This window comes from Pseudomonas sp. 06C 126 (assembly GCF_001855215.1).
GTDB lineage: Bacteria > Pseudomonadota > Gammaproteobacteria > Pseudomonadales > Pseudomonadaceae > Aquipseudomonas > Aquipseudomonas proteolytica.
Window position 1 is genome coordinate 1 of record NZ_MIFU01000091.1, and the last position, 57,671, is coordinate 57,671.

General features: G+C 62.9%; 44 protein-coding genes (1 of these 44 running past the window's edge). 18 read left to right on the forward strand and 26 right to left on the reverse strand.

Annotated features, from left to right (window positions below):
* The first annotated feature begins 270 nt into the window (after positions 1–270).
* The 4 genes from mrdA (at position 271) to BHC62_RS16740 (ending at position 6,287) form a co-directional block, all read left to right on the forward strand.
* The gene (mrdA, locus tag BHC62_RS16725) at positions 271–2,163 is read left to right on the forward strand and encodes a penicillin-binding protein 2 (RefSeq protein ID WP_029293249.1); all 1,893 of its coding nucleotides are present in this window, start codon (positions 271–273) and stop codon (positions 2,161–2,163) included.
* A gap of 115 nt (positions 2,164–2,278) precedes the next feature.
* Positions 2,279–2,791: a sigma-70 family RNA polymerase sigma factor gene (locus BHC62_RS16730; RefSeq protein ID WP_029293247.1), complete on the forward strand. Its 513-nt coding sequence runs from the start codon at positions 2,279–2,281 to the stop codon at positions 2,789–2,791.
* Positions 2,788–3,762, forward strand: a complete 975-nt coding sequence (locus tag BHC62_RS16735; protein WP_070995570.1) for a FecR domain-containing protein — start codon at positions 2,788–2,790, stop codon at positions 3,760–3,762. Before BHC62_RS16730 ends, BHC62_RS16735 begins: the two co-directional genes overlap by 4 nt.
* Before the next feature lie 110 nt (positions 3,763–3,872).
* Positions 3,873–6,287, forward strand: a complete 2,415-nt coding sequence (locus BHC62_RS16740) for a TonB-dependent siderophore receptor (protein WP_256324372.1) — start codon at positions 3,873–3,875, stop codon at positions 6,285–6,287.
* A 1-nt stretch (position 6,288) separates the two neighbouring features.
* Here the strand turns inward: BHC62_RS16740 and BHC62_RS16745 are convergent, their stop codons facing one another.
* The 6 genes from BHC62_RS16745 to BHC62_RS16770 all read right to left on the reverse strand — a co-directional run bounded on the left by BHC62_RS16745 (position 6,289) and on the right by BHC62_RS16770 (position 14,141).
* Positions 6,289–7,260, reverse strand: coding sequence for a cyclase family protein (locus BHC62_RS16745; protein WP_070995572.1), 972 nt, complete (start codon positions 7,258–7,260; stop codon positions 6,289–6,291).
* A gap of 28 nt (positions 7,261–7,288) precedes the next feature.
* Positions 7,289–8,047: an SDR family oxidoreductase gene (locus tag BHC62_RS16750; protein ID WP_070995573.1), complete on the reverse strand. Its 759-nt coding sequence runs from the start codon at positions 8,045–8,047 to the stop codon at positions 7,289–7,291.
* A 32-nt stretch (positions 8,048–8,079) separates the two neighbouring features.
* On the reverse strand, positions 8,080–9,528 hold the full coding sequence (locus tag BHC62_RS16755; protein ID WP_029293236.1) for an aldehyde dehydrogenase family protein: 1,449 nt from the start codon (positions 9,526–9,528) through the stop codon (positions 8,080–8,082).
* A gap of 2 nt (positions 9,529–9,530) precedes the next feature.
* A complete protein-coding gene (locus BHC62_RS16760) occupies positions 9,531–10,637 on the reverse strand; it encodes a tartrate dehydrogenase (RefSeq protein ID WP_029293234.1) in 1,107 nt (368 codons plus the stop codon).
* A 116-nt stretch (positions 10,638–10,753) separates the two neighbouring features.
* A complete protein-coding gene (locus BHC62_RS16765; protein WP_029293231.1) occupies positions 10,754–11,641 on the reverse strand; it encodes a LysR family transcriptional regulator in 888 nt (295 codons plus the stop codon).
* Positions 11,642–11,909: 268 nt separating this feature from the next.
* Positions 11,910–14,141 carry a TonB-dependent siderophore receptor gene (locus tag BHC62_RS16770; RefSeq protein WP_070995574.1) on the reverse strand — a complete coding sequence of 744 codons (2,232 nt, stop codon included), beginning with the start codon at positions 14,139–14,141 and terminating at the stop codon, positions 11,910–11,912.
* A 227-nt stretch (positions 14,142–14,368) separates the two neighbouring features.
* Between BHC62_RS16770 and BHC62_RS16775 the strand changes: the two genes are divergently transcribed.
* From BHC62_RS16775 to BHC62_RS16800, 6 genes are all read left to right on the forward strand, one after another.
* A complete protein-coding gene (locus BHC62_RS16775; RefSeq protein ID WP_070995575.1) occupies positions 14,369–16,726 on the forward strand; it encodes a DNA polymerase II in 2,358 nt (785 codons plus the stop codon).
* Between the two features lie 51 nt (positions 16,727–16,777).
* Positions 16,778–17,410, forward strand: coding sequence for a glutathione S-transferase N-terminal domain-containing protein (locus BHC62_RS16780; protein WP_070995576.1), 633 nt, complete (start codon positions 16,778–16,780; stop codon positions 17,408–17,410).
* Positions 17,411–17,574: 164 nt separating this feature from the next.
* The gene (locus BHC62_RS16785; RefSeq protein WP_029293223.1) at positions 17,575–18,129 is read left to right on the forward strand and encodes a DUF4174 domain-containing protein; all 555 of its coding nucleotides are present in this window, start codon (positions 17,575–17,577) and stop codon (positions 18,127–18,129) included.
* A 155-nt stretch (positions 18,130–18,284) separates the two neighbouring features.
* Positions 18,285–18,800, forward strand: a complete 516-nt coding sequence (locus BHC62_RS16790; RefSeq protein ID WP_029293221.1) for a sigma-70 family RNA polymerase sigma factor — start codon at positions 18,285–18,287, stop codon at positions 18,798–18,800.
* Positions 18,797–19,756, forward strand: coding sequence for a FecR domain-containing protein (locus BHC62_RS16795; protein ID WP_029293219.1), 960 nt, complete (start codon positions 18,797–18,799; stop codon positions 19,754–19,756). The genes BHC62_RS16790 and BHC62_RS16795 overlap by 4 nt, the downstream gene beginning before the upstream one ends.
* Positions 19,757–19,838: 82 nt before the next feature.
* On the forward strand, positions 19,839–22,259 hold the full coding sequence (locus BHC62_RS16800; RefSeq protein ID WP_070995577.1) for a TonB-dependent receptor: 2,421 nt from the start codon (positions 19,839–19,841) through the stop codon (positions 22,257–22,259).
* A 537-nt stretch (positions 22,260–22,796) separates the two neighbouring features.
* Here the strand turns inward: BHC62_RS16800 and BHC62_RS16805 are convergent.
* The 12 genes from BHC62_RS16805 to BHC62_RS16860 form a co-directional block, all read right to left on the reverse strand.
* The gene (locus BHC62_RS16805) at positions 22,797–24,203 is read right to left on the reverse strand and encodes a lipid II flippase MurJ (protein WP_070995578.1); all 1,407 of its coding nucleotides are present in this window, start codon (positions 24,201–24,203) and stop codon (positions 22,797–22,799) included.
* Positions 24,203–25,024: an acyltransferase gene (locus tag BHC62_RS16810; RefSeq protein ID WP_070995579.1), complete on the reverse strand. Its 822-nt coding sequence runs from the start codon at positions 25,022–25,024 to the stop codon at positions 24,203–24,205. The genes BHC62_RS16805 and BHC62_RS16810 overlap by 1 nt, the downstream gene beginning before the upstream one ends.
* Positions 25,021–26,424, reverse strand: coding sequence for an O-antigen ligase (locus BHC62_RS16815; protein WP_070995580.1), 1,404 nt, complete (start codon positions 26,422–26,424; stop codon positions 25,021–25,023). Before BHC62_RS16815 ends, BHC62_RS16810 begins: the two co-directional genes overlap by 4 nt.
* Positions 26,424–27,527, reverse strand: a complete 1,104-nt coding sequence (locus BHC62_RS16820) for a glycosyltransferase family 1 protein (RefSeq protein ID WP_070995581.1) — start codon at positions 27,525–27,527, stop codon at positions 26,424–26,426. The genes BHC62_RS16815 and BHC62_RS16820 overlap by 1 nt, the downstream gene beginning before the upstream one ends.
* Complete coding sequence (locus BHC62_RS16825; RefSeq protein WP_070995582.1) at positions 27,518–28,732, reverse strand: glycosyltransferase family 4 protein; 1,215 nt, start codon at positions 28,730–28,732, stop codon at positions 27,518–27,520. Before BHC62_RS16825 ends, BHC62_RS16820 begins: the two co-directional genes overlap by 10 nt.
* Positions 28,733–28,757: 25 nt before the next feature.
* Positions 28,758–30,098 carry a beta-xylosidase gene (locus BHC62_RS16830; protein ID WP_029293205.1) on the reverse strand — a complete coding sequence of 447 codons (1,341 nt, stop codon included), beginning with the start codon at positions 30,096–30,098 and terminating at the stop codon, positions 28,758–28,760.
* Positions 30,095–31,276: a glycosyltransferase gene (locus BHC62_RS16835; RefSeq protein ID WP_070995583.1), complete on the reverse strand. Its 1,182-nt coding sequence runs from the start codon at positions 31,274–31,276 to the stop codon at positions 30,095–30,097. The genes BHC62_RS16830 and BHC62_RS16835 overlap by 4 nt, the downstream gene beginning before the upstream one ends.
* The gene (locus BHC62_RS16840; RefSeq protein ID WP_029293201.1) at positions 31,276–33,255 is read right to left on the reverse strand and encodes an exopolysaccharide transport family protein; all 1,980 of its coding nucleotides are present in this window, start codon (positions 33,253–33,255) and stop codon (positions 31,276–31,278) included. Before BHC62_RS16840 ends, BHC62_RS16835 begins: the two co-directional genes overlap by 1 nt.
* A gap of 76 nt (positions 33,256–33,331) precedes the next feature.
* Positions 33,332–34,165 (reverse strand): polysaccharide biosynthesis/export family protein, encoded by an 834-nt coding sequence (locus tag BHC62_RS16845; RefSeq protein ID WP_029293199.1) that lies wholly within the window; start codon positions 34,163–34,165, stop codon positions 33,332–33,334.
* A 6-nt stretch (positions 34,166–34,171) separates the two neighbouring features.
* Positions 34,172–35,083, reverse strand: coding sequence for a glycosyltransferase family 2 protein (locus BHC62_RS16850; RefSeq protein WP_070995584.1), 912 nt, complete (start codon positions 35,081–35,083; stop codon positions 34,172–34,174).
* Positions 35,083–36,546, reverse strand: a complete 1,464-nt coding sequence (locus BHC62_RS16855; RefSeq protein WP_029293195.1) for a mannose-1-phosphate guanylyltransferase/mannose-6-phosphate isomerase — start codon at positions 36,544–36,546, stop codon at positions 35,083–35,085. Before BHC62_RS16855 ends, BHC62_RS16850 begins: the two co-directional genes overlap by 1 nt.
* On the reverse strand, positions 36,546–37,985 hold the full coding sequence (locus BHC62_RS16860) for an undecaprenyl-phosphate glucose phosphotransferase (protein WP_029293193.1): 1,440 nt from the start codon (positions 37,983–37,985) through the stop codon (positions 36,546–36,548). Before BHC62_RS16860 ends, BHC62_RS16855 begins: the two co-directional genes overlap by 1 nt.
* Before the next feature lie 495 nt (positions 37,986–38,480).
* On the opposite strand from BHC62_RS16860, the gene BHC62_RS16865 reads away from it, so the two are divergent.
* The gene (locus BHC62_RS16865) at positions 38,481–39,110 is read left to right on the forward strand and encodes a LysE family translocator (RefSeq protein WP_029293185.1); all 630 of its coding nucleotides are present in this window, start codon (positions 38,481–38,483) and stop codon (positions 39,108–39,110) included.
* A 124-nt stretch (positions 39,111–39,234) separates the two neighbouring features.
* On the opposite strand, the gene inhA is transcribed toward BHC62_RS16865, so the two are convergent.
* Positions 39,235–39,915, reverse strand: coding sequence for an isonitrile hydratase (inhA, locus tag BHC62_RS16870; protein WP_070995585.1), 681 nt, complete (start codon positions 39,913–39,915; stop codon positions 39,235–39,237).
* Positions 39,916–40,005: 90 nt separating this feature from the next.
* Between inhA and BHC62_RS16875 the strand changes: the two genes are divergently transcribed.
* The gene (locus BHC62_RS16875; RefSeq protein WP_070995586.1) at positions 40,006–40,974 is read left to right on the forward strand and encodes a GlxA family transcriptional regulator; all 969 of its coding nucleotides are present in this window, start codon (positions 40,006–40,008) and stop codon (positions 40,972–40,974) included.
* On the opposite strand, the gene BHC62_RS16880 is transcribed toward BHC62_RS16875, so the two are convergent.
* From BHC62_RS16880 to BHC62_RS16895, 4 genes are all read right to left on the reverse strand, one after another.
* The gene (locus BHC62_RS16880) at positions 40,944–41,180 is read right to left on the reverse strand and encodes a GNAT family N-acetyltransferase (RefSeq protein ID WP_070995587.1); all 237 of its coding nucleotides are present in this window, start codon (positions 41,178–41,180) and stop codon (positions 40,944–40,946) included. The genes BHC62_RS16875 and BHC62_RS16880 overlap by 31 nt on opposite strands.
* A complete protein-coding gene (locus BHC62_RS16885; protein WP_143007546.1) occupies positions 41,177–41,527 on the reverse strand; it encodes a VOC family protein in 351 nt (116 codons plus the stop codon). Before BHC62_RS16885 ends, BHC62_RS16880 begins: the two co-directional genes overlap by 4 nt.
* 64 nt (positions 41,528–41,591) lie before the next feature.
* On the reverse strand, positions 41,592–43,418 hold the full coding sequence (locus BHC62_RS16890) for a glycoside hydrolase family 15 protein (protein ID WP_070995589.1): 1,827 nt from the start codon (positions 43,416–43,418) through the stop codon (positions 41,592–41,594).
* Positions 43,411–44,211, reverse strand: a complete 801-nt coding sequence (locus tag BHC62_RS16895) for a glucose 1-dehydrogenase (RefSeq protein WP_070995590.1) — start codon at positions 44,209–44,211, stop codon at positions 43,411–43,413. Before BHC62_RS16895 ends, BHC62_RS16890 begins: the two co-directional genes overlap by 8 nt.
* Positions 44,212–44,373: 162 nt before the next feature.
* Between BHC62_RS16895 and BHC62_RS16900 the strand changes: the two genes are divergently transcribed.
* The 4 genes from BHC62_RS16900 (at position 44,374) to BHC62_RS16915 (ending at position 49,374) form a co-directional block, all read left to right on the forward strand.
* Entirely contained in the window at positions 44,374–45,120 is a 747-nt protein-coding gene (locus BHC62_RS16900; RefSeq protein ID WP_070995591.1) for a helix-turn-helix transcriptional regulator, read from the forward strand.
* A gap of 114 nt (positions 45,121–45,234) precedes the next feature.
* Complete coding sequence (locus BHC62_RS16905) at positions 45,235–46,713, forward strand: efflux transporter outer membrane subunit (protein ID WP_070995592.1); 1,479 nt, start codon at positions 45,235–45,237, stop codon at positions 46,711–46,713.
* Positions 46,710–47,861 (forward strand): HlyD family secretion protein, encoded by a 1,152-nt coding sequence (locus BHC62_RS16910; RefSeq protein WP_070995593.1) that lies wholly within the window; start codon positions 46,710–46,712, stop codon positions 47,859–47,861. The genes BHC62_RS16905 and BHC62_RS16910 overlap by 4 nt, the downstream gene beginning before the upstream one ends.
* Positions 47,851–49,374, forward strand: coding sequence for an MDR family MFS transporter (locus BHC62_RS16915; RefSeq protein ID WP_029293169.1), 1,524 nt, complete (start codon positions 47,851–47,853; stop codon positions 49,372–49,374). Before BHC62_RS16910 ends, BHC62_RS16915 begins: the two co-directional genes overlap by 11 nt.
* Before the next feature lie 80 nt (positions 49,375–49,454).
* Here the strand turns inward: BHC62_RS16915 and BHC62_RS16920 are convergent, their stop codons facing one another.
* The gene (locus BHC62_RS16920; protein ID WP_070995594.1) at positions 49,455–50,039 is read right to left on the reverse strand and encodes a TetR/AcrR family transcriptional regulator; all 585 of its coding nucleotides are present in this window, start codon (positions 50,037–50,039) and stop codon (positions 49,455–49,457) included.
* A gap of 142 nt (positions 50,040–50,181) precedes the next feature.
* On the opposite strand from BHC62_RS16920, the gene BHC62_RS16925 reads away from it, so the two are divergent.
* The gene (locus tag BHC62_RS16925; protein WP_070995595.1) at positions 50,182–51,354 is read left to right on the forward strand and encodes an MFS transporter; all 1,173 of its coding nucleotides are present in this window, start codon (positions 50,182–50,184) and stop codon (positions 51,352–51,354) included.
* A 1-nt stretch (position 51,355) separates the two neighbouring features.
* Here BHC62_RS16925 and BHC62_RS16930 read toward each other — a convergent pair whose 3' ends face one another.
* Both BHC62_RS16930 and BHC62_RS16935 read right to left on the reverse strand, forming a co-directional pair.
* A complete protein-coding gene (locus tag BHC62_RS16930) occupies positions 51,356–51,721 on the reverse strand; it encodes a type II toxin-antitoxin system HicB family antitoxin (protein WP_070995596.1) in 366 nt (121 codons plus the stop codon).
* On the reverse strand, positions 51,718–51,969 hold the full coding sequence (locus BHC62_RS16935; RefSeq protein WP_029293161.1) for a type II toxin-antitoxin system HicA family toxin: 252 nt from the start codon (positions 51,967–51,969) through the stop codon (positions 51,718–51,720). Before BHC62_RS16935 ends, BHC62_RS16930 begins: the two co-directional genes overlap by 4 nt.
* Positions 51,970–52,165: 196 nt before the next feature.
* Here BHC62_RS16935 and BHC62_RS16940 point away from each other — a divergent pair, with 196 nt between their 5' ends.
* Positions 52,166–57,671, forward strand: partial view of a non-ribosomal peptide synthetase gene (locus BHC62_RS16940; RefSeq protein WP_070995597.1) — the start only. Its footprint extends 6,791 nt past the window's final position; the window shows 5,506 of its 12,297 coding nt (coding positions 1–5,506); it begins with the start codon at positions 52,166–52,168; its stop codon lies beyond the right edge, outside the window.

The following is a 57,671-nucleotide window of genomic DNA, read 5'->3' on the forward strand; positions in this document are numbered from 1 at the left end:
CGATGGTAGTGTGGGGTTTCCCCATGTGAGAGTAGGTCATCGTCAAGATTAAATTCCGAAACCCCAATTGCGAAAGCAGTTGGGGTTTTGTTTTGGGCGATCGAAAAGCAAAGGGTGCTCTTTACGCTGTTGGTACCCACTTGAACTGCCGTTCGGGTAATTCAATACAAAGTGTTTCGGCATTTTTGGTATGGTGCAGCACCTGTTCCAAGGACTGATCTTTGCACCGCAGGAAGCGGCATTGTCCCTGCTCAACGAGATGCTGTAGAAATGCCCGAAGCCATACCTATCAAAGACCACGAGAAAGAACATCGCCTGGTCAATAAACGCCTGTTGGCCTGCGCAATACTGGTGCTTGGCATCACCTGTGCCTTGGTCGCCCGCATGTATTTCCTGCAAGTGGTCGAGTTCGACTATCACTCCACCATCTCCGAAAACAATCGTGTCCATGTCTTGCCCATTACCCCGGCCCGCGGCCTGATCTACGACCGCAACGGCGTGGTCCTGGCCGATAACCGCCCCAGTTACAACCTGACCATCACCCGCGAGCGGGCTACCGATCTCAAAGGCGAACTGGATTCGATCATCACTCTCCTGCATCTGCCGCCCGAAGACCGCGCAGTCTTTGACAAGGCCTTGAAACAGGCGCGTCACCCGTTCGTGCCCGTAACGTTGTTCTATGAATTGACTGAAGAACAGATCGCCATATTGGCGGTCAACGAATTCCGCCTGCCAGGCGTGGATGTGGAGCCACAGTTCGTGCGTCACTACCCGTTGGGCGCACACTTCGCGCACTCCATTGGCTACGTGGGCCGTATCAACGAAAAAGAGTCAAAAGAACTGGATTCGGTCGAGTACCGTGGCACGCAATCTATCGGTAAAACCGGAATCGAGCGTTTCTATGAGGCGCAATTGCACGGCCATGTGGGTTATGAGGAAGTCGAGACCAATGCCCAGGGCCGAGTGCTGCGGGTGCTCAAACACACCGACCCGATTCCCGGTAAAAACATTGTCCTGAGCCTGGATATCAAGCTCCAGGAAGCCGCCGAAGAAGCCCTGGGCGACCGTCGTGGTTCAGTGGTTGCCCTGGATCCACAAACCGGCGAAGTCCTGGCAATGGTCAGCAAGCCTAGCTTTGACCCCAACTCGTTCGTCACCGGCATCAGTTTCAAGGAATATGCCGCTCTGCATGATTCCATTGACCGCCCCCTATTCAACCGGGTGCTGCGCGGGCTGTATGCGCCAGGCTCGACGATCAAGCCGGAAGTGGCCATCGCCGGTCTCGACAGTGGTGTCGTCACCGCACAGACACGGGTCTTTGACCCCGGTTACTACCAACTGCCCGACTTTGATCACAAATACCGCAACTGGAACCACAGCGGCGATGGCTGGGTAGATATGGACGCTGCCATCATGCGTTCCAACGACACCTACTTCTATGACCTGGCCCACAAACTGGGGATCGATCGCCTACACGACTATATGGCCGAATTCGGCCTCGGCCAGAAAGTCTCCCTGGATATGTTCGAAGAGTCGGCCGGCCTGATGCCGTCCCAGGCCTGGAAGCGTGCGACGCGCCGCCAGCCGTGGTTCCCGGGCGAAACCGTGATCCTTGGCATCGGCCAGGGCTATATGCAGGTCACGCCATTGCAACTGGCCCAGGCCACCGCGCTGATCGCCAACAAGGGCGTGTGGAATCGCCCGCATCTGGCCAAGACCATTGACGGTGTACCGCCCGTGGATGAACACCCCATGCCCAATGTCGTGCTTAAGAACCCCCGCGACTGGGACCAGGTCAACCACGGCATGCAAATGGTGATGCACGATCCGCGCGGGATCGCCCGCGCATCGGCCGCCGGCGCGCAGTACCGGATCGCCGGCAAGAGCGGGACCGCACAGGTGGTGGCGATCAAACAGGGTGAGCGCTACAACCGTCTGAAGACTCGCGAGCGCAACCGCGATAACGCACTGTTTGTCGGCTTCGCTCCGGCGGAGCATCCCAGGATCGTGATTTCAGTGATGATCGAAAACGGCGAGGCGGGCGGCCGCGTGGCCGGCCCTGTGGTCCGCCAGATCATGGATGCCTGGCTGCTTGATCAGCAGGGCCACCTTAAGCCGCAGTACGCGGCGCCCGCCAAGGCTTCGGGTGATCCGCGCGTCTGAAAGAAGGTTTTACTCCAGCCAGAGAGCGGGACCGCCCGGTAGATAAGCGATTGCATTTAGCCACAGCCTGCGCAGATAATGAGATGAATTATCATTAACGTCTGTGGCTGCCCGCGTGTCTACTCCTACCGATCCCAAGGCTCTTCTGGCAACGCTCTATGACGACAACCATCGCTGGCTGCGCGCATGGTTGTATCGTCAGCTCAAGTGCCCGCAGGATGCAGCGGACCTGACCCAAGATACGTTTATCCGCATTCTGGATGCGCGCCAGCTCAACCAGCTCGATGAGCCCCGTGCGTTTCTCAGCACCGTGGCCCGCCGGCTGTTATTCAGTTTCTGGCGCCGCAAGCGCCTGGAGCAGACTTACCTCGACAGCCTGGCGCAACTGCCGGACGCCTATACACCGTCGGAAGAAGATCTGGCCCTGGTACGCGAGGCGCTCGAAAGCATCGACCGCCTGCTCAATGGCCTGCCGCCCCGTGTCCGGCAGATCTTTATGCTCAACCGTCTCGAGGGCTTGTCGCAACCGGCTATCGCCCAGCAACTGGACGTGTCGCTGGCCACAGTGGAGCGCGATCTGCGGCGGGCTTTCCTGCACTGTCTGGCCGAGTCGGCGGACCTGACATGAGCCAGTCCAAGGTTGACGCCACCACCCGCGCTGCCGTGGATTGGTTACTGCGCCTGGAGGCGGCCGCTGATGATCCCTCTGTGCGTCAAACCTTCGAAATGTGGTTGCGGGCCAACCCCCAGCATGCCATTGCCTGGCAGCGGGTCGGCAGTTTGCTGCAGCAGCCGATTGCCGACTTGCAGCGCGTCGAAGCCCGCAGCCCCGGTCAGTTACGTGCCGTGACCCAAGCCCTGGCAGCCCCGGATTCGGAGTCGCGGCGCAAGGTGCTGCGTGGTGGCTTGGCACTGGTGTTGTTCGGCGTCAGTGGCGCGGCGATCTTTGACCGCGACCAGCCACTCACAGGTCTGTGGGCCGACCGCCACACAGCCACCGGCGAGCGGAAGACCTTCGCCTTGGCCGATGGCAGTCGCCTGAGTCTCAACGCCCGTAGTTCGGTGGATATACAGTTCAGCGACAGCCGCCGCCTGGTACGTCTGCGCGAGGGCCAAGTGTTCGTCGATGTCGCCGCCGACCCGCGCCGACCGTTTGTCATCGCTACCGCCCAGGGAGAAGTCCAGGCCCTGGGAACACAATTCATGGTGCGCCAGGAGGCCGCCGGCAGCTTGACCTCGGTGCAACTGCATAGCGTGCGTGTCACCACGCTCGGCGGCAGCCAGCGCCGTGTAGAAGCGGGGGAGGCGGCGTGGTTCAGCGACAGCGATGTGCGTCCAGTACCGCTCTCGGTGCGCAGTCGGGCAGATTGGCGCGATGGCCGCGTCGACATCCGTGATGAACCCCTGGGCCTGCTGATCGACGCCCTGCGCCCGTATCGCCGCGGTGTGCTGCGGGTCAGCGAGCAGGCCGCAAAAGTACGCGTCTATGGCGTGTACCCGCTGGATGATCCGGCGCAAACCCTGGAGTCGCTGGCCCAGACCTTCCCCCTGCGCATCAGTCACTACGGTCCTTGGTTGACCCTGATTGATGTGCGCTGAGTGGCCGATGGGAATTATTTTCAATCAGCGTGAGGGGATCGCTGATCTCGCGAGTCAAGGTTAGGGAACGCCAACCTGACAATGAGCATCCTCACCCTATGGCACCCTTGATGATCCGTCCCTGCCTGTTGACCCTGGCCGTAACCCTGGCTGTGATTGGCCAGCCCGCTGTGGCCCTGGCCGACACCGCCGCCAGCGCCCAGCAATATTTCAATCTGCCCGCTGCAGCCCTCGGCGATAGCCTGAGCCGGCTGTCCCGGGAAAGCGGGCGCACGCTGTCGGTCACCCCGGCCTTGCTGCAAGGTCGTCGCGCACCCGCATTGCAGGGCCAATACAGCCCGGAGCAGGCCGCGCAACACTTGCTGGCCGGCAGCGGCCTGGGCTTGACCGTCACCGAAAACGGCACATGGAGCCTGTATCTGCTGCCTGAGGGTGCGCTCAATCTTGGCGCCACCACGGTCACTGGCCAAGTCGCAGAAAATGCCTGGGGCCCCGTCGATGGCTATGTCGCGACCCGCAGCGCCACGGCCACCAAGACCGATACACCGATCCTGGAAATCCCGCAGACCGTCAACGTGGTCACCGCCGACCAGGTCAAGGTCCAGGGCGCGCGCAACCTGACCCAATCCCTGCGCTATACCCCAGGCATGGACACCAACGGCTACACCGACCGTAATACCATCGCCGATGAGTTGGGCAGCCGTGGCTTTTCTCCCACGTTGCTGTACCTCGATGGTGCCTACCTGCCTTACGCCGGCAGCCTCGGCGGTGCGCCACAAATCGACCCCTACACCCTGGAACGTATTGAGGTACTCAAGGGGCCGGCGTCGGTGCTGTTCGGGCAGAACCAGCCGGGCGGGATGATCAACCTGGTGTCCAAGCGTCCCACCACCGAAGCGCGACACCAGGTCAAGTTCGGCGTGGGCAGCTACGACCGGGTCAACGGCGCCCTGGATTTCAGCGGCCCTATCGATGACGCAAAAACCCTGAGCTACCGCCTGATCGGCCTGGCCCGCGACGGCAACGAGATGGTCGACCACGCCACCGACAGCCGTACCTTGCTGGCCCCCAGCCTGACCTGGGCGCCGACCGAAGACACCGCCCTGACCCTCTACGCGCAGATCCAGCGCGACAAATCCCTGGCCGATTACCAGGCACTACCCGCCATCGGCACGCTCTATCGCAACTCCAAGGGCCAGCGCATCGACCGCGACACCTTCCTCGGCGATTCCGATTGGAACAACTACATCCGCGATCAATATGTGCTGGGCTATGACTTCTCCCACGCATTCAACGACAACCTGGAATATCGCCAGACCGCACGTTTTACCGACGTCAACGATCGCTATAAAGGCTTCTACCTCAACCGCTTCGCCGAACTGCCCGACGGCAGCACCGACGATACCCGCGCCAGCCGCACCAAACTGGACTGGCGCCAACACAACAGCGCCTACACCCTCGATAACAACCTGCAGGCCAAGTTCGCCACTGGTGCCCTGGAACACACCTTGCTGGTGGGCTTCGATCACCGCGAGTTCACCCGTAAATACCAAGGCTACAACCTCTACGGCGCGGAAATCATCGACCTCTACAAACCGTCCAACTACCACACCTTTGGCCAGCCGCAACTGACCACCAAGTGGAACAACACGGTCAAGCAGACCGGCCTGTATGCCCAGGACCAGATCAGGTTTGATCGCTTCATCCTCACCATGGGCCTGCGTGAAGACTGGGCCGAAGTGATCAACCGCGACCTGCTGGACCGCAGCACGGTGTCGCAGAAAGACAAAAAACTCACGCGTCGCGTGGGCCTGACTTACCTCACCGACTTCGGCCTGGCGCCCTACGTCAGCTATGCCGAGTCGTTCCTGCCAAGCGTCGGCCGTCTGGCCCCGGAACGCGGTGGCGGCGCCTACAAACCGGTGGAAGGCGAGCAATATGAAGCAGGGGTCAAGTACCAGCCCAACGACCAGTCATTGCTGACCTTGTCGGTGTTCCAGATCAAACAGAAAAACGTCCTGACCGGCGATCTGGTCTATCGCGAATACCAGTTGCAGGAAGGTGAAGTGCGCTCACGCGGCGTCGAATTCGAAGGCAAGGCACGGTTCGGCCAGGTGGAGTTGATCAGCGCGCTGTCGTACCTGGACGCGATCTATACCAAGAGCAACTACGGCGATGAGGGCAACCGCAGCGAGGCGCAAGCCCCGTGGAGCGGCAGCGTCTGGGCCGACTACCATTTTTCCAGTGATGCCTTGGCCGGCCTGACCGCAGGTGGCGGTGCGCGTTACACCGGGAAGAAATACGGCGACTCGTCCAACACCTTCAAGACCCCGTCGTTCGTGGTCTACGACGCTACGGTCAGCTACGACCTGAGCCGCCTGGGCCCCGCATTCAAGGGCGCCGAAGCCAGCCTCAACGTGCAGAACCTGTTTGATCGCGAGTATGTCTCGTCCTGCAACTACGCCTTTGGTTGCTATTACGGCCAGGAGCGCACTGCGTCCCTGGCCGTGTCCTACGACTGGTGAGCTACTTGATCACCACCGGGTTCACCGGCGCGCCGCTGCCACCGACAATCTTCAACGGTGCGGCGGTGTAGAGGAACTTCCACTGGCCGTCGTCGGCACAATCGGCGGCCAGATCCTCCAGCAGCACGATCTCGGTAAAGGCGATGCCGAGGTTGCGCATCAGCGCGCAATGCAATGGAATCTGCACCCCCGACACCGGATCGGTGATCACCTCATTGGCGATGGTGTCGGTCACCAGATTGGGGATTTCCATGGCATGGAACCACTCCACCAACTCCCGGCTGTAGGTCAGGCCAGGCTCCACCAGGTCCTTGAAGAACTCAGTCTTGCCATACTCGTAGAACGCGCCCATGGAGCCGGTACGGATGATCAGGATGTCGCGTTTTTCGATGGTCACGCCCTGGGCCTTGGCGGCCGCCAGCAAGTCCAGGTGATTGAAGGTTTCGCCACGGCCCAGGTATTTCTTGCCGCGATGGCGGGCCATGTCGATCAGTACCGCGCGCCCGACCACGCCACGTTCGGCAATCGCCAGCACACTGGCCTTGGCCACGCCGCCGACGGTGCTCATGGCGTCGTAGCCGTTCCACAGTTGATTGTCGTACCAGGCATGCCCGAGGGCGTCGTACTGGGTCGAGCCTTGCAGCTGCATGAAGATCACATCGTCGCAATACGCTGCGCCGCCGGTCATTTCGGGTTGCTTGCCGAAGTGATAGTGGCTGTGATCCAGGGTATTGAAGCGCATCGACGGGTTGCGTGCCGGCCACATCGGGTCGCCGCCCGGATGGCCGATCTGCACTTGCAACGTGAAGGTCTTGCCTTGGCGCACCGAGGCCACGCCGCGCAGTACTTCGGCTTCGGTCAGGTAATTGAGGGCGCCAACCTCATCGTCCGGTCCCCATTTACCCCAGTTCTTTGGCAGGCCATCGAGTAATTGCTTGGTGCTCGGTTCGTTCTTGTTATGTAAGTCACACATATCGACTCCGATCCCTATGGTCGTTGAGTTACACGCAGCGCCCACCATCGACTTCAAGGCAAGTGCCGGTGATAAAAGCCGCTTCGTCCGAGGCCAGGTACAGGCAGGCATTGGCCACGTCTTGCGGGGTGGAAAAACGTCCCAGGGGGATAGTCGCCATGAACTTCTGGCGGTTTTCCGGGGTGTCCGGCACACCCATGAACTCACTGAGCAGCGCCGTGGCGCCGACCACCGGGTTCACGCAGTTGACGCGGATATTGTCCGGGCCCAGTTCCGCTGCCATGGTCTTGCTCATGACCACCACCGCACCCTTGCTGCCGTTATACCAGACCAGCCCCGGGCGCGGGCGGATCGCCGCAGTCGAGGCAATGTTGACGAACACGCCGCCGCCCTGGCCGCGAAAGTGCGGCACAAAATGCTTGGCGCTGAGGAAGATACTTTTGACGTTGACCGCGAACACCCGGTCGAACTCGGCCTCGTCCACTTCCAGCATCGGTCGGTTGCGGTGGGTGGTGCCGGCGTTGTTGATGACGATATCCAGCCCGCCGAATTGCTCCAGGGTCGCCCGCAACAGGGCACCCATGCTTTCGTCGTTGGCCACGTTGACCTCGATGAAATGCGCATGGCCGCCGCTGGCCTCGATCTCATTGACCACCCGCTGGCCGCCGGTGGCGTTCATGTCGGCGACGATAACCCGCGCACCCTGTTGGGCGAAGGTCTTGGCGATGCCTTCACCAAAGCCGGAACCGGCGCCAGTGACGATGGCTACTTTGTTTGCGAGACGCATGGAGTGTTCTCCTTTCTTGTTGTTGTAATGGCTTAGCCGTGTTTGATCGCAATGGTCTTCAAGGTGGTAAAGCCCAGCAGGGCCTCGAAGCCTTTTTCCCGGCCATAACCGCTGGCCTTGACGCCGCCGAAGGGCAGTTCAACCCCGCCGCCAGCCCCGTAGTTATTGATGAAAACCTGGCCGCAGCGCAGCTTGCGCGCCAGGCGCATTTGCCGGGCGCCGTCGCGGGTCCACACGCCGGCGACCAGGCCGAAATCGGTGCCGTTGGCCAGGCGGATGGCCTCGGCTTCGTCGTCGAAGGGCATCACGGCCAGTACCGGACCGAAGACTTCCTCCTGGGCCAGGCGGCTGTCGGGCGGCACGTCACGAAACAGCACCGCTTCCTGGAAGTAACCGCCACTGCCGGCTTCGGCCACCACCTGGCCGCGCGCGGCAACGGTGATGCCGGCCTGCTCGGCTTCGCGTACGAACTCGCGCACCAGGCGTTGCTGCTTCTGGTTGATCAGCGGCCCCATATCCAGGTCCAGCGCCGAAGGCCCGGTGCGCAATTGACGGAAGCGCTGGCTGAGCTTCTCCACCAGCGTTTCATAAATACTGCGCTCTACCAGCAGCCGGCTGCCCGCCGAACAGGTCTGCCCACAGTTCTGCACAATGGCATTGACCAGCACCGGCAAGGCTTCATCCAGGTCCGCATCGGCGAACACCAGTTGCGGTGATTTGCCGCCCAGTTCCAGGGTCACCGGGCAATGCCGCTCAGCGGCCGCTTTCGACACCGCCGTGCCGGTGACTGTGGAGCCGGTAAACGAGATGTGATCGATTCCAGGATGAGCGCACAACGCAGCGCCGGCTTCGTAGCCGTAGCCGGTCACCACATTGATCGCACCGGCCGGAAAGCCCACTTCGGCGGCAATCTGCGCCAGGCGCAGCAGCGACAGGCTGGCATCCTCGGCCGGCTTGACCACGCAGGCATTGCCCGCCGCCAGGGAGGCGCCGACGCTGCGGCCGAAGATCTGCATCGGGTAGTTCCACGGGATGATATGCCCGGTCACTCCATGGGGCTCGCGCACGGTGAGCACCGTGTAACCGTTCTGATAGGGCAGGGTTTCGCCGTGCAGCTTGTCGGCCGCGCCGGCGTAATATTCAAAATAGCGGGCGAGGGCAGTGGCATCGGCCCGTGCGACTTTCAGCGCCTTGCCGGTGTCCCGTGCTTCGATCTGCGCCAGCTCTTCGTGGTGTTCCAATACGGCCACGCCGAGCCTGGCCAGCAGGCGGCTGCGCTCCAGGGCCGACAATCTGCCCCATGGGCCATCAAAGGTCTCGCCCACGGCCAGGCGTGCGGCGCTGACGGCGGCGTCGATATCGGCGGCGGTGCCCCGGGCGATGCTGGAGTAGGTTTCGCCGCTGCTGGGGTCGATCACCGGGATATCTTCAAGTGAGGTCGAGGCCTGCCATTGGTTGGCGATGTAGTGTGCGTTGATCATGTTCAGCTCCTGTTCCCGGCGATGCATTCGGCGATGGCCACGCCCACTTCAATCGTACTGGCACTGCCGCCCATTTCCCGGGTGCGTGGACCCTCGGCAAGTACCGTCTCGATGGCCGAGACAATGGCGGCTGCGGCCTGTTGGTGGAGCGGGTTGCCATTGCCCAGATGCTCGATCATCAACGCAGCCGACCAGATCTGGCCGATGGGGTTGGCCACGCCCAGCCCGGCAATGTCCGGTGCCGAACCATGCACCGGCTCGAACAGCGACGGGTAGCGTCGCTCGGGGTTGAGGTTGGCCGATGGGGCAATACCGATGGTGCCGGTACAGGCCGGGCCGAGGTCGGAGAGGATGTCGCCAAACAGGTTGGAGGCCACCACCACGTCAAACCAGTCCGGGTGCTGCACGAAGTGTGCACACAGAATATCGATATGGAATTTAGCGGTCTTGACGTCCGGGTAGCGCTGGGCAATCAGGTTCACCCGCTCGTCCCAGAACGGCATGGTGATGGAGATACCGTTGGATTTGGTGGCGGCCACCAGGTTCTTGCGCGGTCGCTGCTGAGCCAGTTTGAAGGCATAGTCCACCACGCGGTCCACGCCTTCGCGGGAGAAGATCGACTCTTGCACCGCGATCTCGCGCGGCGTGCCTTCCCACATCCGCCCGCCGACGCTGGAGTATTCGCCCTCGGTGTTTTCCCGCACCACGATAAAGTCGATATCCCCCGGTACACGGCCGGCGAGCGGGCAGGGCACGCCGGGCATCAGGCGCACCGGGCGGATGTTGACGTACTGGTCAAACTGGCGGCGGATCTTCAGCAGCGACTCCCACACTGCCGTGTGGTCGGCGATGATGTCCGGTGCGCCCACGGCACCGAAGAAGATCGCGTCATGGCTGCCGATCTGCTCGGCCCAGTCGTCCGGCATCATGCTGCCGTGGGCCAGGTAGTGTTCGCTGCACCAGGCAAAGTGATCGAACTCAAAGGCAATCCCGAAACGCCGGCTGACGGCCTCCAGTACACGCAGGCCTTCGGGCACCACCTCGCGGCCGATACCGTCGCCGGGAATCACGGCAATACGATGGGGGGTGCTGGTCGTGGAATTGGACACGCCGTGTCTCCTGTTTTTGTTGTTGTCAGTGAGGCGGGGACATTCTTGGCACAGGTGCAACGGTGGGGGAATTGCTGATTGTGGAAGTGGCCTTCGCAAAATTCGAAGGCCGGCGGTTATGCGCGATTACAGGCACCGAGGTAGTCGAATAATGCCAGGCTTGTAGGAGAGGGCTGTTGCTGGCGCATGCACAGGTACATCTGGCGGTCGGCCCAGGGGTCGTCGATTTCGATAAAGCGCAAGGCCATTTCCTTGCGAAAGATCTGCACGGCGCCCTGGGGCAGCACGCCAACCCCTTGGCCGGCGGCAATCAGCCGGCACACGGCTTCAAAGCTGCGTACCTGGACCCGCAGGCGCAGGGGCATGCCAATCGCCGCAGCGGCTTCGGTGATGAGCGCGGTGATGGCGGCGTTATCTTCCAGGCCGACAAAGTCGTAGCCCAACAAATCCTCAAAGCGCGCATGGCGCATCTTGAACGGATGATCATCGGGTACCAACAGGCACAGGCGGTCCTGGCAGTAAGGGACAAAGCGCAGTTCCTCGCCGCTGGGCTGGGTGGTGACGATCCCCACATCGGCCACGCCATCACGCACCGCTTGCAGGATTTCGCGGCTGCGTTCCTCGCGGATATCCAGGCGGATACCAGGATGCAGGGCGTTCCATTGGGTCAATTGGCTGGGCAGTTGCTGGCTCATCGCCGAGCTGTTGGCATACAGGCACACGCGGCCGGTAGCGCCCTTGGCGTAGTCGGCGAGGTCGGCATGCATTACGTCGACCGCCCGCAAGATCGACAACCCATGCTCCACCAGCACTTCCCCGGCCGCCGTCGGTGAGACGCCGGTTGAGGAGCGGTGCAACAGGGCGACCTTGAAATGCTGCTCGAGCAACGACAGACGCCGGCTGGCCGCTGACAGCGAGAGGTGCGACTGCTCGGCCGCCCGGGACAGATTGCCCAGCTTGACCGTCTTGAGGAACAGCTCGATGGAGGTGAGGTCGGGGGCCATGCCAGAGTCCTTGTGCGCGGTCTGTGAAAACTACGCAGTTGGGGCCGGGCTGTCCAATAGCCTGCCAACTCAACATACTTTGTGAATGCTGTTTTCGGCCTGATACAGAACAAAATGTGGGAGCTGTCGAGCGTTAGCGAGGCTGCGATAGCGGTGGCTCAGGCGATATTTCTGGTACCTGTGCCGCCGCTATCGCAGCCTCGCAGGGCGAGACAGCTCCCACAGGAGCTTAGCGCTGGATCCGGGATTTCAGTCTGTAAGGTGGGGCTCAGAACTCGATGCTTGCCGACAGCTTGGCCACCCGCGGATCGCCTTGGGTCAGGTAGCCGCCCATCGCCGATTCCCAGTATTTGGTATTGGCCACGTTGTCCACGTTAAGTCCCAGGGTGACGTCGCGCTGGTCCATCTTGAAGCTGTAGCGTGCACCCAGGTCAAAGCGGTTCCAGGCCGGCAGGCTGAGCTTGTTGGCGGCATCGACATACTGCCCGCCGGTGCGCAGCATGCGCCCGCTGAGGGTCACGCCTTGCAGGCCCGGCACATCCCAATCCACCCCCGCATTGAGCTGGAACGACGGCACGCCAATCGCGCGGTTGCCGTCGTTGGCGCCGTTCTGTGTGCCCTTTAGCTCGGTTTTCATGACTGTCACACCGCCCAGCAGGCGCAGGCCGGCCAGCGGTTCGCCGAATACGTTGAGTTCCACGCCCTTGTTGATTTGTTCGCCTTCACGCACGAAACGCGCGGTGGTGGCGTCGATGATCTCGCTGTAGCCGGCGCCGGGCTGCTCGATGCGATACACCCCCAGCGTTGCGCCGTAGGTGCCCATGTCGACCTTGACCCCGGCCTCGACCTGCTTGGAGCGGGCCGGGGCGTACACCAGGCCAGCGTTGGTCACCGTGCGAACACCCAGTTTCTCTGGTGCGGTCGGCCCCTTGGCCAATCCTTCAATCCGATTGGCATACAGCGACACATGCTCCCAAGGCTTGAACACAATGCCGTACACCGGCGTGGTAATCGACTGATCGTAGTTGGCGGTGCGGCTGGCGCTCATGTAGTTGTAGCCCTGCACCACCATTTGCTGGCGGCGCAGGCCGAGCGTGACCAGCAGGCGATCATCGACAAAACCAAAGGTGTTGGAGACCGCCGCGCTGCGCACGAAGGTCTTGGCGGTGATGGTCGGGTCGCTGAAGTCGGTGCCAGGGGTATTGCGTGGGCTGTTCAGGCGCGGTTCGGCGCCGGTCACCGGCTGGTAGATATTGGTGGGAGTCTTGGCGCTGTCGAACACATAGGCGTTACGTGCCTCGGTCCAGATCCCCGCCAGGCCGAAGTTCAGGCGATGGCTCACCGGGCCGGTCTGGAACTTGCCGTTCAGGCCGGCCATGGCGCTGCTGTTGTCTTCTTCGTGGGCGATGGTCGAAGCGCTGGTCTGGGCGTTGCCCAGGTTGTCGTTGATGGTCACCGATGAGTACTGGCCCATCTCCCGAGTGTGCTTGACCCCGCCCGCCGCGTAGGCGGTCCAGTTGTCGTTCAGGTCATATTCGGCGCGCAGCATGCCCAGGGTGTCTTCAATATTGGTCGCACTCCAGCGCGGTGCATAGTTGGTGTCGGCCGACGGTGCGTCGGGTACCTGGGTCACGGCTGTCCCCAGGAACACCGAGTTGCGCCCGCCATTGACGCGCTGCTTCTGATACGCGAAATCCCCCGACAGACGCAGTGCATCACCCTGGTAATCGAGGCCCGCGGCAAACAGCTTGGAGCGCTGGTTTTCATTGTCTGTGCCGGTATCGCCTTCACGCTGGGACAGGTTCACCCGTGCGCCAAAACGATTGTCTTCGCCAAAGCGCTGGCCGACATCCAAGTGCTGGCCAATCCGGCCTTCGCTGCTGATATCGGTGCTGAAGCGGCGCAGCGGTTCATCGCCGGCGCGCTTGGGTTGCAGGTTTACGCCGCCGCCGATACCGGAGCCGGAGGGCGTTACCCCGTTGATAAAGGCGTTCGGGCCCTTGAACACTTCCACCCGCTCCAGGGCGTCGGTGGACATGATCTGCCGGGGTAGGATGCCGTAGAGGCCGTTGTAGGAAATATCATCACCATTCAGTGGCAGGCCACGAATCACGAACAATTGCGACTGGTTGGCGTAACCCGACGCCTGGCGCACGGATGAGTCGTTGAGCAGTACATCGCCCACGGTCTCGGCCTGCTGGTCGCGAATCAGTTTTTCGGTGTAGGAGGCCATGCTGAATGGCACGTCCATGATGTCCTGGTTGCCCAGTACCCCCAATTGCCCGCCGCGCGCCACTTGGCCGCCGGCGTACACCGGGGGCAGGGCGCCGGGGATGATTGATTCGGCGCTGATGCTGGTTGCCCCCAGTTCCAGGGCCTGGCCGTTGCTCGCATCCTGCGGGGTTGGTTGGGGGGCGCTGTGGGCGGCAAAGCTCAGGGAGCAGCACAGGGCGAGCAGGGTCGGGCGAAACGGCACGGCAAGTCGGGTATAGGTGGGCATGGTCGATCCGGACGGTGAACCGTCAGTGTGAGGAAGGGGGCAATGGCGTTGCGCTTCCTCATTGCGCGAATACGACTCCGGTGCAAATGATAATAAGTGCTAAATGGTGTTTTACAAACTGTTTTGTGCTGTACGACTTTTCTGAAGGCCAGAAAATTTCTATTAAGGCCTTACGGCGGATGCCGAGTAGAATCGCGCCCTGAAAGCGATTCCTGAGGTGCGGCAAGGTGGATTTACAGCAGGGTTTTGTCCTGACCCGGCATTGGCACGACACCCCGGCGGGCACGCAGGTCAGCTTCTGGCTGGCCACCGACCAGGGGCCGCGGTATATCTGTCTACCGGTGCAGCCTTCGGTGATGTTTATTCCCGTGGCCCATCGCGAGCACGCGCAACGAGTGCTCAAGGGTGAGCGCGATGTGGATCTGCGTCCGCTGCAGTTGTGTGACTTCCATCACCGCCCGGTCCTGGGCCTCTATACCCGCCAGCATCGCCAGGCCATGGACCTGGAAAAACGCCTGCGCCAGGCCGGCGTGGATGTCTACGAAGGCGATGTACGCCCGCCTGAGCGCTACATGATGGAACGCTTTATCACCGCGCCCGTGGCGTTTGACGGCACACCGGGCGAGGGCGGGATGCTGCTGGAGGCGCAGATGAAGCCGGCGCCGGACTACCGTCCGGCGTTGAAGCTGGTCTCTCTGGATATCGAAACCACCGCGCGCGGCGAGCTGTACTCCATCGCCCTGGAAGGTTGTGGTGAACGCCAGGTGTATATGCTCGGCCCGCCGAATAAAACCGACGCGGTGGATTTCCAGCTCGAATACTGCGACAGCCGCGCCCAACTGCTGGAGCGCCTGAACCAATGGCTGGCACAACACGACCCCGACGCAATCATTGGCTGGAACCTGGTGCAGTTCGATCTGCGGGTCCTCCATGAGCATGCCAAGCGCCTCAACGTGCCATTGCTGCTCGGCCGTGGCGGCGAGGCCATGGCCTGGCGCGAACATGGCAGCCGTAACCATTACTTCGCCGCTGCTGCCGGGCGACTGATCATCGATGGCATCGAAGCCCTGCGTTCGGCCACCTGGACCTTTGAATCCTTCAGCCTGGAAAACGTCGCCCAGACCCTGCTCGGCGAAGGCAAGTCGATCTCCACGCCCTACCAGCGCATGGACGAGATCAACCGTATGTTCGCCGAGGACAAGCCCGCGCTGGCGCGCTACAACCTCAAGGACTGCGAGCTGGTGACGCGGATTTTCGAAAAGACCGAACTGCTCAAGTTCCTGCTGGAGCGGGCCAGCGTCACCGGCTTGCCGGCGGATCGCAATGGTGGTTCGGTGGCGGCGTTCACTCATCTGTATATGCCGCTGATGCATCGCCAGGGCTTTGTCGCGCCGAATCTGGGGGACAAGCCGCCCCAGGCCAGCCCCGGTGGTTTTGTCATGGACTCGCGGCCCGGCCTGTACGAGTCGGTGCTGGTGCTGGACTACAAAAGTCTCTACCCGTCGATTATCCGCAGCTTCCTGATCGACCCCGTGGGCCTCATCGAAGGCCTGCGCCATCCCGACGACAGCGAGTCGGTGGAAGGCTTTCGCGGCGCCCGCTTTTCCCGCACCCGGCATTGCCTGCCGTCGATTGTGGCGCGGGTCTCCGAAGGCCGCGAGGTGGCCAAGCGCGAACATAACGCGCCGCTGTCCCAGGCCCTGAAAATCATCATGAATGCCTTCTACGGCGTGCTGGGTTCCAGCGGTTGCCGGTTCTTCGACACACGACTGGCCTCGTCCATCACCCTGCGCGGCCACCAGATCATGCGCCAGACCCGCGAACTGGTCGAAGCCCAAGGCTATGAAGTGATCTATGGCGACACCGACTCCACCTTCGTCTGGCTGGGTAGTGCCCACTCCCAGGAGGAGGCCACACGCATCGGCCAGGGCCTGGTGCAGCACGTCAACCAATGGTGGCGCGAACGCCTGCAGAGCGAATTCGGTCTGCAAAGCGCCCTGGAACTGCAATACGAAACCCACTTCAGCCGCTTCCTGATGCCGACCATTCGCGGTGCGGAGGAGGGCAGCAAGAAGCGTTATGCGGGCCTGGTGACCCGGGCCGATGGCAGTGAAGAAATGATCTACAAAGGCCTGGAAACCGTGCGCAGCGACTGGTCGCCCCTGGCCCGCCAATTCCAGCAGGAGCTGTATCAGCGCATCTTCCATCGCCAGCCCCACCAGGATTACGTGCGTGACTACGTGCGCCGCACCCTCGACGGCGAACTCGATGAACTGCTGATCTACCGCAAGCGCCTGCGCCGGCAACTGGGCGACTACGAGCGCAACGTGCCGCCCCATGTGCGCGCCGCGCGCCTGGCGGATGAGTACAACGACCGCCAGGGTCGTCCACGGCAATACCAGAACGGTGGCTGGATCCGCTATGTGATCACCGTCAACGGCCCCGAACCCCTGGAGGTGCGCCAGGCGCCGATCGACTACGACCACTACGTCACCCGGCAATTGCAGCCGGTGGCCGACGCGATCCTGCCGTTTGTCGATGACGATTTCAGCACCTTGGTCGGTGGTCAGATGGGCTTGTTTTAACGGCGGGAAAGCGTTTCACTCTGGACGCTGAACCGGTCGGAGGAACGCCCCATGTACACGCTCTACGGTACGCAAAGCTCAGGCGCATGCATCGTCGAAATCGCCCTGCAACGTTGCGGCGTGCCCTGGCAACAGGTCGATGCCAGCCCCTGGGGCGACATGGCGGGGATGGAGGCCCTCGGGCAGATCAACCCGCTACGACAAATCCCCACCCTGCAACTGCCCGACGCCAGCGTGCTGACGGAAAGCGCGGCGATCCTGATCCATCTGGGCCTCGCGTATCCGGCCAGCGGACTGCTATCTGGTAACCGCGCCCAGATCATTCGCGGCCTGGTGTACATCGCCGCCAACTGCTACTCGGCGATCACCATCATTGACTACCCACAACGCTTTCTCGACGACGCCGACGAGACGGTGCAGGCGCAACTGATTGCGGGCACGCAACAGAAACTGCATCGAACCTGGCAGGTATTTGCCGAGCAGTTTGCCGGGCAACTTTTTACCCCGCAGGGGTTGCCCAATGCCCTGGGCATCATGGCGGCCGCCGTGTCCCGTTGGGAGGGCGTGCGGGACGTCCTGCAGCATTCCCACCCCGCGTGCGCCCAGGCTCTGGCGCGGGTGGATGGCGATCCGCAGGTGGCTCCGGTCTTTGCCTGGCACTGGCCCGATTGGCCCGCGCAGTGAGCCCTGGCAATCAGAAGAAACAATGAGGTCCGATGGGCCTCAAACCCTTGCGTCGCGGGCGTCCTAGCCTACTCTTTCTGATAGTCGCGTAGGAATCATCCTTGAAATTGACTGTCGCAGACATGAAACTCAAAAACTCTGCATGGAATTGGAAGGAGGTACGCATGCTCGTCCGGTCGCTGACCCTGGCTACCTTGATGGCGTTTACGGGGCCGTTGTTGGCTGCGGATAACCGAGGCCCGCTGGAACAGGATCAAGGCAAATTCCGCCCGCTGATCGTGATTGCACCCAGCTCTATCGACCCGACTCAGGTCCAACTCAAGAAAGATCTTGAACAGCCTGAGAACAAACAGAAGTTCGCCGAGCGCAACATGGTGCTCTACACCGTGAACTACACGAGCATCGGCACCGTCGGCCAGCGCGACGGCAAGGACCTCGGCGCCCAGGACACCAATGCGCTGATCCGTGCCCTCAAACTTGGCGCCAGCGCCGGTACCAAAGTGATCCTGGTGGGCAAGGACGGCGAGAAGAAAGTCGAAAAGACCGTACCCCCCGATACCCTTGACCTTGCAGAATTTTTTGCCGCAGTCGACAAAATGCCAATGGCCGAAAAAGAAGCCGCCGCACCCGTCGAACCAGAACCTGCCGCACCGGCTGCGGGCAAGCCTGGCGCCAAAGCCAAGCCTGGCAAGCACGCGCCGCAACCCCTGGAAGATTGACGCTTTCGGAACAACCCTTTGTAGGAGCCGGCAAGCTGGCTCCTACAGTGGATGCGTTGGCAAGTCCTACAAGCCGTGTGCCACTTGCAGGCATTGCGCCATGAAGCATATGATAACCGTTATCATTTACGGCTTACCTCCTGTGCGCGTCCTCCATGCCTCCGATTCCTGCGACAAGCCCCACTGACCTCGCCACCCTGTATCAGCAGCAACACCGCTGGCTGCAGCACTGGTTATGGCGTCGTTTGAACTGTTCGCAGAGCGCTGCTGACTTGGCCCAGGACACCTTTCTGCGCCTGCTCGCCAAGAATCAACCCCTTGAGGTCCAAGCCCCCCGCAGCTTTCTGGCGAAAGTCGCACAAAGCGTGCTTTCCAATCACTTTCGCCGGCAAAAGCTGGAAAAGGCCTACCTGCAAGCCCTGGCGCTGTTGCCAGAAGAGGTGGCGCCCAGCGCCGAGACCCAATGGCTGCTCCTGGAAACCCTGATGGCCCTCGATGAAGTGCTCGGCCGCCTGGCATTGCCGGTGCGCCAGGCCTTCCTCTGGTCGCAGCTCGATGGCTTGAGCCACGGCGAAATTGCCGAGCGCCTGGGCACCAGCATCACCACGGTCAAGCGCTACATCGTCAAGGCCGGTGCGCAGTGCATTGTGCTCGACAGCCAGCGCCCATGAATCCGTTGCCCCTGACCCTGGAAGCTGCTGAGCAGGCCATGCACTGGCAATTGGAGTTGCAGGCAGCGGACGTTACTGAACAGACCCGGGCGCAATGGCTGGCCTGGCGCCAGCAAGATCCTCTCAACGAGCAGGCATGGCAGCATTCCCAGCGGTTTTTCCAGCGCATGCACGAGGTGCGAGACCCCGCGCACCAGGCTCTGGTCAGCGCCACCCTGTTACCGGCGCTGTCCCGTCGTCGGGTCCTGAAAAACCTGGCCCTCTTGCTGGCCGCCGGCAGTGTGGCGTGGACCGCCCGGGATGCCGGGCTGTTGCAGCCCTGGACCAGCGATTTCAGCACCACCGTCGGTGAGCAATGGCGTATCGACCTGGCGGACAATACCGAGATCCAGCTCAATACCGACACCGCTATCGATGTGAACTACAGCCCCGACCAGCGCCTGATCCATCTGTTGCGCGGGGAGATCCTGGTAGTACCCAACCCATTGGATGCCCGCCCGCTGTGGGTGAAAACCGCCGAAGGCCTGACCCATGCCGCAGGCGGGCGCTTCAGCGTGCGCCAGCGCGATGGGTTTACTCAGTTGGGGTCTGACCGGCAGCCACTGGCGGCGCAGATTCCATCGCGCAGCCTGAGCCTTTCGCCCGGCGAGATCGTCAGCTTTGACCAGCAGACCCTGTTGGCGCGACGCCCGCAGCGCGCCGGCGAATTGGCCTGGGGCCGCGGCATGATCGTCGCCGAGGGCCTGCGCCTGGAAGACTTCCTCAATGAATTGAGCCGCTACCGACGCGGGCATCTGGACTGTGACTCGAGCGTGCGCGAGCTGCGTGTGTCCGGCACCTATCCGTTGGCCGACACAGACCGCATCCTCACTGCGCTGCAACAGACCCTCGAGCTGGACGCGCAGCATTTCACGCGGTTCTGGGTCACGCTTAAACCGCGTCGGGCGCAGGTATGAATTTATTTTGCATGCATGTGGTCCGTTTCCGAATCTCACGAGACTTATATCCCCAGACACTCACTTATCTGGGGAACAGCGCATGCACCCGCAACGCACCATTCGGGCAACACTGAAAAAATCACTGGCTGTGGCCGTCGTCCGCGGCATTGCCAGCTTCGCCGGGGCAGCACCGTTGTTGCTGGCGCCGGCCTGGGCCATGGCGGCGCCACAGCAGGAGTTCGACATTGCCCCAGGCTCCCTGGCCGGTGCGTTGAACCAGTTTGGCCAGGCCACGCATATCTTGCTGTCCTACCCGGCCGCGCTCACGCAAGGGCAGACCAGCCCCGGCCTGCAAGGGCGACATGACCTCGACACCGGCCTGGCAATCCTGCTCAGTAACAGCTCGCTGCAAGCGGTGCGCGGCAGCGGCGATAACTACTCCCTGCAACCCCGTCCTGCCGACGGCGCATTGCAACTGGGCACCGTATCGATCTCCGGCAAGGCGCCGGGGTCGACTACCGAGGGCACCGGCTCCTACACCACGCAGTCGTCCAGCAGCTCAACCCGCCTGAACCTGACGCCCAGGGAAACCCCGCAATCATTGACCGTCATGACCCGCCAGCGCCTGGATGACCAGCGCCTGACCAACCTGTCGGACACCCTGGATGCCACCCCCGGCATCATCGTGTTGCGCGACGGCCTGGGTTCGGAAAGCGACGCCTATTTCTCCCGTGGCTTTCAGATCCAGAACTTCGAAATCGACGGTGTGCCCACCGTCACCCGCATGGACAACTACACCCAGAGCATGGCGATGTACGACCGGGTGGAAGTGGTGCGCGGCGCCACCGGCCTGATCAGCGGCATGGGCAACCCCTCGGCCACCATCAACCTGATCCGCAAGCGCCCGACAGCCGAGGCGCGGGCTAGCGTAACCGCCGAAGCAGGCAACTGGGACCGCTACGGCAGCGGCCTCGACGTATCCGGCCCCCTGACCGAAACCGGCAATGTGCGCGGGCGCTTGGTGGCCGACTACAAGACCGAACACGCCTGGGTCGACCGCTACAAGCAGCAGACCCAGTTGCTGTACGGCATCACTGAATTCGACCTGACCGAAGACACCTTGCTGACCATGGGCTTGAGCTACCTGCGCACCGACGTCGACGCCCCGGCGCGCTCCGGTTTGCCCACACGCTTTACCGATGGTTCGCGCAGCAACCTCAGCCGCTCCCTGAATACTGCGCCGGCCTGGTCCTATAACGACCATGAGCAGACCAGCTTCTTTACCTCCATTGAGCAGAAGTTCGACAGCGGCTGGAGCGCCAAGGCTGAGTTCACCCATTCGCAAAACAAGTTCGATGAGGTGTTCAACTACGTCAACGGCAGCCTCAACAGTGATGGCAGTGGCACCACCCAGTTGCCAGTGCGATTCTCTGGTACCCCGCGCCAGGATAATCTCGACCTGTACGCCACCGGCCCGTTTGACCTACTGGGCCGTGAGCACGAGTTGATCGCCGGCGTGACCTTGTCCAAGTACAAGGAAAACGTGCCCAGCCATGGCGGCTGGAACTATGCGTATTCCGGCTCCCCGGCGGGCGCCATCGACAACCTGTTCAACTGGGACGGGCACTCGGCCAAGCCGGACTTCCCGGTGACCGGCAAATCCTCGGTGGATGAAAGCCAGTACGCCGCCTACCTGAGTACCCGCCTGCGCATGACCGACGATTTGAGCGTGATCCTCGGCAGTCGGGTCATCGACTGGAAGCGCGACACCCAGGACAGCCCCTACGGCGGCGTTGCCACCCGTACCAGCGAGTCGGAAACCGGCGTGTACATTCCCTATGCCGGGGTGGTCTACGACCTGACCGACAATTGGTCGGCCTACGCCAGCTACACCAAGATCTTCAATCCCCAGGCCAGTTGGGTGCGCGACATCAACAACAAGGCCCTGGAACCCATGGAAGGCAAGGGCTACGAGCTGGGCTTGAAGGGCAGTTTCTTCGACGAGCAGTTGAACACCAGCCTGGCGCTGTTCAAGTTGGAACAGGACAACCTGGCGATCTGGATCGACACGCCGGGCGGCAACACCTATCGCAACGAGAAGGGCACCACCACCGAGGGTGTCGAACTGGAACTCAACGGTGAGCTGGCCGAAGGCTGGCAAGCCTCGGCGGGTTACGCCTATGCGGTCAGCACCGATGCCGACGACAAACGCATCGTCACCACCTTGCCGCGCCAGAGCCTGAAAACCTTCACGACCTACCGCCTGCCGGGAGCGTTGAGCAAGGTGACCGTGGGGGGTGGAGTGAACTGGCAGAGCAAGGTCGGTGAAGACCTGCACACGTTCAGCCAGGGTAGCTACGCCATCACCAACCTGCTGCTGCGCTATGACGTGACGCCGCAGCTAAGTACCTCGGTCAACCTCAACAACCTGTTCGATCGCGAGTACTTCAGCTATGCCGGCAACCACGGAATGTACGGCGCGCCGCGTAACCTGATGACCAGCATCAAGTACGACTTCTAACCCTGCCCCCGATCCCCTGTAGGAGCGGGCTTACCCGCGATAGCAGTAGTTCAGGCGCTGTTACTGTCGACTGACACACCGCCATCGCAGGCAAGCCAGCTCCCACCTTTGATTGGTGTCACGGCCAAAATACTGCACCCGACAAAAATCCCCTGTAGGAGCGAGCTTGCTCGCGATAGCAGTAGTTCAGGCACTGTTACTGTCGACTGACACACCGCCATCGCAGGCAAGCCAGCTCCCACCTTTGATTGGTGCTGCGGCACAAAATACTGCACCCGACAAAAATCCCCTGTAGGAGCGGGCTTGCCCGCGATAGCAGTAGTTCAGGCACTGTTTTTGTCGGCTGACACACCGCCATCGCAGGCAAGCCAGCCCCCACCTTTGATTGGTGTCACGGCCAAAATACTGCACCCGACAAATATCCCCTGTAGGAGCGAGCTTGCTCGCGATAGCGGCGTATCAGCCACCGAATCTATTGGCTGATCCACCGCCATCACAGGCAGCAGCTCCGCGCGCTGCCTTTTTGCTATGCGCAGCTCACGCCTTCCACGGCTTGAGCCACAGCCCCAACCCCAGCAGCACCCCGGCGCCTGCCAGGGTGCTCAAGCCCAGTTGCCAGCCATCGCTGTGCAATGGGTGCAGGACCAGCGCCGCTGCTCCCAGCAACACCACACTCAGCCCCCACTGCAATGGCCAGCCCAATTGCCCGAGCAGGTGTTGGCGTTGCATCAGCAGCAGGTTGGTGACGATCACCCCACCCAAGGCCGCCAAGGCGATGCCCGGCAGGCCGAAAAAGTACGGCAGCACTACCAGCAGGCCGGCATTGACCAGGCTGCCCAGCAGTTCGCACTTGAGCGGCAGGCGCGTATCGCCGCTGGCGTAGGCATAGCGGGCGAGCATGGCGTTCCAGGCGCCGAACACCAGGGGCGTGGCGAACCAGGCAAGCAGGGCGGGCAGCGGGCCGTCGGCGCTTTGCGCCGGCATCAGCAGGTGAATCAGCACGGGGCTCGCGCCAATCAGGCCGAGGGCGGCCGGCAGGCTCAATAGGGTTGCGGCGTCCAGGCCACGGCGCAGCAAGGCCAGGCGTTGTTGGCCCTGTTCGCCGCTCATCAGCCCCAGCAGCACTTGGTTGAGGCTCATCAGTGCAATCAACGGCAGGTTGATCAGTTTGCGCGCCAGGTTGACCCAGGTCACCGCGCCTTCGCCCAGGTAACTGGCGATCAGCCGTTCGAGCAAGGCCAGGCCCTGACTGGCGACATTGCTTGCCAACAGCGGACCGATACGTCCCAGCAGCTCGCGGCCGGCCTGGGCATCGCCCTTGACCTGCCAGGGGCGCCAGCCGAACGACCAGACCGGTGCCAGCAGCGGCAGGCACATCAACACGCTGCCGGCAAAAAAACACAGCGCCAGTTCTTCGCTGTCGCTGGCCGTGCCCTGGATAAACAGGTACAGCACCGGCGGCAGGTTGAACAGTAACGAACCCAGCCCCGGCAGCACAAAGCGCTGGCGCGCCTGCAACGGAATACTGAACAGGCCATGCATCACCAACCCCGGCGCACAGGCGGCCAGCCAGCGCAGGTTGGCGGCGGCCTGCTCATGGGCGGCGGCATCCAGCCCCGGGCCGATCAGCCGTACCCACAATGGCGCGCCCAGTGCCAGCAGGGCGAACAGACCCAGGCCCACGCCGAGCAGGCGCGGCGACAGGCTGGCCAACCAGACTTGCTGGCGTTGCCCATCACGTTGCTGATAGAGGGGCAGGGCAGCCGCTGCGAGCAAGCCGGCAGCCAGGGTCATGCGTAGCGCTTCGGGCAGAAACACCGCCACCAGGAACCCATCGCTGCGGCTGCCCGCACCCCAGGCCGCGACCAGCAGCCATTCCCGGGCAAAGCCGGCCACCAGCCCGGCGAGGGTCGCCAGGGTCAGCCACAGGGTGCTGCCAAACATCAGTGCAACAGGGTGAACAGGCCCTTGCCACCCACCTTGTAGTTCAGGCCGCGAACGCGTTCGCCCATGACTTTGGCACCGGTGCCGCCGACAATTTTGTACGGCGCGACGGTTTTGGCCACCACGGTATTGGCGGTCACCACCGAGCCTTCGCACAGATGGGTGCCGAAACCGATCAGTGCCCGGCTGCCGATCCACACGTAGTCGTCGATGTAAATAGCCCCGGAAATCGACCAGAACTCCGGCGCCTGTAAGTCATGGCTGCCGGCGATGATCAGCACATGGGAGGCAATCGCCACATGGTTGCCGATCACCAGGCCAGAGCGCGCATCCACCTGGCAATGCCAGCCGATCACGGTGTCGTCGCCCACTCTGAGGTTGTGGATGCCCAACACCTCGGTGTTGCGCCACAGGCTGGAGCCCTTGCCGATCTTCGCGCCGCCCAGGCGCAGCCAGCCGATACGGATGTGGTGGCTGGGGATCTTGTTGATCAGGATGTTGTAGGCCATGTCCCAGGCGCTGCGCCAGCGGTCCTTGAGGGTTGCCCAGTTCTTGCCATAGATCGGCAGGAACTGCGCCGGGACATCCTGTTTCATGCGATGGAACAAGCGGCGTGCCACCGGATGTCCAATGGTCGGTTCCACGTCGAAAGAGGTCATCCAGAAGAGTTTGTTGCTGCCTTCGCCTTCTTCAAAAACCACCTCGTTGGCCAGGCACCAGGCCAAGCCATCTTGCAAGTCTTCCAGGCTCACACCGAGTTCGCTGGCCAAGGCGGGCAGGCGGTCACGCAGGTCGGGGGAGTGAATAGTGCGATGTTTCATGGTTGGCTATCCTTTGGCACGGAAACAGGAGCAGAAGCGGTCACGGTCGGGTTCAGGCGCACCTGTTGCAGGCTGATGCCCATCAACAGCCAGAACAGCGCGATCAATACAAAGGTGAAGCTGAAGTAGTGGTCGAAGATCCCGGTCAGCAGCGCCGCCAGTACACCGCACACACAGCCCAGCCACAGTGCGTTGTCGGCGGTGACTTTGCGCACCGAGCCCAGCGGCCGAACTTCACGCCACCACAACACGGTGACGGCGATAAACAGCAGCATCCCGGGAATGCCGATCTTGTAGATGAAATTCAGCCACAGGTTGGAAATCCCCAGCAAGTTGCTGCCCGGCACCGGTGGGTCGATCTTGAAGCCGATGCCCAGCGGGTACTTGGCCATGACATCGGGGAACCCGGCGTACTCGTCGAAGCGGATCTCGGTACTGGCGTTGGTGGTCGAGAACATCGTCATCAAACGGTCCTGCAACGGCGGATAGAACATCACCAGGGCGATCACAAAGGCGACGCCGATGCCGATAATCCGCCCGCTGTGGGGCACGCGCTTGTAGGTCAGCCAGATCAGGATCAGCGCCAGGGCCACAATCGCGCCCCGGGAGATGCTCAGTAGCAGGCCGGCGCAACCGAGCACCGCCACCGCCAGGCCCAGGGCACGGCGCCAGCCGGTGCGGGTCCAGCCGTAAAACAGCGCCAGAGGGATGAACAGCACCAGCACGCCACCGGTCAGGTTCGGGTGGACCCAGGGCGAGGCCATGCGTTTGTAGTTGGCCGAGAAGATGTCCTTCACCGCCTCGGGGTGGGCGTATTTGAGGTCGGTGAGGATGTCGATCATCGACATCGCATTGCGCGTCTTGAGGAACATGAAGATCGACAGCGACAGCATCGCCAGGTTGCCCAGCAGCAGGGCGACCACCACTTTGTCGCGGTCGGCATCGGTGCGCAGCAGCAGCGGCACGATAAACAGCAGCGACAGGTTCATCAGCCAGCGCACCCAGTTGACCGGCCCGTTGCCCTCGGCGTGGATGATGATCATGCCCCAGATAAACGGGATGGTGCTGAACAGCATCAGCCACATCAAGGCCCGCTCCGTGGGGCGCCAGACCATGAAGCCACGGGTCTTGCCGATAAACGATTGCCAGAACACCCCGGCCCAGGTCAGGCCCAGCACCGCTTCGCTGATGGTGGTGCGGATCCCCAACTGCAAGGTGGTGTAGGGAATACTGGTGGCCAAGACGGCAAAGATCAGCAGCCCCCACAGGGGTTTGCGGATCAAGGTCAGCGCCACGCCCAGGCCGACCACGATCATAAAGACCTTCATCGGCGGCAGTGCCAGCAGCAAGCCACCGAAGATCAGGCCCAGGAGCAGACTAACGAGTTTTCCTGGCAGCATTAGCGGTTCAATTCCTTGAGCAGTTTATCCAGGCGCAGGCGGTAGGCCGGTTCGGCAAATTGCCGGGCCCACGTGCGTTGCAATTCGGGGTCGGCCGTGGTCCCGGGCGCTGCCAGTGACACCATCAATGTTTGCAGTTGCCCGGCGTCGTCGGGCGCAAAGCGCGCCGCCGTGGGGGGCGCCACTTCATCCAGCGCCGAACCACGGGCCACCGCCACTGGCGTGCCGACACTCAGTGCTTCCACCACTGGCAGGCCAAATCCTTCGGCATAGGAAGGCTGCCACAGGTACGCGGCATGCCGGTAGAGCGCCTGCAACTGGCCGTCGGACAGACCGTTGCGCCAATGCAGGCCGGGCAAGTCGCCGAGGGTCGCCGGCACATCGCTGGCGTGGCCGACCAGCACCAGGTCCGGCACGTTCGGGTCCCTGGCGCGGCTGGCTTGCCATTGCGCAAGAAAGAACGCCATGTTCTTGCGTGGCTCACGGGTGCCCACCACCAGCCAGTAGCGCGCGGGCAAGCCCTCGGGCAGCGGCTCGGGTGCTTCGGTGAACTGCGGCACCAAGTTGTGCAACACCCGGAACTTGGCCCGCGCCCAGGGGAACAGGCGCGCGGCTTCATCACACGAAAACTGCGACGGGCACCACACCCGGTCCGCCTGCCACACCGACCAGGCAATCGACGCGCCATCGATCATGCGGTAGGCCACGGCCTTGAGCCGAGAGCGATGGAAGTTGCGATGGGTCAGTTGGAACAGGTCGTGCAGCACCAGCACATAGCGGGTGCCGGCGGGTTTGCGGCACAAGGGCAAGCCCATATTGGCCGTGGCGATGTACAACTCGATCCGCTGTTCGTGGATCCCCCGGGGCAAAAAACCGCGTTCAAAGCGCAGCCGTACCTGGGGGCGTTGCAGGCCTTCCAGCGGGCTGGCCCAGGGCGGGCAAACCGCGGTGTCGCGCTGGGGATGATCCAGCGGCGCCTCGCTGAACAGCACCACTTCAGTGTTGTCCCGGGCGCGCAAGGCTTGCTCCAGGGCCAGAACCTGACGGGCGATGCCCGACGAAGGCGCGACCGTGGCGGGGCGGTAATCCAGGGCTACGCGCATGCTTGGGGCTCCTGTTGGGTGGGCAAGGTGCGGTAGATCTGCTCCAGTTCGTTACCGGCCACCGCCCAGTCGTGATAGTTGCGCGCGTAGTCCCGCGCGGCATTCGCCAGTTGGCTGGCCAGCGCCGGCTCGTCCAGCAGGCGCACAATGGCCTCGGCCAGGGCTTCGGTGGTTTCGCCAGGCAGATAGTGTGCTTGCGCCTCGACCGCCAGCCCGGACACGCCCTGGGCGGTGCTCACCAGCGGCAGCCCGGCGGCCATTGCCTCCAGCACTTTGAGTTTGGAGCCGCCGCCGTGGCGCAGGGCGGCGACAAAACCTGCGCAGCGGCGTTGCAAGGCGGTCAGGTCGGGGACAAAGCCCTGCCATTCAATACGTTCGTCCGGCCAGCGCTCACGCCAGTGCTCGGGCAAGCCAAAGCCAGCTACCGCCAGGCGGGCGCTGGGGCACTGCAACCAGACCCTGGGGAATATTTCGTCGAGCAGCCACTGCACCGCATCGAGGTTCGGTGCGTATTCGTAGTTGCCGACAAACAACAGGCGCTGGCTCTGCGCATCGGCGCTGACCGCGCTGAACGCACGGCTGTCGACCCCATTGACCACCACGCTCACCGGGGTGGCGGTCAGTTGGCCGATGGCCTGGGCGTCGGCCTGGGTCACGGCCACCACATGGCACGCCGCATCAAACGCCTTGCGCTCCCACTGCCGGCAGCGCCACTGGTCGTAGCGCACGAACGGCCCGGCCCACTTCGGGAAACGGTCATAGGTGGCGCCGCCCAGGCTGGATTCCAGGTTGTGCTCGGTGAGCACGAAGTCCCGCGATTGCTGGCGCAGGACACTGAGGTACGGTTGCAGGCTGTAGCTGTGCTCGACCTGGATCACATCCCAGGTTTCGTCCAGCAGTTCGCCAAAGCGCGCCTGCAACACCGGTGACAGGCCGTTGACCGTGGTCAGCAACGGCCAGGGCGCAAACACTCCGGCGAGCAGGGTCATGGGGTGTTTGAGCGGTCGGCGTGGTACCACGATCAAGCGTTCGAGCAGGGGCTCGAGGGCGGCGTGCACGGCGGCGTCGGCCGGCGTCTTTGATTGCACCAGCAAGGTGATGCGGTGCCCGCGCTCACTCAAGGTACGCAGCAAATGGTATTGCCGGGTCTTGCCGCCGCTGGTCATCGGCCACGGCAGATAGGGCACAATCCACAGGATTCTCACGTGCAGCTCTCCATGCCTGGGCGTGCTACCACACCAGTATTTGCAACGACGGTTTCACCACGGGGCGAATGCCGTTGTAATCGTTAAGGGCCTGCCTGGCGCCGGTCAGCGGGTCCAGCAACTCGGCGCGCTGTACCTTGGGCAAGGTGATGCTGGTGCCTTCAGCGCTCCAGTACATCAACAGGTGTTTACCGTCTTCGCGGGTCCAGGCCACGCTGTAAAAAGTCTTGGGTACGTCTTCCAGCACCGGGGTGACGCCCGGCTTGAGCGTCGGCCCGGTGATCTCAAGGAAGCGGGCGAGAGCGCTGTAGACCGGCTTGGGTTCGCCGTTGAGGTCGAGCAGGCCGTAGTGCTGGTCACGCACGGAGGCGCGTTCATCCAGGTCGGACAGGGCAAACAGGAAAATCTTCTGGTAGTCCTGGGACGCCATCAGCGCCAGGCGGCGCAAGGTAAAGTCGGCCTGGCCGTCGACGCCGATCAGGTCCTGCATTTCCTTGGGCCCGCTATAGCTGGACCAGCCCCACTCGGTGGCCCAGACATCCTTGACACCGGCACCGTGCAGCACCGCATTGAGCTGGTCGCCGCGCAGCAGGACTTCGTTCTTGCCTGGTTCGTCGGTTTCAGGGGTCATCGAATACGGGTGATATGCCGCCACCATGCCCAGGGTTTGTACGCCCATTTTGCCGAGGGCTTCAAACATCAGGGTTTTGCCGCGCGGCGGCATCTGGCTGTAGTAGGCCATGCCGCCCATCACCTGGATTTTGTCCGGGGCGGCGATATTCAGTGCCTGGTGACTGGCCAGCAGCAAGCGCGCGTATTCCTCGGCATTCACTTGCGGGCGCCAATTGTTCGGCAGGTTCTGTTCGTTCCACACCTGCCAGGCGTTGATATTCGGGTAGCGCTTGGCCAACAGCGCCAGGCGCAGGGCGTACACGTTGGCATCCCGTGGGCGGTACTGGTCCTGGAATTCCGCGCCCCTGGGGGCGGTGGTGATGAACGGCGCCGAGCCCACCAGGTAGAACACCGAGCGGATCTTCTCGGCGGTCAGGGTGCGGTCCAGTTCATCGAAAGTGCTCAGTTGATAGTCTTCCTCCTTGGGTTCCAGGCGGTCCCAATGCAGGTCGACGCGCACCCAGTCCAATCCCAGTTTCTGGTATTGGCGGATCTGCTTCTGGTACTGCTCGGGCTTGAACCACAGAAAGTGCGCGTTCACCCCCAAAAACTCGCGCCACACCACGGTGCGCTGGGGCGCCAGGTTGACCGGCTCTGCGTCGACCTTTTCACTGAGCAGCAGCGCGCCGCCCACGGCCAGGGCAATGACCAATGGCAAGTAGCGCCACATCGGGCGAGTAGAGGACGTGTTCATCGCAAAGGCTCCTTGACTACGGCCTGGAACAACTCGGCAAAGCGTTGGGCGGTGCTGGCCCACTGGCGCTGCCGGCCGATATCGGCAGCGTGGTCGGCCCACTGGCGGGCCTGTTGCGGGTCGAGGATCAGGCGGCTCAAGGCATCGCTCAACGAGGCGATATCCCCCTGTTGATAGGTGATGCCATTGCCACCGGCGACTTCTTCGGCGAAGGCGCGGGCGTTGGAGGTAATCACCCCGCGCCCGCAGGCATTGGCCCAGGACAGCGCGCCGCTGGTGCCGCGCATCTGGCCGAGGAAGCCGAGTTTTTTCGATTCGCGGTAAGGCAGCACCATCACATGGTGCGCCTGGATCGTGTGCGGGATATCGGCCGAAGGCAGGTCCAGTTGCCAGTCCACCACATCGCCCAGGTGCAGGGTGGCGATCAGTTGGCGCAGGCCATCGAGGTAGTTGCCGGCCGGGTCGAAGGTCATTTCTGGTGCGGTGCCACCGGCAAGGGTCAGGCGCACCTGGCCACGGCATTGCGGGTGGGCGGCCAGGGTGCGGGCCAGGGCCTGTAGCAGGTCTTCGATGCCCTTGCCCCGGTAGATAAAGCCGAAGTACAGCAGGCGCAGCGGTTGCAACGGCGGCAAGGCCACGGGGGCGATGGGCAGGTTGCCGTGGGCAATCACCGCCACTTGCTCGGGTTTGAGGCCCATGCGCTGGCGCAGGCAGTCGCCGCCCAGGCGGGTGAGGGTGATCAGGCGGCGCATGCTTTTGGCCAGGCGCCGTTCTTCGTAAAGGGTCAATGGATCGGCCAGCAACGCCGCCGCCTGGGGCAGCGGGTGGGGCAGGCGTTCGAGCAGGGTCAGCGGGAAAAACAGCTTGGCCCGGCGCCAGATCAGGCGTTCCGGGTCGTGCACGGTGGCGGTCAGCGGCAATTGCGGTTGGGTGCGGCGCAGGTAGTCCAGGGCCTGAAACTCGGCAAAGCGCCCGCCGCCCAGCTCGGCATGCACCAGGTCCACGCCGCGCCAGTCAAAGGCTTGCAGGCGCTGCAGTTGTTGCGCCAGGTCCAGGCAACCCTCCAGCGGCGTCAGCACCTCCAGGCCTTGTTCGCGCAACGCGCTGCGCAAATGCGCAGCGTAGTCGGCGATCCCGGTCTGCTCCGGCGGCAGTGGCGCCAGCAGCGCAATGCGCATCAGGCCGCACCGCGCCAGCTGTTGATCCGCGCCAGGACATTGGCCGGCACTTCAAAACGGCGGCGGTTGAGGATCATCCCGTCGACTTTGCCGAACGCGGTGGTCAGCAACGACAGGGCGTTCTCGATGGTCGGCACGGTACTGGTGCGGGCTTCGATCACCAGCACAATCTGGTCGGCGCGGCGCAGGGTGAGGAATGCCTGCGGGTTGGACGACAGGGCAGACGCATCCAACAGCAGCACTTCACCCGGCTTCGCGGCGTCGCTGCCGTTGACCGAGACCCGGTGGCCGCGTTCTTCCAGCAGACGCTTGAGTTGCTCGATGATAAAGCTCACGCCCTCGCCATGCCGTGCCGAGGTCAGGCCCAGGGCAAAGCCCTCGCTGGCGATGCGCTCGGCGGGCAGCAGGCTGTACAGGCGATAGATGCTGGCGGTGAGGGCTGCAGGCGTGGCGTGTTGCACATCGGGGATGCTGCTCCACAGCGGTACACCGAACACTTCCTGCAAGCGCGCGCCATCGTGGATACGCTGGTCCAGCAGGTACAGCACATAGATGGTCAGCAAACCGACGGCCAGGCCGGCAGGAATGGTGAACAACAGAATCAGCAGGCTCTTGGGAAACACGCGCGCCGGGTTAAGGGTGGCGTGTTCGATCAGGGCGATGTTGCTGATCTGGCTGCTGTCCAGTTCGTGGTCGATACGCGCCTGTTCGAGGTTTTCCGAGTACAGCGCGTAGCTTTTCTCGGCGGTGCGCAGTTGCTGGGTCAGCTTGTTCAGTTCGGGTTCATCGGTCATCGCCTGGTCACGCTGGGCGCGCAGTTCGGCGAGGGTCTTGTCGTAGTTCTCGATTTCCCCGGCCAGTTTGCGCTCCTGCAACTGGGCGTCGATGATCTGCTGCTTGACGTTGATCACCAGGCTGTTGGGCGCGGTGTTTTGCGAGCGTTCCAGGCGTGTTGCTTCCTGGGCGCTGAGAGCTTCCATGTCGCGGATGTTCTGCTCGATCTGGTTGACCTGCGGCGTACCTGGCAGATAGGTGCGCAGCAGGCGTGCGCGTTCTACTTGCAGGGCGTTGAGCTGGCGCTTGAGGTCAAGCTGGGTCGGGTTGAGGCTGGTTTCCCGGGCCGTTACCACTTCCGCTGGCTGGTTCTTGATCTGCTGGCTGGCGTTGGCCAGGAAGCTGCGGATCCCCGCGATCTGGTTTTGTGCGGTGACCTTGGCGTCGGTGACGCGGTCGATCTGGTTGGTCAGGTTTTTCAGGCGCGCGTCCACGCTGATCGAATCGATCTGCTTCAAGCGGCCCTGCAGTTCATCCTTGAGCCCCTGGATGTTGGTGGCGACCTTGGTGCGCTCGGCTTCATAGAAGGTATGCAGGCTCTTGCGCCCGAGAATCCGCGCCCGCTCTTCGAGGTAGGCATCGACCCAGGTCTCGACGACCTTTTGCGCGATGACCGGATCGTCCCAGGTGAAGGAAATCTCGATCACCGAGGAGCCTGGTTCGTGACCGGCTTCGAAGTTCTTCTCCAGCTTGGTCGCCAGGCGTTCCAGCGGGCTTTGCTTCTCGGCCAGGCCCACGAATTGCAGGACGCTGCGCACCGCATCGAGCACTTCACCCGCGGCTTTCTTGACGTAGAACTTGGTGACCTTCCAGAAGCCCTCTGGCGGCTCGGACGTCATCGCCAGGTAGCGCTCGGCAACGATATGCACGATGGGCCGGCCGGTGAGCATCTTCTCCTCATCCACGATCGGATCGTGTTGGGTGCTGGGCGCAATCAGCGTCTGGCGGTTGGCGGCTTCGATCGGCAATGTGGTGTTGTCCCGCCCTGGCTTGACCAGCAAGCGCGCGTCGGACTCGTAGCGAGCCGGCAGCAGGAAGGCACCCAACACGGCCACCACAATCGTGGTGATCACGGCCAGTTTGAATTCGCGGCGGAAGATGAAAAACAGCCGCAAGAGGTCGCGTAGAGAGCGGATTTCGATCACAGGATCACTCCATTGATAGGGAGGTGAAGATGGGGCTTGGGTGCAGGCATCGAAGTTTCAAAGACGCGTTCCATTGCTAAGGGACCCCAGGGATGTTGACGTTGTCGATGCTGGTGTTGTTGGTCGTATTCCCGCTGTTCTTCACGCCGCTGTCGTTGAGGTCGTAATTCAAGCCAATACCAATACCCTTGTTGATCGGGAACAGGCGGGTGAAGTACATATCCACCGCCTCCACGGTTGCGCCAATGCCCGACTGCGGCACAAAGATCAAATCGCCACGTTGCAGCGCAACCCTGGGATGGTTCGGGTTGGTCAACATGCTGTTCAGACTGATGAAGTACGTCCGGTACTTGCCATCCGGGCCAGTGCGCATTAACGCCACATTGGAGCTGTCCGCTGATGGCAACACCCCGCCGGAACTCAGCAACGCCTGCTCCACACTGACATTGCCCGCCAGGTCGAAAAACGCCGGATTAGGCACCGCACCACCGATAAACACCTTATTGCTCGGTGCGCTGGCGATGTTCACCGTCACTGCTGGCTCGCGGTAGATGCGCTTGTACTTGTCGGTAATTTCCTTCCCCAGGTCTTCAGGCGTGCGCAATGCCGCCTTGATCCGACCGATGTTGGGCATTGAGATCACCCCGTCGGGACGCACGACAAATACCGTCATGTCGTCGGCTGCCGCGGGCTCCTGCGCATCGCGCACGATGCGCAACAGGTCGCCACTCTGGATCAGCACCTGTGGGGGCGGCAGGTCGGCCAAGGTCAGCGCCGCTTGATGGCCGGCCTTGAGCGTATTGTTATCAGGAAGCGGCACCCGCGCAGGGGTCGAACAACCAGCCAGCCAGATCGAGGCACTCAACAGGCTGAACAGGGTAAGACGGGAACGTCGGTTGGTAGTCTTCATGACGGCTCAAGTCCAGTAGGTGGAAAACATGCCCAGGCGCTGCTTGAGCGATTTGGGCAGGTAGCGTTCAAGGTGGCCGAGGCGATAGCCCAGCAATTTAAAGGCACTGCGCACCACCACTTCGGGGGCGCGGTGCAAGGCGTTGGCCTCGCGCAAGGCACGTAATTCGGCCAGTACATAGCGTTTACCTTCGCCGCCGGCGTCGCCGAACGCTTGGCGAATCCACGGCTCGCGGCCGTAGAACACACCAATGTCGAAGTAGCGGTGAAACTCATCCATGAGTCGGTAGTCGTGGGAGTGATAAACCCGGGCGCTGGCCGCGTACTGCACCTTCCAGCCTGCCAGCAGCATGCGCGCGGCGACGTAGGCGTCCTCGCTGCCGATCACATCGGCCGGAAACCCGCCCACGGCCTGCAGGGCGCTGCGCCGGTACACGGAAAACGAGTCGGAGCTAAAGCACGTCTTGATCCCCAACTGCGGCGCATCGGCCAGGCTTTTGCTGCGGCTGTGCGCCGGGTAATTGAAGTGCCGCGACTGCGCACCCAGCACCCCGGCACCGGGGTGCGGGAGTTGCCGGCCGTAGGCGACGCCGTTGAGCGGGTCCAGTTGCAGCTCTTCGAGCAGCTTGGCGAACGTCTCGGGTTCGGCCGGGATCGCGTCCTGGGTCATCACGATCAGGGTGTCGCCGCCCACCTGTTCGCTGGCCCAGCGCCGCGTACCGCCGTGGTTGAAGTGGCGGGCGTCGATCACTTCGACACGGGCGCCGAACTCGCGAAAGCGCGCCACTGTGTCGTCGCTCGATGCGCTGTCGACCACCAGCATTTCGTCGGGTTGCACGGTTTGCATGCGCAGCGCCGGCAGCAGCCGGTCGAGGTGGCTGGCGGCATTGCGGGTCGGAATGATCAGAGAGGTACGCATCAGGGCTGGGGCTCGCTGCCGGGCGCGCGGCCGTAGATATCATCGAAGCGCACGATGTCGTCTTCGCCCAGGTATTCGCCGCTCTGCACCTCGATCATTACCAGATCGATGATGCCGGGGTTGGTCAGGCGGTGTTTGTGCCCGGCGGGAATGTAGGTGGACTCGTTCATGTTGAGCAGGATCTCGCGCTCACCATTGGTAATCATGGCGGCGCCGCTGACCACTACCCAGTGTTCGCTGCGGTGGTGGTGCATCTGCAAAGACAACGAGCCCTTGGGCTTGACTACGATGCGCTTGATTTTGAAACGGGTGCTTTCCTCCAGCACCGTATAGGTGCCCCACGGCCGGGTGACGGTGCGGTGCAGGCTGAATGCCGGGTGGTTCTGGCGCTTGAGCTCGGCGACGATATGGCGCACGTCCTGGCTGCGGTTGGCGTCGGCAATCAGCAGGGCGTCGGGGGTGTCGACGATGATCAGGTCACGCACCCCGACCGCCCCCAACACACGCTTGGGTGAGTCGATGTAGCAGTTGTGCACGTCGTGCAGGATCGCTTCGCCATTGATCTGGTTGCCGTTGTCGTCGCTGGGGGTCAACTGGCGCACGGCTTCCCAGGAGCCGATATCGCTCCAGCCAATGTCACAGGGCACCACGGCGACCTGGGCGGATTTCTCCATCAGGGCCACGTCGATGGAAATGTCTGGCGCGGTGCCAAAGCCTTGCGGGTTCAGTTCGCGCTGGCGGCTGCTGCTGTTCTGCAGGCTGGTGCTGTGCGCCAGCGCGGCTTTGGCGGCGTCGAGCACGGCTGGCGCGTGGGTCGCCAGCTCGTCGAGCACGGTGGCGGCCTTGAAGCAGAACATCCCGGCATTCCACAGGTGCTTGCCGCCGTCCAGGTAGCCTTGGGCGGTGGCCAGGTCGGGTTTTTCGACGAAGCGCTGGACGCGAAAACCCTGTGCCAGGGCCGAACCTTGTTCGATATAGCCAAAGCCCGTTTCGGGGCGGTCTGGCTGGATGCCGAAGGTCACCAGGTAACCCGCTTCGGCCAATTCGCGGGCCTGGGCCACGGCCTGGGCGAACGCGCTTTCATCAAGGATCAGGTGGTCGGCCGGCATCACCAGCAACTGTGCGTCGCCGCCGAAAAACTCTTGCACATGCAAGGCTGCGACAGCGATGGCGGCGGCGGTATTGCGGCCAAACGGTTCGAGCAACAGGTCCAGGCCCAATTGGGCCGTGTTGACCGCGCGGTAATCGTCGAGGGTGCGAAACAGCAGGTCGCGGTTGGTTACCGTCAGCACGCTGTCGACCCCCGGCAGGTGGCTGGCGCGCAGGAAGGTTTTCTGCAGCAGGCTCTGGTCGTCGCGCATGCGCATGAACGGTTTGGGCATGTTCTGCCGCGAAACCGGCCACAGCCGCGTGCCCGAGCCACCGGAAATGATGCAGGGAATCAATCCGTTGAGGGTGTTCATCAATAGACTTCCTTGGTGGAAAGGACGGCCGGGACCGTCATGAAAACGATGTACAGGTCAAACCACACCGACCATTTGGCGATGTATTCCAGGTCGTATTCGACCCGTTTCTGAATTTTGAACAGGGTGTCGGTTTCACCGCGGTAGCCATTGATCTGCGCCCAGCCGGTGATGCCTGGCTTGACCCGGTGGCGCGAGCTGTACTCGCTCACGGCTTCCTCGAAAGGAATCCCGGCGGCTTTGGTGGCAGTGGCATGGGGGCGGGGGCCGACCATCGACATGTTGCCCAGCAACACGTTGAACAGCTGGGGCAGCTCGTCGATGCTGGTCTTGCGGATAATCCGCCCGACGCGGGTGATGCGCGGGTCGAGGCGGGTGGTCTGGCATTCGGCATTGCGGTCAGTCTGGTCGACGTACATCGAGCGGAACTTGAACACCCGGATCAGGTTGTCGTTGTAGCCAAAACGCTTCTGGCGAAACAACACCGGGCCCTTGGAATCGAGCTTGATGGCGATGGCCGTCACCAGCATGATCGGGGAAAACAGCAGCAGCCCGGCACTGGCCAGCAACAGGTCTTCGCAGCGCTTGATAAAGGGTGACCAGCCGCGCAGTGGCAGTTGCGAGGTGTTGAACATCAGGATGCCGCCGACATCGGTGATGCGGTTGTGGCCATAGCGCAGGGCCGCCATGTCGGGCACCAGCATGACGTTGACCGACATCTGCCGCAGGCGCTTGACCAGCCCGTTGATGCGCTGCTCGGCGGCCCAGGGCAGGGTGATCATCACCTGGTTGACCTGTTCGGACCTGATCAGCTTTTCCAGGTCGCGGGTGTTGCCCAGCAACGGCAGGTTGCTCAATTCCTTGGGGATGCGCTCGGTACGGTCGTCGATAAAACCGATCAGGCCTGAACGGATATCACTGTTGCGCGACAGGTGTTCGGCCACATGCACGGCGGTGTCGGTAAAACCGAGGATCACCGTGCGTTGCAGGAACTTGCCGTTCTTCATCAGGTTGCGATACAGGCGCAGCATCAGGATGCGTTCCACGCCAAACAACATCAGGCTCAGGGTGAACCAGAACATCAGGTTGCGCGGGCTCAACTGCGGGAACAGCAGCAGGATCTGGTACATGAACAGCAGGATGCAAAACGCGGAAATCCAGGCGACCAACATCACGCGAAAACGCAGGCGGTTGCTGAACAGATCCTCGGAGTACACCCCCAGGGCCTGGAACAGAATGATGGTCAGAATCGCAAAGAACAGCAGCAGGCCAAGGTAGTGGCTACGCATTTGCGGGTCCACCGGATCCGGATAGAACAACAGGATCATCGCCGGCAGGACCGCCGTCAGGCCGTGCAGTAATTTGACGAAAACCACGAAGAATTCAACAAAGCCGGTACGAGTCAGAAACAGGCTGTCGACTGACGACTTCTCACGCATAAATCATCCCTCAATGCACCACCAGGACTTCCCTGTTCGTATGCTCATCCATAAGGCAGGTTTGCTTTATAAGTGGTGCAATGCGAACGACTGCTTTCGCTGGGTAAAACGCAATTACCTGTCTGCTCGCAGGTATTTTTGCTCGGTAATGTCTAAATGATGGCTCCTTTTGATAGGCTCGTCAAGGTTTTGACTTTTATCAAGGTTCTCGCCGTCGAGCTTCATAAGATACTCTTGTTGTGACGGTTTGTTGACATGTTTTGTGGGGGTTCTCAGATTTATCGAGAATAAGTGATGGCTTTTTGGAGTGTAGGAACAAAAACGGGAATTTTCCTGCGGGGAGGGAAATCCCTTTTTTGACGCAGTATAGGAAGGGCGCGGGCTGAAACTTGGGCCGGCTCCCACAGCTATGGCTTCAAGGCCGGTATCGCCTTCGCTGGCATCGGCGGCTGAGGTAGGACTAATCTACGGTTTTCCCTGGCGGATGAGTTGAGCATGATCGATCTCGCAACCCTGGCGGTTTTCTCTGGTTCTGTGCTGCTGTTGTTGCTGTCGCCCGGGCCGAACATGGCCTTTGTCATCAGCCATGGCGTGAGTTACGGCTGGCGGGGTGGGGTGGCGGCCGGCCTGGGGATCGGCGTGGCGGACCTGCTGCTGACCGCGTTGACTGCTACGGGCGTCACCGCCCTGGTGGCCAGTTGGCCTCCGTCCTTTGATTTGATTCGCTATGCCGGCGTGGTCTACCTGCTGTGGCTGGCGTTCAAGACCCTGCAGAAAAAGCCGTCCCTGGACACCGCCCAGGTTGTGCGGGTGCGCCTGGGCGGGGTGTTTATGCGCGCCATGCTCAACAGCTTGCTCAACCCTAAGGCGCTGTTGTTTTTCATGGTGTTCCTGCCGCAATTCGTCAAGCCTGAGGCCGGTCCCATTGCCCTGCAATTGGTGCAATTGGGCTTGGTCCTGACGTTGATTGCGGGCGTGTTTCACGCGGTGCTGGGTATTTTTGGCGGGGCGATCAGCCGGTTTTTTGCTGGCAGTGAGAAGACCGCAGGCCTGCAAAAATGGGGGCTGGCCACGGTGTTGACGGTGCTGGCCGTGCGCCTGGCGTTGATGCCGCGCACGGTGTAGATGGCGCGCAGGTGTATCTCCTTGTGTGAGCGGGCTTGCCCGCGATAGCGGTGGGCCAGCCAAAACATTCGGTGACTGACACGACGCCATCGCGGGCAAGCCCGCTCCCACACTAGTTCGGCCTTCAGCCCAGCCGCGCCGCTGCCCGTGCGGTAATTTCGCCGCGGGTCTTGCGTGATTGCGCGGTGCGCTTGTTGGCCTCGTCCAGCACAGGCTGTGGTGCGCTGTCTGGCCGCCCGGCGTTGAAGGGCGGGGCCGGCGCATATTCGAGTTGCAGTTGCACCAGTTGCGCGGCCGCCTCGCCGTACAACTCGGCGGCCAGGGTCAGGGCAAAATCAATCCCCGCCGTGATGCCGCCACCGGTAAACAGGTTGCCGTCGCGCACCACGCGCTCCTGCACCGGGATCGCGCCCAGGGTGGCCAGCATGTCGTGATAGGCCCAGTGCGTGGTGGCCCGCCGCCCGCGCAGCAAGCCCGCCGCACCCAATACCAGCGAGCCGGTACACACCGACGTCACATAGCGTGCGGTCTGGGATTGCTGGCGCAGAAAGCCCAGGGTCGGCTCATCTTCCATCAACGGTCCTACCCCTGAACCGCCCGGTACGCAGATCACATCCAGCACCGGGCAGTCGTCGTAGGTGATGGTCGGGCTGAGCACCAACCCGCTGCTGGAGGTCAGTGGCGCCAGGTCTTTCCAGATCAGGTGCAGCTTCACATCCGGCAATGACGCCAGCACGTCGTAGGGGCCGGTGAGGTCCAGTTGCTGGATGCCGGGGAACAACACAAAGCCGATCTGCAAGGTCATGGTGAAACTCCAGGAAAGAGGATGGACGGCTTCACTCTAGTGGCCTAGGCTTTGGCGCATACGCCATTGAGCCCACGAATCACGCCAATCATGCCGAAAATCATCCATGTACTCGCCTTTGCCAATGTGCAGGTGCTCGACGTCACCGGCCCCTTGCAGGTGTTTGCCTCAGCCAATGATCTGGCGCGCCAGCAAGGCTTGCCGTTGCCCTATGCGGTCAACGTGATTGCCGCCCAGGCCGAGCCGGTGATGACCTCTGCCGGCCTGGCCCTGGTGGCCGAGCCGTTGCCTGGCGCCGAGACGCCCTGCGACACCTTGTTGATCGCCGGCGGCTGGGGAGTGTATGGCGCGGCCGAAGACCCGGACCTGGTGGAGTGGGTGCGGGACAAAGCCCGGCACTCACGGCGCGTGACGTCGGTGTGTACCGGCGCCTTCCTGCTGGCTGCCAGCGGCCTGCTGGACGGCTGCCGTGTCGCGACCCACTGGACGCGCTGCGAGGAACTGGCGCGCAAATACCCCAGTCTGCAGGTCGAGGCCAATCCGATTTTTATCCAGCAGGGGTCGATCTGGACCTCGGCGGGGGTCACCGCCGGTATCGATTTGTGCCTGGCCCTGGTGGAAGAGGACCTGGGCCGCGCGGTCGCCCTGGAGGTGGCGCGGCACCTGGTGGTATTTCTCAAGCGCCCCGGTGGGCAGTCGCAGTTCAGCGTCACCCTGTCCCTGCAAAAGGGCGGCAGCCGCTTCAGCGAGTTGCACGCGTGGATTGCCGAACACCTGCACCTGGACTTGAACATCCCGACCCTGGCGGCGGTGTGCGGCATGAGCGAACGCAGCTTCGTGCGCCATTACCGTGCCGAGACCGGGCAGACTCCAGCGCGAGCAGTCGAGCTGATCCGCGTGGAAACCGCACGCCGGCAACTGGCCGACAGCGCCGTAGCGATCAAGCGCATCGCCGCGCAATGTGGTTTTGGCAGCGAAGAGACCATGCGCCGCAGTTTTCTGCGCACCTTGTCGATCACCCCGCAGGTTTACCGCGAGCGGTTTTCGGCGCCGGCTTGAGTCAGCTCAATGCTCGTGTGACGCAGTGAAAATACCTGCAGGTCCTGATAACACCCCGCCCAGAATCCGGCCTCGCGCAGCACACCTTCGCGAGTAAAACCCAAACGTTCCAGCAACGCCTGTGACGGCAGGTTTTGGGGATGGAGGTTGGCGGTCAACTCCCGCAGTTGCAGGCGTTCGCTGTAGAGGGTGGGGAAGCTATTCAAGTCGAATGGCCTGGTTGTCGTAGGCCGATACAGTTGCCCCATGGGTCGCGGACCTGGCAGATCCAATGCCCGCCCTCGATGGCCAGCGGTCCGCGGTACAACATCGCCCCGAGTGCTGTCAGGCGCTGCACCTGCTGCTCCAGGTTTGCCACCCGCCAATAAACCACCGACCCGGCTGCTCCGCTGGCGACCTTGTGGTCGGCGTTGACAATCTCAATGGCTACCCCGTCCAGTTCCAGATGACCAAAGTCATCCGGGTCATGCGCCCGGCGTTCTGCGCCAGGGAAGGCGGCTGCATACCAGTCGGAACAGGTTTTGGGGCCGCTTCGCAGCCCAGCGCGGGGCAAGCCCGCTCGCCACAACAAGCCCGCTCGCCACGGCCAGTGAGCCCAGCGCTGTAAAACCAGATGATCAAGGCTGCCACACCGTTTTCTCTCCACTCAACTTACGATCCAGAAACGTCGCCGCGCTGATCAACGCCAAATGGCTCAGGGCCTGTGGCGTGTTGCCCAGGTGTCGCGCCTGGCTGTCGAATTCCTCGGCATACAACCCCAGCGGGTTGGCATAGCGCAGCAGTTGTTCGAATTCCAGGTGGGCCTTTTCCACTTGGCCTGCGCGAGCCAGGCATTCGACATACCAGAATGAGCAGGCAGTAAACGCCCCCTCAGTGCCTTGCAGACCATCAATCTGGCTGTCGTCATTGCGATAGCGGTACACCATGCCGTCGCGCACCAGGCTTTTCTGGATGGCCTCCAGGGTCGACAACCAGCGCGGGTCGGTGGCTGCCACGAAGCGCACCAGTGGCATCAACAGCATCGAACCATCCAGGGCGGTGCTGCCGATGTGCTGCACGAAATGCCCGCGCTCCTCGTTCCAGAAGTTGCTCCAGATATCTTCATAAATCGCCTGGCGGGTCTGGTCCCAGCGGGCAAAAGGTGCCGGCAGCGAACGCTTGGAGGCCAGGCGGATCGCGCGGTCGAGGGCGACCCAGCACATCAGGCGCGAGTGCAGGAAGTGATGTTGCTCGCCGCGCATTTCCCAGATGCCGACGTCTTTCTGGTTCCAGGTCTCGCACACCTGGTCCACCACTTCCAGGGTATGTTTCCAGCCCTCATGGGAGATGGCTTCGCCGTACTTGTTGACCAGGTACACCGCGTCCATCAGTTCGCCGAAAATATCCAGTTGCACCTGGTCAAAGGCCTCGTTGCCAATGCGCACCGGTTGCGCGCCGCCATGGCCGCTGAGGTGGGTCAACTCGGTTTCCGGCAGGTGCTGGCGGCCGTCGATGCCATACAGGATGTTGATTTTCATCGGCTGCCCGCAGCAGTCGCTGACGCGCCCGCGCAACCAACGCATGTAGTCATTGGCTTCCTGGACAAAACCCAGGCGCATAAAGGCGTAGACGGTGAACGAGGCGTCGCGGATCCAGGTGTAGCGGTAGTCCCAGTTGCGTTCGCCACCTGGGGCTTCCGGCAGGCCGAAGGTGGCCGCAGCGAGGATCGCGCCGTGTTTGCGTGAGGTCAGCAGCTTCAGGGCCAGGGCCGAGCGATTGACCATTTCCCGCCAGCGCCCGCGATAGTTGGACTGGGCCAGCCAGCCGCGCCAGAACGCCAGGGTGTGCTGCAGGCACAGGTCGGTGCCGCTGCTGTCGACGCGCACATCGTCCAGGCCGCCCAGGACAAATTCGGCACCTTGGTCCTGGTCCAGGGTAAAGCAGGCGACGGCGGCGTCATTGTCGATCTGCAAAGGCTGGCTGCTGGCCAGGCGCAGGCCAGGCAGGCCCGCTGCCTCGAAGCACACATCAGCGTTATCGGCCGTGGCCCGCGTGGGTGCCCTGGCATAGTCATGGCGCACTGCGCAGCGCATGTGCAGGGTGGCCTTGCCGCTCACCACGCGCACACGGCGGATCAGCAGGGGCAGGTCGTCGACGTCGTCGCTGATGCTCAGCAGGTCGGTGATTTCCACCACCGCTTCATCGCTCAACCAGCGGGTTTGCAGGACATTGGTTTCCGGCAGATAGATCTGTTCCCGACGCGCCTGGGGCAGGTCCGGGGTCAGTTGGAAGATCCCGGCGGCGGGGGAGTCCAGCAGTGAGCAGAAGATCGACGGGCTGTCGAATTCCGGCCAGCAGAAAAAGTCGATGCTGCCCTGGTCGTTGATCAGTGCCGCACTGCGCATGTCGCCGATGATGCCGTGGGCATCGATGGCGCTTTGAGCTTCGTTTTTCAGATCAACCATTGTCTTTGAACTCCGGGTAGAGGCTCATGCCGCCGTCGATAAACAAGGTGCTGCCCACCACATAGTCGGAGGCATCACTGGCCAGCCAGACCACGGCGTTGGCCACATCTTCGACGTCACCGACGCGGCCATAGGGGATCAGTTTCAGCAGCGCCTGCTCGGCATCGCCCTCGGTGGCGGCGCGGTTGATGGCCGTGCGGATCGCCCCCGGCGCGATGCCGTTGATGCGGATCCGTTGGTGGCTGACTTCTTGGGCGAGGCTGCGCATCAACATCTCGACGCCGCCTTTGGACGCGGCGTAGTTGACGTGGCCGGCCCATGGGATCAACTGGTGCACCGAGCTCATGTGGATGATTTTGCCGGCGGCCCGGGATACGCCTGCTCGCACGCCCTGGCGGTTGAAAATGCGCAGGGCGGCGCGGGCGCAGAGGAACTGCCCGGTGAGGTTGACGCCGATCACCGTGTTCCACTGCTCAAGGGTCATGTCGCTGATGGCGGCGTCTTTTTGCAGGCCGGAATTGGCCACCAGAATGTCGAGATGACCGAAGGCGTCGAGGGTCTGCGCAAACAGGCGCTCGACATCTTCCTCCCGGGACACATCGGCGCCGATGGCCAGGGCCCGGCCGCCACTCTGGTTGATCTGCGCCGCCAGGGCCTGGGCGGGCTCTGCCTGACGGTTGTAGTTCACCACCACCGCCGCGCCGGCCGCGGCCAAAGCCCTGGCGGCGCCCGCGCCGATGCCGGAGCTGGCGCCGGTGACCACGGCCACTTGTTGTTCCAACGAGATGCGCATTGTCCACCCAACCTTTATTGCGGGAGTCCATTGAGCTGACTGACGGTGCGCGGCACAAGTTCAGTGGCTTGTCTGAAATGCGACGATGGCTGTCTATATCTATCGTTTTCGCCATTGGGCTTTTGGTTAGAATCACTGGCTTAACGACGTGAGACGCTGCCCATGACAACTGCGCCCCGGCCTTGGCTTGAGGCTTATGCCGACAACTACCGCAACGACGAAGTGGTCCATCCCCATTGTCATACCCAGGCGCAACTGATTCACGGCGTCACCGGGGTAATGGTGGTGAGTACGGCCCAGGGCAGTTGGCTGGTGCCGTCCGGGCACGCGTTGTGGGTGCCTGCCGGGACGCCCCACGAAATTCGCATGGCCGGCGAGGTGCACATGCGCACCTTGTTTCTCATGCCCGAGGTTGAGCCTAGCCTTGGCCGCACGTGCCAGGTGATCGAGGTGTCCGCGCTGTTGCGGGAGCTGATCGTGGCCGCCACGCTGATCGCCGGTCAGATCAACAACCCGCGCCTGCTGGCGATGGTGGAGTTGATCCGCATGGAGTTGCTGGCCGCGCCGGTGGTGGCGATGCACGTGCCGGTGCCCGGCGACGCACGGCTGGCCAGGTTGTGTACGCGGTTCATCCGCAACCCGGCCGATGACAGCAGCCTGGAGTCCTGGGCCGACACCCTGAACATGAGCGCACGCACCCTCAGCCGGATTTTCCAGCGCGAGCTGGGCATGAGCTTTGGCGAATGGCGCAAGCGTGCGCGCCTGGCGTTGAGCCTGAAGTTACTGGCCCAGGGCGCCTCCATCCTGGAAGTAGCGCTGGAGCATGGTTATCAAAGCCCCAGCGCGTTCAGTGCGATGTTCCGTCGTTCGCTGGGGTATCCGCCGAGTCATTTCCGCCCTGGGGCCTGATGTTGCTTCATGTAACCCTATTGTCCATTTGGCGACGATACATGGCCCTGGCGCGGGCGAATCCGCCAGGGCGCATGCCTAATCTGCAAAGCTCATTCTTCAGCGAGCTTTGTGATGCCCAGCCTTGTCGTTCATCCCCCCACTAGCAATCGATTCCCGGCGGCCCTGACGCTGCTTCTGCTGGGCGCGCTGGCCGGATGCAGCGGCCTGCCCGACGAACCTGCAGCGCCGTTGGCGGCCCAGGCGATACCGCAATTGTCCAGCGGGTCGGCAACCCAGGCGCTGCCCCAGCGCTGGTGGCAGCTTTACCGCGACCGGCAACTGGACCTGTTGGTCGAGCAGGCCTTGCGCCACAACAAAGACCTTGAGGCCGCCGCCGCGCACGTCGATGCGCTGCTGGCCCGCCTGGAGCAGGTCGACCGCCAGCGCCAGCCCTCGACCTTGCTGACCTACGGCGTGGGCTATGGCCGTAGTCGCGACGACCAGACCCTGGCCCAGGCCACCGGTGAACATGCCGATGCCGAGTGGAGCCATGCTCCCGGATTCTCCCTGAGCTACACCCTGGACCTGTGGGGCGAGGTGCGTTACCGCCTGGCTGCCGCCCGCGCCGATGCGCAGGCAGCGCGGGCGCTGGAGGACGAGTGGCGGGTGACGGTGGCCGCGCAAACCACGCGGGCCTATGGCCAGGCTTGCGTCTATGCCTTCAGCAGCCAGGTGCAGCGTCATTCGGTGCAGGTGTTGGAGCGCAGTGTCGAAGTCACTCGCAAACTGCAGCAGGCCGGTGCGGCCACCGCTCTGGACCTGGCGCGCCTCAATGGCCTGCTGGAAGAAACCCGTGCGCCGTTGCCCATGTTGACTGCCCGCCATCAGGCCGCACTGTATGAATTGGCGGTGCTAAGTGGCATGCGGCCCCAGGACGTGGCCCGCAACAGCTGTGCCCAGCCCCCGCAATTGCAGGCGCCGCTGCCCGTGGGGGACGGCTGGGCGCTGGTGCAACGGCGTGCCGATATCCGGCGTGCCGAGCGCCAATTGCAGGCGGCCACGCTGGCCATTGGCGTCGCACGCGCCGAGTTGTACCCGCGAGTGACGTTCGGTGCTGCACTTGAGTCTTCGGCGAGCAGCCTGGGCAAGTTGGGGGACAGTGAGGCGCTGGTGTATTCCGTGGGGCCGTTGTTGTCCTGGCGCTTTCCCAACCGCGGCGTCGCCCAGGCCCGGGTGGGCCAGCGCCAGGCCCAGGCGCGCGAGGCCCAGGCGCGTTTCGACGGCACGGTACTGAGCGCCTTGAAACAGGTCGAACAAGCCCTGGCGCTGTACCAGGGCGAACAGCAGCGTCGTCAGGCCCTGCAAGCCGCGCTGGACAACAGCCAGCAGGCGTTTGAACTGGCCACCCGCAGTTATCGGGCCGGTGCCCTTGATGCCCTGCAATTGCTCGACAGCGAGCGCAGCCTGGTCAGCCTGCAGGCCACCCTGGCCCAGGCAGACCTGCGCTTGGTCAACCGCCAGATCGACCTGTTCCAGGCTCTGGGTGGCGGCTGGCAACGTGACGATCAACCTCAACCCTTACCCCTTGCTGCCCTTGGAGCCAAGCCATGAACCAGGCTGTTGAACCCGCCATCCTGCAATCCACTCCCAGCTTGATGCAACGCCATCGCCGCGCACTGCTCACAGGCGCCTCCCTGGCGACGCTGCTGGGGCTGGGGCTGTTTGCCGGGTATTGGTGGCAGTGGGGGCGGTTCCTTGAAGAGACCGACGATGCCTACGTCCGTGCCGACTGGGTGGCGGTCAGCCCGCGCATCGCCGGCTACGTGGCCCAGGTGCTGGTGGAGGACAACCAGCCGGTGAAGGCGGGTGATGTGCTGGTGCAGTTGGATGACCGGGATTTTATCGAGCAGTTGCGCAGCTCCGAGGCGAAGTTGCAGCAAGCCCGGGCAGCAGCGGCGGCGCGCCAGTCCAGCCTGCATACCCTGGACGCGCGGCTGGCCGAGCAGCAGCAACGCATCGCCCAGGCCCAGGCGGCCTTGCATAGCAACGAGGCCGAGGCCCATCGTGCGCGCCTGGACTACCTGCGTTATCGCGATCTGGTGGACCAGCAGATCGCTACCCGTGAGCGCCTGGAAACCGCCAGTGCCGGCCAGGCCAAGGCTCTGGCGGCGGTGAACGAAGCCCGTGCCCAAGTGGCCCGGCAGCAGGCGCAGTGCCAAGTCTTGCAGGCGCGTCGCCAACAGGCCCAGGCGCGCATCGCCGAATCCCAGGCCCGGGTGGGCGAGGCCCAGGCCAATCTGGCCCTGGCCCGCAATGCCTTGAATGACACAGCAATCCGCGCGCCGTTCGACGGGGTCGTGGGCCAGCGCAAGGTCCGTCGCCAGCAGTATGTGATGCCAGGCCTGCCGTTGCTGGCAGTGGTGCCGGTGGAGCAGGCCTATGTGATCGCCAATTACAAGGAAACCCAGTTGCAGCACATGGCGCCGGGGCAATCGGTGGATATTGCGGTGGACAGTTTTGCCGGCCAGCGCTGGCGCGGCCAGGTGGAAAGTATCGCCCCCGGTTCCGGCGCGGTGTTCGCCTTGTTGCCGCCGGACAACGCCACCGGCAATTTCACCAAGATCGTGCAGCGCTTTCCGGTGAAGATCCGCCTGGTCGCGGACGAGGTCAACGGCCCCGCGATCTTGCCGGGAATGTCGGTGATCGCCACGGTGGATACGCGTCCGGCCCGCCAGCAGGACAGTTCCCATGGCGGCTGATGCGCGCAGCACTTCGACGGTATCGTTTCGCGCCTGGGTCGCGGTGATCGGTGGTCTGTTCGGTTGCTTCATGGCTGGCATGAACGTGCATGTCACCAGTGCCGCGTTGCCGGAAATCGAAGGGGCCCTGGGCGCCACGTTTGAGGAGGGATCGTGGATTTCCACGGCCTACCTGGTGGCGGAAATCATCATGATCCCGCTCACCGCATGGCTGGTGCAGGTGTTCTCGTTACGGCGGGTAATGCTGTGGGGCTCCGGGGTATTTCTGGTGGCCTCGGTGGCCTGTTCGATGGCGCCGAACCTGCCAGTGATGATCATCATCCGTGTGATCCAAGGGGCCGCGGGGGCGGTGCTGATTCCGCTGTCGTTCCAGTTGATCATTACCGAGTTGCCCGCCAGCAAGATCCCGCTGGGCATGGCGCTGTTCAGCCTGGCCAACAGCGTGGCCCAGGCCGCAGGGCCGTCTATTGGTGGCTGGTTGACCGATGTCTATTCGTGGCGCTGGATCTTCTACCTGCAGCTGTTCCCCGGCATCGCGCTGTTGGCGGCAGTGGCCTGGTCCATCGATCGCCAGCCGATGAACCTTGGGTTGCTGCGCCAAGGCGACTGGCTGGGCATCGCGTGCATGGTGCTGGGCCTGGGCGCGTTGCAGATCGTGCTGGAGGAGGGCGGGCGCAAGGATTGGTTCGGCTCGGCCTTTATTGTCTGGATGAGCCTGGCGGCGGTGGTCGGTCTGGCAGGGTTTATCGGTCGCCAATTGTGGGGCAGCAAAAGCTTTATCAACCTGCGATTGTTGGCGCACTACAACTTTGGCGTAGCCAGCGTGGCGATGTTTATCTTCGGTGCCAGCACCTATGGCCTGGTATTCCTGGTGCCCAACTACCTGTCCCAGATGCAGGGCTACAACGCCAGCGAAATTGGTATCAGCCTGATCGCCTACGGCATGGTGCAGCTGGTGCTGGCGCCGTTTTTGCCGCGGCTGATGAAGTGGTTTAGCGCGAAAATCCTCGTGGCTTCAGGTTTCGCGATCATGGCGCTAGGCTGTTGGATGGGCGCGCATTTGTCGGCCGACAGCGCCAGTAACGTGATCATCCCCTCGATCGTGGTGCGCGGCATCGGCCAACCATTGATCATGGTGGCGCTGTCGGTGCTGGCGGTGCATGGGCTGGCCAAGGCCGAGTCAGGCTCGGCCTCGGCGGTCTTCTCGATGTTGCGTAACCTGGGCGGCGCAGTGGGTACGGCCTTGCTGGCACAGTTGGTGGTGGTACGCGAGCAGGTGCATTCGGCGCGGATCGGTGAATCGCTGAACATTTTCGAGCCGGCCTTGCAGCAACGCTTGCCGGGCGGCGGTTTGCTGCAGGAACAATGGCCGCAGCACCAGCAGGTGCTGGGGTTGCTGGACCAGGGCGTACGGCACCAATCCTTCTTGATGGCTTACAGCGATGCGTTCTACCTGGCGTGTGTGGCGCTGACGTTGTGTGCGGTGGCGGCGCTGTTGTTGCGGCGAACCTGAGCCTCGTTTTCAGGGGTAGTTGTGGTGAGGGGCCAACTGTGGAGAGGGGGCTTGTCCCCTCTCCACAACAGGCTAGGGGCTCAGGCCACAGGCTTCAACCCCCGAAGCAGCAAATCCAAGCCTTGCAGCGCTTGCTCCAGGCATTCATCCGGGCGTTCGGCATGGGCAATCCATTGCGCCGTATCCACCAGGCTGCCATTAATCAATCGGGCCAGCGCCAGGCTGGGGGCCTGTTCAATCAATCCGACCTGCATCAATCCCTCCAGCAGCCGACGCAGTGAGTCGATGCATTGCTGCTGGGCGCCGACGTCAGCACCCAGCACTGCCGGCGCATCTTGCAGCACAATGCGCTGGATTTCCGGATCCTGGGCCATGCGCAAATACGCGCGACAGCGTTCGCAAAAACCCTCCCAGGGGTTTGCGGCCTGGGCGCTGATTTGTTGCAGGTGCTCATCCATTTCGCTGTCGAGTTGCGCGACCACCGCTGCCAGTAAGCCTTTTTTGTCGCCAAAATGATGGTACAGCGCCCCCCGCGTGAGGCCGGCGCGCGCGGTGAAATCGTCCATGGAGGTATGGGCAAAGCCTTGGGTCGCAAAAGCGTGGCGGGCGCTGGCTAGCAAGCGGGCGCGGGTTTCTTCGATCATCTCGGCGCGGGCTCGGCTCATGGAAAATGCTCGTCCTGGTCAGGTGGGTAGTTGACATACGCTGCGTATGTTACTCATGATTTGTCACATACGCACCGTATATATTTCGCCCGGATTGCCTTGAATGGCAAGCTCCAGGGCTCCCAGCAAGAGGACACGCACCATGGCAAACCCCTACGCCGAGCTGTTTCAGGCGCCAGGTTCCAGGGCTTTTGTATCGGCCGGCATGCTCGCGCGCATGCCGATTTCCATGACCGGTATCGGGTTGATCACCATGTTGTCCCAGGTCCGCGGTGGTTATGGGCTGGCGGGCGCAGTGGCGGCCACCTTTGCCTTGGCTACGGCGTTTTGCGCGCCGCAGGTTTCACGGCTGGTAGACCGTTACGGCCAGGGCCGCGTATTGCCGGTGGCGGCCGTGATTGGCGGGGGCGCGCTGTTGATGCTGTTGTTGTGTACCCGCTTGCAGGCACCGGACTGGACGCTGTTTATCTTCGCCGCCCTGGCCGGTTGCATGCCCAATATGTCGGCCATGGTGCGTGCGCGCTGGACCGAGATCTACCGTGGCCAGCCCCGCTTGCAAACCGCCTTTGCCCTGGAGTCGGTGCTGGACGAGGTGTGCTTTATCCTTGGGCCACCGATATCGGTAGGGCTGTGCGTGCTGCTGTTTCCCGAAGCCGGTCCGCTGGTGGGGGCGATCTTGCTGGCGGTCGGCGTGACCACCTTCGTCCTGCAAAAACAGACTGAACCGGCTATTCACGCTCAGCTTGAGCAGCAGGGCCGCTGGTTGATTACCCAGCCTTCGGTATTGGTGCTGATGATCCTGCTGATGGCCATGGGCACCATCGTCGGTGTGGTGGACGTGGTCAGCGTAGCGTTCGCCCAGCATCAGGGCCAGCCGGCAGCCGCGAGTATTGTGCTGTCGGTGTATGCCATTGGCTCGTGCCTGGCGGGGCTGGCCTTTGGTGCATTGAAATTGCACATGCCGTTGCCCCGGCAGTTCCTGCTCTGTGGCCTGGCCACGGCGTTGACCACGCTGCCGTTGTTGTGGGTGGGGGATATCCTTGGGCTGGCGCTGGCGGTGTTTGTGTCCGGGCTGTTTTTTGCGCCGACGCTGATTGTGTCCATGGCGCTGGTGGAGCAGGTCGTCCCCCCCAGCCGCTTGACCGAAGGCATGACCTGGCTGATCACCGGCCTGAGCATCGGCGTGGCCATCGGTGCGGCAAGTTCCGGCTGGATGATCGATCAATTCGGCGCCCCCAGCGGGTTCTGGGTGGCGCTGGTGGCCGGGGCGGTGGTGCTGGCGGCCGCCGTGCTGGGCTACCGCCGCCTGGGCTAAGTCACCCCAGGGCGGGGTGACTGTCTGCCGCATGATGACGCAGGAACTCGTTCAAGGCCTGGCGCGTCAGGTCGTTGAGCGTGACCTTTTTCTGCGTCGCCGCCAGGGCTGCGGCCAGGTGCAGATCATGGCCGACCCGTACATTGAATGAGCCTTTGCAGGGCTTTTCTGGTGCCTGGCCCAAGGTCTGGCACGTAGTCAGGTAATCCTCCACCGCCTCGCGAAAGGCAGCTTCCAACTGGGCCACGGTCTGGCCTTCGTAGCTGACCAGGGCGCGGATAAACAGCAGCTTGCCGAACAGGCAATTGTCCTCGACGCTGGCTTCTATGGAGCCGATGTAGCCTTTGTATTTCAACTGGTTGCTCATTGAAGCAAGCCTCCTGATTCCAACTGTTCAATGATCTGGCGCCGAATGTAGTGTTTCAGCTCATTGCCAGGGTGGGGCTTGTGCAAGGTGATCATTGCACTCGGGTCGCCGATGTCGAACTTGACGCGGCTCCCAGCCCCTTCGATTTGTCGATAACCCAGCCAGCCCAGCAATGTGACGAGCTCAGGCCAGGTGAATGCCATCTGCAGGTTGAGCAGTTTGGCGAGCAGCTTTTCATTTTTGGACACGGCGTTCCCTGCGTGTAACTAAATGTAGTTGCAAATACGGTTGTGCGTCAATGATAGGACCGCTTTGCGGACTTCTCCCGGCTTTGATGTAACGCCTGATGACTGCACCCGCCTGCGCTAATTTTTCCCGTCTGGATTCGTTTTATAGGGACGACGTGCCTTTGTGCTTCCTGCCTATTGCTCCGGATCCCAAGAAATGAACGCTGAAGACTCCTTGAAACTTGCTCGCCGGTTTATCGGGTTGCCCCTGGAAAAACGCCAGATGTTCCTCCAGGCGCTGCAAAAAGAAGGGATCGACTTCTCGCGTTTTCCGATTCCGGCCCAGGTCGAGGCCGAGGATCGCCAGGTGTTGTCCTACGCCCAGCAGCGGATGTGGTTTCTGTGGCAATTGGATCCGGCCAGCGCCGCCTACAACCTGCCGGGAGCGGTGCGTCTGAAGGGGCGTTTGAGCCTGGCGGCGATCGAGCAGGCGTTTGCCAGCCTGATCGCGCGACATGAAACCCTGCGCACGGTGTTCCAGCGCCAGGCCGATGAGCGCCTGTTGCAAGTGCCCTGCGAGCCTGCGCTGGCGATCGAACCTCTGGATCTTTGCAACTTGCCGCCGGCCGAGCGCGAACAGGCGGTGATGGCCGCCGCCACCGCGCAATCGTTGCAGCCCTTCGACCTGGCCACCGGCCCGTTGCTGCGTGTGCAATTGCTCAAGCTTGCCGAGCAGGAGCATGTGTTGCTGTTGACCCTGCATCACATCGTCTCGGACGGCTGGTCGATGAACGTGCTGATCGACGAGTTCATCCGTTGCTATGACGCCTTTGAACGCCAGCAGTCGCCGCAATTGCCGGCCCTGCCGATCCAGTACAGCGACTACGCCCTGTGGCAGCGCCGCTGGCTGGAAGCCGGGGAGCAGGCGCGACAACTGGATTACTGGCGCGAGCAACTGGGCGATGAGCACCCGGTGCTGGAGTTGCCCCTGGACTTTGCGCGTCCAGCCGTGGCCAGTCATCAGGGCCAGCGTTTTGAGTTCGCGGTGCCGGCGCAATTGGCCGAAGGCGCGCGCTTGCTGGCGCGCCAGCAGAACGTGTCGTTGTTCACGGTGTTGCTGGCCGCCTTCAAGATCCTGCTGTTTCGCTACACCGGCCAGACCGACCTGCGGGTGGGCGTGCCGATTGCCAACCGGCACCGGGGTGAAACCGAAGGCTTGATCGGCCTGTTCGTCAACACCCAGGTCATGGCGGCGCACGTCGATGGGCAGGCGCGGGCCAGCGACTTGCTGCAGGTACTCAAGGACGTGGTCAATGGTGCCCAGGCCCACCAGGACCTGCCGTTCGAACGCCTGGTCGAGGCCCTCAAACCAGAGCGCAGCCTGAGCCACACGCCGCTGTTCCAGGTGCTGTACAACCACCAGCCGCAAGTGGCTGATCTTGAGGCGTTGGTGCTGGAGTCCGGCCTATCCCTGAGCCTGGTGGAGTGGCAAAGCCGCACCACCCAATTCGACCTGAGCCTCGACACCTGGGAGCAGGGTGGCACCCTGCGCGCCGCGCTGACCTTTGCCACGGACCTGTTCACATCCGCCACCATCGAACGCATGGCCCGTCATTGGATTCACATACTGGGCGGCATGGTCGACAACGTGCAGCAGCGTGTGGCCGAGTTGCCCATGCTGGATGCCGCAGACTACCAGCAGCAGATTCATGACTGGAACGCCACCGCCTCTGAGTACCCGCAACAGCGCAGTATTCATCGACTGATCGCCGAGCAGGTGGAGCGCCAGCCCGACGCCCTGGCCCTGACCTATGGCGCCAAGACCCTGAGCTATCGCCAGTTGGACCGCCAGGCCAATCAACTGGCCCACAAACTGATCGAACTGGGCGTGGGCCCCGAAGTGCGAGTCGGCGTGGCCATGCAGCGTTCCGACGCCTTGATCATCGCCTTGCTTGGCGTGCTCAAGGCCGGTGGCGCCTATGTGCCGCTGGACCCGGATTACCCCGCCGACCGCGTCGCCTACATGCTCGAAGACAGCCGCGCCCAGGTGCTGCTGACCGAGGCCGAGCTGCTCGCAGACTTGCCCGAGACCCAGGCCCAGGTGCTGTTGATGGATGACCTGGCCGACTACCCGCTGACGGCACCCGTCACGCAGGTCGAGCCCGACAACCTGGCCTACGTGATCTACACCTCCGGGTCCACCGGCAAGCCCAAGGGCGTGGCGATTGCCCATGGCAACGTACTGGCGCTGATCCACTGGTCGCAGCAGGTCTACAGCCGTGAAGATATCCAGGGCGTGCTGGCCTCGACCTCAGTGTGTTTCGACCTGTCAGTGTGGGAAATTTTCGTCACCCTGGCCAACGGCGGTTCGCTGATCCTCGCGCGCAATGCCCTGGAGCTGCCGGACCTGCCGGCCCGCGACCAGGTGCGCCTGATCAACACCGTGCCGTCGGCGATAAACGCCTTGCAGCGTGCCGGGCAGATCCCCGAGAGCGTGCGCATCATCAACCTCGCGGGTGAGCCACTGAAGCAGTCGCTGGTCGATAGCCTCTATCAGCAGCCGTCGATCAAACAGGTCTATGACCTGTACGGCCCCTCCGAAGACACCACCTATTCCACCTGGACGCCCCGCGAAGCCGGGGGCCAGCCGTGCATTGGCCGACCGTTGAGCAACACCCAGGGTTACATCCTCGATGCCGACTTGCAGCCCGTACCCACCGGGTCCGCTGCCGAGTTGCACCTGGCCGGTGCAGGGATCACCCGGGGTTATCTCGGCCAGCCAGCCTTGACCGCCGAAAAGTATGTACCCAACCCATTTTCCACCACCGGCGAGCGCCTGTATCGCACCGGCGACCTGACCCGTTACCGCCCTGACGGCGTCATCGAATACGTCGGGCGCATTGACCATCAGGTGAAGATCCGCGGCCTGCGTATTGAACTGGGGGAAATCGAGGCACGTCTGCTCAGCCACCCGCAGATCAAGGAAGCGCTGGTGATCGCCCAGGATGGCCGGTTGCTGGTGGCCTATGTGGTGCCGGCGGCCATGCCGCAGGATCAAGCGGCGTTCGAACAAACCTTGCGCGCGCACCTGGCCGAAACCCTGCCCGAATACATGCTGCCCACGGTGATCATGGCCTTGGCGCAGTTCCCCGCGACCCCCAACGGCAAGCTGGACCGCAAGGCCTTGCCACGGGCCGGCGAGGCCAAGGTGCAGGCGTTCAGTGCGCCTCAGGAGCCCCGGCAGTTGCTGCTGGCCGGGATCTGGCAGGACATTCTGGGGCTGCCGCAGATCGGCCTGGATGACAACTTTTTCGAGTTGGGCGGCGACTCCATCGTGTCGATCCAGGTGGTCAGCCGCGCCCGTCAGGCCGGCCTGCAACTGGCGCCCAGCGACCTGTTCCGCCACCAGACCCTGCGCAGCCTGGCCGCTGCCGCCCGCGAAGTGTCGACGCTGACCATCGAGCAAGGGCCGGCCCAGGGCCCGGTGTTGCTGACCCCGGTCCAACAATGGTTCTTTGCCCAGGATATTCCGGCTCGCGAGCACTGGAACCAGTCGCTGCTGCTCACCCCCCGGCAGCCGGTCAACGTCGCGGCACTGGCGGCCGCGTTGCAGGCGCTGGTGGCCCAGCACGATGCCTTGCGCCTGCGTTTCGTCGAGCGCGGGGAAGGCTGGGAGCAGGCGCATGCGGAATCGGCCACGGTGGACTTGTGGCAGCGCCAGGCCGCCAGCGTCGAGGCCTTGCGTGAGCAATGTGATCTCGCCCAGGCCAGCCTGGATCTGCAACGCGGCCCATTGATGCGGGCCATGCTGGTGGACATGGCCGACGGCAGCCAGCGCCTGTTGCTGGTGCTGCATCACTTGGTGGTGGATGGGGTGTCCTGGCGTGTGCTGCTGGAAGATCTGCAGCGCGGTTACGCCCAAGGCGTGGCCGGCGAACCCCTGGTGTCGGCGCACAAGACCAGTGCCTACCAGCAGTGGGCCGCGCGCTTGGACGACTACAGCCGCAGCCCGGCGCTGCTGGCCGAGTTGCCGTACTGGCGCGAGCAATTGCAGGGCGTGGCAACCGACTTGCCTCGGGATAACCCGCAAGGCCGGCAAACCCAGGCAGTGGCTGAGCATATCCGCCTGCGCCTGGGCCGCGAACAGACTCGGCAACTGCTGCAACAGGCGCCTGCGGCCTACCGCACCCAGGTCAACGACCTGCTGCTGGCAGCCCTGGCGCGCACGGTCTGCCAATGGACCGGCCAACCCTCGGCGCTGATCCAACTGGAAGGCCACGGTCGCGAAGAACTGTTCGACGATATCGACCTGACCCGCACCCTGGGTTGGTTCACCAGCCTGTATCCATTGCGCCTGACCCCCAGTGGCGAGCTGGGCGACACGCTCAAGGCGATCAAGGAGCAATTGCGCCAGGTGCCCCACAAGGGCATTGGCTACGGCGTGCTGCGCTACGGCGCTGCGGCTGACGAGTTGGCGGCGCTGGCCCAGCCACGGATCACCTTCAATTACCTGGGGCAGTTCGACCAGCAGTTTGGCGAGGATGCGCTGTTCGTGCCGGCCAGCGAAGGCGGCGGCCAGGCCCAGAGCCTGGAGGCGCCCCTGGCCAACTGGCTGAGCGTGGAAGGGCGGGTATACGCTGGCGAGCTGGAGCTGGACTGGAGCTTCAGTGGCGAAGTCTATCGTCGCCAGACCATTCAGGCCCTGGTGGATCACTGCGCCCAGACCTTGCACGAGTTGATCGAACATTGCCTCGATCCACAACAGGGCGGCGCCACACCTTCGGACTTTCCCCTGGTCAGCCTCGACCAGGCGCAACTGGAAGGCCTGGGCCTGCCCCTGGCGCAGATCGAGGACCTCTATCCGCTGTCGCCGATGCAGCAGGGCATGCTGTTCCACAGCGCCTACGACGCCGGTGGCGACGCCTATATCAACCAACTGCGCCTGACCATCGATGGCCTGGACGTGGAGCGGTTTGGCCAATGCTGGCAAGCGGTGCTGGAGCGCCATGAAGTATTGCGCGCGCGCTTCGTCTGGGAAGGCCAGGCGCAGGCGTTGCAAGCGATCCAGCGCTCGGTGCAACTGCCGCTGAAGGTGCTGGACCAGGCCCCCGACGACCTCGATCGATTGGCCCTCGAACAACGCAAACAAGGCTTCGATCTGCATCAGGCGCCGTTGTTGCGCCTGGTGTTGGTACCGCTGGCGGGCCAGCGTTATGAGCTGATCTACACCAGCCATCACATCCTGATGGATGGCTGGAGCAACGCGCAGTTGCTTGGGGAAGTCCTGCAACGTTACGCAGGGCACGTGCCTGCGCCGGTCAGCGGGCGTTATGCCGACTATGTGGGCTGGCTGCTGGCCCAGGACGCCCGCGCCAGTGAACAGTTCTGGAGCGCGCACCTGCAAGCGCTGGCCGCGCCGACCTTGCTGGCCAACGCTTTGCCGGCGCCGCGCTCAGGCAGCGGCCATGCCAGTCACCACCTGTTGCTGGATACCCACACCACGGCGCGCCTCGGGGCGTTTGCCCGGCACAACAAAGTCACCTTCAACACCCTGCTGCAAGCGGCATGGGCGATTTTGCTGCAACGTTATTGCGGCCAGCCAAGCGTGGCCTTTGGCGCGACGGTGGCCGGGCGTCCGGCCCATTTGCCGGGGATCGAGCAGCAAGTCGGGCTGTTTATCAATACATTGCCGATCATTTGCAGCCCGGATGCCACCCAAAGCG

What these genes read in the sequence shown, in the direction of transcription:
- BHC62_RS16785 (WP_029293223.1), top strand. Translation starts at nt 17,575, where the DNA reads ATGCTCGTCCGGTCGCTGACCCTGGCTACCTTGATGGCGTTTACGGGG.
- BHC62_RS16925 (WP_070995595.1), top strand. Translation starts at nt 50,182, where the DNA reads ATGGCAAACCCCTACGCCGAGCTGTTTCAGGCGCCAGGTTCCAGGGCT.
- BHC62_RS16765 (WP_029293231.1), bottom strand. Translation starts at nt 11,641, where the DNA reads ATGGCCCCCGACCTCACCTCCATCGAGCTGTTCCTCAAGACGGTCAAG.
- BHC62_RS16920 (WP_070995594.1), bottom strand. Translation starts at nt 50,039, where the DNA reads ATGAGCCGAGCCCGCGCCGAGATGATCGAAGAAACCCGCGCCCGCTTG.
- mrdA (WP_029293249.1), top strand. Translation starts at nt 271, where the DNA reads ATGCCCGAAGCCATACCTATCAAAGACCACGAGAAAGAACATCGCCTG.
- BHC62_RS16795 (WP_029293219.1), top strand. Translation starts at nt 18,797, where the DNA reads ATGAATCCGTTGCCCCTGACCCTGGAAGCTGCTGAGCAGGCCATGCAC.
- BHC62_RS16770 (WP_070995574.1), bottom strand. Translation starts at nt 14,141, where the DNA reads ATGCCCACCTATACCCGACTTGCCGTGCCGTTTCGCCCGACCCTGCTC.
- BHC62_RS16930 (WP_070995596.1), bottom strand. Translation starts at nt 51,721, where the DNA reads ATGAGCAACCAGTTGAAATACAAAGGCTACATCGGCTCCATAGAAGCC.
- BHC62_RS16740 (WP_256324372.1), top strand. Translation starts at nt 3,873, where the DNA reads ATGATCCGTCCCTGCCTGTTGACCCTGGCCGTAACCCTGGCTGTGATT.
- BHC62_RS16820 (WP_070995581.1), bottom strand. Translation starts at nt 27,527, where the DNA reads ATGCGCGTAGCCCTGGATTACCGCCCCGCCACGGTCGCGCCTTCGTCG.
- BHC62_RS16860 (WP_029293193.1), bottom strand. Translation starts at nt 37,985, where the DNA reads ATGCGTGAGAAGTCGTCAGTCGACAGCCTGTTTCTGACTCGTACCGGC.
- BHC62_RS16755 (WP_029293236.1), bottom strand. Translation starts at nt 9,528, where the DNA reads ATGATCAACGCACACTACATCGCCAACCAATGGCAGGCCTCGACCTCA.
- BHC62_RS16745 (WP_070995572.1), bottom strand. Translation starts at nt 7,260, where the DNA reads ATGTGTGACTTACATAACAAGAACGAACCGAGCACCAAGCAATTACTC.
- BHC62_RS16915 (WP_029293169.1), top strand. Translation starts at nt 47,851, where the DNA reads ATGGCGGCTGATGCGCGCAGCACTTCGACGGTATCGTTTCGCGCCTGG.
- BHC62_RS16865 (WP_029293185.1), top strand. Translation starts at nt 38,481, where the DNA reads ATGATCGATCTCGCAACCCTGGCGGTTTTCTCTGGTTCTGTGCTGCTG.
- BHC62_RS16890 (WP_070995589.1), bottom strand. Translation starts at nt 43,418, where the DNA reads ATGGTTGATCTGAAAAACGAAGCTCAAAGCGCCATCGATGCCCACGGC.
- BHC62_RS16830 (WP_029293205.1), bottom strand. Translation starts at nt 30,098, where the DNA reads ATGAACACGTCCTCTACTCGCCCGATGTGGCGCTACTTGCCATTGGTC.
- BHC62_RS16835 (WP_070995583.1), bottom strand. Translation starts at nt 31,276, where the DNA reads ATGCGCATTGCGCTGCTGGCGCCACTGCCGCCGGAGCAGACCGGGATC.
- BHC62_RS16800 (WP_070995577.1), top strand. Translation starts at nt 19,839, where the DNA reads ATGCACCCGCAACGCACCATTCGGGCAACACTGAAAAAATCACTGGCT.
- BHC62_RS16790 (WP_029293221.1), top strand. Translation starts at nt 18,285, where the DNA reads ATGCCTCCGATTCCTGCGACAAGCCCCACTGACCTCGCCACCCTGTAT.
- BHC62_RS16815 (WP_070995580.1), bottom strand. Translation starts at nt 26,424, where the DNA reads ATGCTGCCAGGAAAACTCGTTAGTCTGCTCCTGGGCCTGATCTTCGGT.
- BHC62_RS16875 (WP_070995586.1), top strand. Translation starts at nt 40,006, where the DNA reads ATGCCGAAAATCATCCATGTACTCGCCTTTGCCAATGTGCAGGTGCTC.
- BHC62_RS16735 (WP_070995570.1), top strand. Translation starts at nt 2,788, where the DNA reads ATGAGCCAGTCCAAGGTTGACGCCACCACCCGCGCTGCCGTGGATTGG.
- BHC62_RS16905 (WP_070995592.1), top strand. Translation starts at nt 45,235, where the DNA reads ATGCCCAGCCTTGTCGTTCATCCCCCCACTAGCAATCGATTCCCGGCG.
- BHC62_RS16855 (WP_029293195.1), bottom strand. Translation starts at nt 36,546, where the DNA reads ATGAACACCCTCAACGGATTGATTCCCTGCATCATTTCCGGTGGCTCG.
- BHC62_RS16910 (WP_070995593.1), top strand. Translation starts at nt 46,710, where the DNA reads ATGAACCAGGCTGTTGAACCCGCCATCCTGCAATCCACTCCCAGCTTG.
- BHC62_RS16850 (WP_070995584.1), bottom strand. Translation starts at nt 35,083, where the DNA reads ATGCGTACCTCTCTGATCATTCCGACCCGCAATGCCGCCAGCCACCTC.
- inhA (WP_070995585.1), bottom strand. Translation starts at nt 39,915, where the DNA reads ATGACCTTGCAGATCGGCTTTGTGTTGTTCCCCGGCATCCAGCAACTG.
- BHC62_RS16750 (WP_070995573.1), bottom strand. Translation starts at nt 8,047, where the DNA reads ATGCGTCTCGCAAACAAAGTAGCCATCGTCACTGGCGCCGGTTCCGGC.
- BHC62_RS16780 (WP_070995576.1), top strand. Translation starts at nt 16,778, where the DNA reads ATGTACACGCTCTACGGTACGCAAAGCTCAGGCGCATGCATCGTCGAA.
- BHC62_RS16900 (WP_070995591.1), top strand. Translation starts at nt 44,374, where the DNA reads ATGACAACTGCGCCCCGGCCTTGGCTTGAGGCTTATGCCGACAACTAC.
- BHC62_RS16845 (WP_029293199.1), bottom strand. Translation starts at nt 34,165, where the DNA reads ATGAAGACTACCAACCGACGTTCCCGTCTTACCCTGTTCAGCCTGTTG.
- BHC62_RS16810 (WP_070995579.1), bottom strand. Translation starts at nt 25,024, where the DNA reads ATGAAACATCGCACTATTCACTCCCCCGACCTGCGTGACCGCCTGCCC.
- BHC62_RS16805 (WP_070995578.1), bottom strand. Translation starts at nt 24,203, where the DNA reads ATGTTTGGCAGCACCCTGTGGCTGACCCTGGCGACCCTCGCCGGGCTG.
- BHC62_RS16895 (WP_070995590.1), bottom strand. Translation starts at nt 44,211, where the DNA reads ATGCGCATCTCGTTGGAACAACAAGTGGCCGTGGTCACCGGCGCCAGC.